This is a genomic window from Pseudomonas sp. OG7 (assembly GCF_014192825.1).
Classification (GTDB): domain Bacteria; phylum Pseudomonadota; class Gammaproteobacteria; order Pseudomonadales; family Pseudomonadaceae; genus Aquipseudomonas; species Aquipseudomonas monteilii.
This window is the reverse complement of sequence record NZ_JACHYK010000007.1, coordinates 115,344-170,030: the sequence shown is the minus strand read 5'-3', so window position 1 is coordinate 170,030 and position 54,687 is coordinate 115,344. Positions and strand designations below refer to the sequence as shown.

General features: G+C 63.0%; 59 protein-coding genes (2 of these 59 running past the window's edge). 36 read left to right on the top strand and 23 right to left on the bottom strand.

Going from position 1 to position 54,687, the window contains the following annotated elements; translation table 11 throughout:
• The 4 genes from FHW75_RS18335 to FHW75_RS18320 all read right to left on the bottom strand — a co-directional run.
• On the bottom strand, positions 1-1,448 hold the 5' portion of the coding sequence (locus tag FHW75_RS18335; protein WP_183674201.1) for a hydantoinase B/oxoprolinase family protein. 217 nt of this gene lie to the left of the window's left edge; only the first 1,448 of its 1,665 coding nucleotides appear in the window; the start codon lies at positions 1,446-1,448; its stop codon lies beyond the left edge, outside the window.
• A gap of 24 nt (positions 1,449-1,472) precedes the next feature.
• Complete coding sequence (locus FHW75_RS18330) at positions 1,473-3,548, bottom strand: hydantoinase/oxoprolinase family protein (protein ID WP_183674199.1); 2,076 nt, start codon at positions 3,546-3,548, stop codon at positions 1,473-1,475.
• A 238-nt stretch (positions 3,549-3,786) separates the two neighbouring features.
• Positions 3,787-4,542 carry an SDR family oxidoreductase gene (locus FHW75_RS18325; RefSeq protein ID WP_019096234.1) on the bottom strand — a complete coding sequence of 252 codons (756 nt, stop codon included), beginning with the start codon at positions 4,540-4,542 and terminating at the stop codon, positions 3,787-3,789.
• The gene (locus tag FHW75_RS18320) at positions 4,535-5,284 is read right to left on the bottom strand and encodes an SDR family NAD(P)-dependent oxidoreductase (RefSeq protein WP_019096233.1); all 750 of its coding nucleotides are present in this window, start codon (positions 5,282-5,284) and stop codon (positions 4,535-4,537) included. The genes FHW75_RS18325 and FHW75_RS18320 overlap by 8 nt, the downstream gene beginning before the upstream one ends.
• An 84-nt stretch (positions 5,285-5,368) precedes the next feature.
• Between FHW75_RS18320 and FHW75_RS18315 the strand changes: the two genes are divergently transcribed.
• From FHW75_RS18315 to sfnR, 4 genes are all read left to right on the top strand, one after another.
• A complete protein-coding gene (locus FHW75_RS18315; protein WP_019096232.1) occupies positions 5,369-5,959 on the top strand; it encodes a TetR/AcrR family transcriptional regulator in 591 nt (196 codons plus the stop codon).
• 252 nt (positions 5,960-6,211) lie between these two features.
• Complete coding sequence (gene msuE, locus FHW75_RS18310) at positions 6,212-6,772, top strand: FMN reductase (RefSeq protein ID WP_016711107.1); 561 nt, start codon at positions 6,212-6,214, stop codon at positions 6,770-6,772.
• Between the two features lie 9 nt (positions 6,773-6,781).
• Positions 6,782-7,969, top strand: a complete 1,188-nt coding sequence (locus FHW75_RS18305; RefSeq protein ID WP_025752645.1) for an acyl-CoA dehydrogenase family protein — start codon at positions 6,782-6,784, stop codon at positions 7,967-7,969.
• A gap of 9 nt (positions 7,970-7,978) precedes the next feature.
• Complete coding sequence (gene sfnR / locus FHW75_RS18300) at positions 7,979-9,079, top strand: sigma54-dependent transcriptional activator SfnR (RefSeq protein WP_019098603.1); 1,101 nt, start codon at positions 7,979-7,981, stop codon at positions 9,077-9,079.
• Between the two features lie 22 nt (positions 9,080-9,101).
• On the opposite strand, the gene FHW75_RS18295 is transcribed toward sfnR, so the two are convergent.
• Positions 9,102-9,728, bottom strand: a complete 627-nt coding sequence (locus tag FHW75_RS18295) for a glutathione S-transferase family protein (RefSeq protein WP_019098604.1) — start codon at positions 9,726-9,728, stop codon at positions 9,102-9,104.
• A 292-nt stretch (positions 9,729-10,020) separates the two neighbouring features.
• Between FHW75_RS18295 and FHW75_RS18290 the strand changes: the two genes are divergently transcribed.
• Positions 10,021-10,338, top strand: coding sequence for a DUF2388 domain-containing protein (locus FHW75_RS18290; RefSeq protein WP_019098605.1), 318 nt, complete (start codon positions 10,021-10,023; stop codon positions 10,336-10,338).
• Positions 10,339-10,399: 61 nt separating this feature from the next.
• On the opposite strand, the gene glcC is transcribed toward FHW75_RS18290, so the two are convergent.
• The gene (glcC, locus tag FHW75_RS18285; RefSeq protein WP_025752650.1) at positions 10,400-11,164 is read right to left on the bottom strand and encodes a transcriptional regulator GlcC; all 765 of its coding nucleotides are present in this window, start codon (positions 11,162-11,164) and stop codon (positions 10,400-10,402) included.
• A gap of 194 nt (positions 11,165-11,358) precedes the next feature.
• On the opposite strand from glcC, the gene glcD reads away from it, so the two are divergent.
• The 7 genes from glcD to FHW75_RS18250 all read left to right on the top strand — a co-directional run bounded on the left by glcD (position 11,359) and on the right by FHW75_RS18250 (position 19,861).
• A complete protein-coding gene (glcD, locus tag FHW75_RS18280) occupies positions 11,359-12,858 on the top strand; it encodes a glycolate oxidase subunit GlcD (RefSeq protein ID WP_019098607.1) in 1,500 nt (499 codons plus the stop codon).
• A complete protein-coding gene (gene glcE, locus FHW75_RS18275; RefSeq protein ID WP_025752652.1) occupies positions 12,858-13,910 on the top strand; it encodes a glycolate oxidase subunit GlcE in 1,053 nt (350 codons plus the stop codon). The genes glcD and glcE overlap by 1 nt, the downstream gene beginning before the upstream one ends.
• Positions 13,911-13,919: 9 nt before the next feature.
• Positions 13,920-15,155 carry a glycolate oxidase subunit GlcF gene (gene glcF / locus FHW75_RS18270; protein ID WP_027608887.1) on the top strand — a complete coding sequence of 412 codons (1,236 nt, stop codon included), beginning with the start codon at positions 13,920-13,922 and terminating at the stop codon, positions 15,153-15,155.
• The gene (locus FHW75_RS18265; RefSeq protein ID WP_019099230.1) at positions 15,148-15,546 is read left to right on the top strand and encodes a heme-binding protein; all 399 of its coding nucleotides are present in this window, start codon (positions 15,148-15,150) and stop codon (positions 15,544-15,546) included. The genes glcF and FHW75_RS18265 overlap by 8 nt, the downstream gene beginning before the upstream one ends.
• A gap of 90 nt (positions 15,547-15,636) precedes the next feature.
• On the top strand, positions 15,637-17,808 hold the full coding sequence (locus FHW75_RS18260) for a malate synthase G (protein ID WP_025752658.1): 2,172 nt from the start codon (positions 15,637-15,639) through the stop codon (positions 17,806-17,808).
• A gap of 200 nt (positions 17,809-18,008) precedes the next feature.
• Positions 18,009-18,347: a hypothetical protein gene (locus tag FHW75_RS18255; RefSeq protein WP_019099228.1), complete on the top strand. Its 339-nt coding sequence runs from the start codon at positions 18,009-18,011 to the stop codon at positions 18,345-18,347.
• Between the two features lie 80 nt (positions 18,348-18,427).
• The gene (locus FHW75_RS18250) at positions 18,428-19,861 is read left to right on the top strand and encodes a PLP-dependent aminotransferase family protein (RefSeq protein ID WP_159266300.1); all 1,434 of its coding nucleotides are present in this window, start codon (positions 18,428-18,430) and stop codon (positions 19,859-19,861) included.
• On the opposite strand, the gene FHW75_RS18245 is transcribed toward FHW75_RS18250, so the two are convergent.
• Positions 19,854-21,050: a cyanate transporter gene (locus tag FHW75_RS18245; protein WP_027608885.1), complete on the bottom strand. Its 1,197-nt coding sequence runs from the start codon at positions 21,048-21,050 to the stop codon at positions 19,854-19,856. The two genes, FHW75_RS18250 and FHW75_RS18245, sit on opposite strands and share 8 nt — an antisense overlap.
• Before the next feature lie 201 nt (positions 21,051-21,251).
• Here FHW75_RS18245 and FHW75_RS18240 point away from each other — a divergent pair, with 201 nt between their 5' ends.
• The gene (locus tag FHW75_RS18240) at positions 21,252-21,689 is read left to right on the top strand and encodes a carboxymuconolactone decarboxylase family protein (protein ID WP_019098769.1); all 438 of its coding nucleotides are present in this window, start codon (positions 21,252-21,254) and stop codon (positions 21,687-21,689) included.
• Positions 21,690-21,720: 31 nt separating this feature from the next.
• Here the strand turns inward: FHW75_RS18240 and FHW75_RS18235 are convergent, their stop codons facing one another.
• A complete protein-coding gene (locus FHW75_RS18235; protein ID WP_019098768.1) occupies positions 21,721-22,731 on the bottom strand; it encodes an AraC family transcriptional regulator in 1,011 nt (336 codons plus the stop codon).
• 168 nt (positions 22,732-22,899) lie between these two features.
• Between FHW75_RS18235 and FHW75_RS18230 the strand changes: the two genes are divergently transcribed.
• From FHW75_RS18230 to FHW75_RS18220, 3 genes are read left to right on the top strand one after another with little or no spacing between them, the layout of a single operon-like run.
• Positions 22,900-24,084: an acetyl-CoA C-acyltransferase family protein gene (locus FHW75_RS18230; protein ID WP_027608884.1), complete on the top strand. Its 1,185-nt coding sequence runs from the start codon at positions 22,900-22,902 to the stop codon at positions 24,082-24,084.
• 13 nt (positions 24,085-24,097) lie between these two features.
• On the top strand, positions 24,098-24,946 hold the full coding sequence (locus FHW75_RS18225; protein WP_019099464.1) for a 3-hydroxybutyryl-CoA dehydrogenase: 849 nt from the start codon (positions 24,098-24,100) through the stop codon (positions 24,944-24,946).
• Positions 24,947-24,958: 12 nt separating this feature from the next.
• Positions 24,959-25,540 carry a TetR/AcrR family transcriptional regulator gene (locus FHW75_RS18220; RefSeq protein WP_019099465.1) on the top strand — a complete coding sequence of 194 codons (582 nt, stop codon included), beginning with the start codon at positions 24,959-24,961 and terminating at the stop codon, positions 25,538-25,540.
• A gap of 48 nt (positions 25,541-25,588) precedes the next feature.
• Here FHW75_RS18220 and FHW75_RS18215 read toward each other — a convergent pair whose 3' ends face one another.
• The 5 genes from FHW75_RS18215 to FHW75_RS18195 are packed head-to-tail and all read right to left on the bottom strand — an operon-like array spanning position 25,589 to position 32,091.
• Positions 25,589-25,966, bottom strand: a complete 378-nt coding sequence (locus FHW75_RS18215) for a response regulator (RefSeq protein WP_183674197.1) — start codon at positions 25,964-25,966, stop codon at positions 25,589-25,591.
• Between the two features lie 44 nt (positions 25,967-26,010).
• Complete coding sequence (locus FHW75_RS18210) at positions 26,011-27,237, bottom strand: hybrid sensor histidine kinase/response regulator (RefSeq protein WP_019099466.1); 1,227 nt, start codon at positions 27,235-27,237, stop codon at positions 26,011-26,013.
• Complete coding sequence (locus FHW75_RS18205; RefSeq protein ID WP_019099467.1) at positions 27,231-27,806, bottom strand: chemotaxis protein CheB; 576 nt, start codon at positions 27,804-27,806, stop codon at positions 27,231-27,233. The genes FHW75_RS18210 and FHW75_RS18205 overlap by 7 nt, the downstream gene beginning before the upstream one ends.
• The gene (locus tag FHW75_RS18200) at positions 27,803-28,624 is read right to left on the bottom strand and encodes a protein-glutamate O-methyltransferase CheR (protein ID WP_183674195.1); all 822 of its coding nucleotides are present in this window, start codon (positions 28,622-28,624) and stop codon (positions 27,803-27,805) included. The genes FHW75_RS18205 and FHW75_RS18200 overlap by 4 nt, the downstream gene beginning before the upstream one ends.
• Positions 28,621-32,091 carry a response regulator gene (locus FHW75_RS18195; protein ID WP_161751176.1) on the bottom strand — a complete coding sequence of 1,157 codons (3,471 nt, stop codon included), beginning with the start codon at positions 32,089-32,091 and terminating at the stop codon, positions 28,621-28,623. Before FHW75_RS18195 ends, FHW75_RS18200 begins: the two co-directional genes overlap by 4 nt.
• Positions 32,092-32,338: 247 nt before the next feature.
• Here FHW75_RS18195 and FHW75_RS18190 point away from each other — a divergent pair, with 247 nt between their 5' ends.
• Entirely contained in the window at positions 32,339-32,689 is a 351-nt protein-coding gene (locus FHW75_RS18190) for a response regulator (protein ID WP_019099469.1), read from the top strand.
• Positions 32,690-32,742: 53 nt separating this feature from the next.
• Here FHW75_RS18190 and cobF read toward each other — a convergent pair whose 3' ends face one another.
• Positions 32,743-33,486: a precorrin-6A synthase (deacetylating) gene (cobF, locus tag FHW75_RS18185; protein ID WP_025752672.1), complete on the bottom strand. Its 744-nt coding sequence runs from the start codon at positions 33,484-33,486 to the stop codon at positions 32,743-32,745.
• A 67-nt stretch (positions 33,487-33,553) separates the two neighbouring features.
• Positions 33,554-34,843 (bottom strand): OprD family porin, encoded by a 1,290-nt coding sequence (locus tag FHW75_RS18180; RefSeq protein ID WP_019099471.1) that lies wholly within the window; start codon positions 34,841-34,843, stop codon positions 33,554-33,556.
• A 361-nt stretch (positions 34,844-35,204) separates the two neighbouring features.
• On the opposite strand from FHW75_RS18180, the gene FHW75_RS18175 reads away from it, so the two are divergent.
• From FHW75_RS18175 to FHW75_RS18165, 3 genes are all read left to right on the top strand, one after another.
• Entirely contained in the window at positions 35,205-35,564 is a 360-nt protein-coding gene (locus FHW75_RS18175) for a histone-like nucleoid-structuring protein, MvaT/MvaU family (RefSeq protein WP_016711134.1), read from the top strand.
• A gap of 225 nt (positions 35,565-35,789) precedes the next feature.
• Positions 35,790-36,317 (top strand): lactoylglutathione lyase, encoded by a 528-nt coding sequence (gene gloA / locus FHW75_RS18170; RefSeq protein ID WP_016711135.1) that lies wholly within the window; start codon positions 35,790-35,792, stop codon positions 36,315-36,317.
• Positions 36,318-36,414: 97 nt separating this feature from the next.
• Positions 36,415-36,657: a hypothetical protein gene (locus FHW75_RS18165; protein WP_019099472.1), complete on the top strand. Its 243-nt coding sequence runs from the start codon at positions 36,415-36,417 to the stop codon at positions 36,655-36,657.
• Between the two features lie 56 nt (positions 36,658-36,713).
• Here the strand turns inward: FHW75_RS18165 and FHW75_RS18160 are convergent, their stop codons facing one another.
• Entirely contained in the window at positions 36,714-37,535 is an 822-nt protein-coding gene (locus FHW75_RS18160) for a shikimate 5-dehydrogenase (protein ID WP_084296828.1), read from the bottom strand.
• Between the two features lie 161 nt (positions 37,536-37,696).
• Here FHW75_RS18160 and FHW75_RS18155 point away from each other — a divergent pair, with 161 nt between their 5' ends.
• Complete coding sequence (locus FHW75_RS18155; RefSeq protein ID WP_025752674.1) at positions 37,697-38,041, top strand: hypothetical protein; 345 nt, start codon at positions 37,697-37,699, stop codon at positions 38,039-38,041.
• A 94-nt stretch (positions 38,042-38,135) separates the two neighbouring features.
• Positions 38,136-38,318 carry a hypothetical protein gene (locus tag FHW75_RS18150; RefSeq protein WP_016711139.1) on the top strand — a complete coding sequence of 61 codons (183 nt, stop codon included), beginning with the start codon at positions 38,136-38,138 and terminating at the stop codon, positions 38,316-38,318.
• A 75-nt stretch (positions 38,319-38,393) separates the two neighbouring features.
• Here the strand turns inward: FHW75_RS18150 and FHW75_RS18145 are convergent, their stop codons facing one another.
• The gene (locus FHW75_RS18145; protein WP_016711140.1) at positions 38,394-38,708 is read right to left on the bottom strand and encodes a hypothetical protein; all 315 of its coding nucleotides are present in this window, start codon (positions 38,706-38,708) and stop codon (positions 38,394-38,396) included.
• A gap of 165 nt (positions 38,709-38,873) precedes the next feature.
• Between FHW75_RS18145 and FHW75_RS18140 the strand changes: the two genes are divergently transcribed.
• Complete coding sequence (locus FHW75_RS18140) at positions 38,874-39,698, top strand: S24 family peptidase (protein WP_019097705.1); 825 nt, start codon at positions 38,874-38,876, stop codon at positions 39,696-39,698.
• 37 nt (positions 39,699-39,735) lie between these two features.
• Here the strand turns inward: FHW75_RS18140 and FHW75_RS18135 are convergent, their stop codons facing one another.
• Positions 39,736-40,062 carry a DUF1654 domain-containing protein gene (locus FHW75_RS18135; protein WP_016711142.1) on the bottom strand — a complete coding sequence of 109 codons (327 nt, stop codon included), beginning with the start codon at positions 40,060-40,062 and terminating at the stop codon, positions 39,736-39,738.
• A 238-nt stretch (positions 40,063-40,300) separates the two neighbouring features.
• Between FHW75_RS18135 and FHW75_RS18130 the strand changes: the two genes are divergently transcribed.
• Positions 40,301-40,975, top strand: coding sequence for a polysaccharide lyase family 7 protein (locus FHW75_RS18130; protein WP_016711143.1), 675 nt, complete (start codon positions 40,301-40,303; stop codon positions 40,973-40,975).
• Positions 40,976-41,367: 392 nt separating this feature from the next.
• Positions 41,368-42,294: a D-alanyl-D-alanine endopeptidase gene (pbpG, locus tag FHW75_RS18125; protein WP_025752676.1), complete on the top strand. Its 927-nt coding sequence runs from the start codon at positions 41,368-41,370 to the stop codon at positions 42,292-42,294.
• Between the two features lie 40 nt (positions 42,295-42,334).
• Here the strand turns inward: pbpG and FHW75_RS18120 are convergent, their stop codons facing one another.
• Positions 42,335-42,769, bottom strand: coding sequence for a hypothetical protein (locus FHW75_RS18120; protein ID WP_027614981.1), 435 nt, complete (start codon positions 42,767-42,769; stop codon positions 42,335-42,337).
• A gap of 201 nt (positions 42,770-42,970) precedes the next feature.
• Between FHW75_RS18120 and FHW75_RS18115 the strand changes: the two genes are divergently transcribed.
• The 9 genes from FHW75_RS18115 (at position 42,971) to FHW75_RS18075 (ending at position 50,518) form a co-directional block, all read left to right on the top strand.
• Entirely contained in the window at positions 42,971-44,305 is a 1,335-nt protein-coding gene (locus tag FHW75_RS18115) for a lysine N(6)-hydroxylase/L-ornithine N(5)-oxygenase family protein (RefSeq protein WP_019099841.1), read from the top strand.
• Between the two features lie 177 nt (positions 44,306-44,482).
• Positions 44,483-45,676, top strand: coding sequence for a PepSY domain-containing protein (locus tag FHW75_RS18110; protein WP_183674193.1), 1,194 nt, complete (start codon positions 44,483-44,485; stop codon positions 45,674-45,676).
• Complete coding sequence (locus tag FHW75_RS18105; protein ID WP_016711148.1) at positions 45,673-46,212, top strand: hypothetical protein; 540 nt, start codon at positions 45,673-45,675, stop codon at positions 46,210-46,212. Before FHW75_RS18110 ends, FHW75_RS18105 begins: the two co-directional genes overlap by 4 nt.
• Complete coding sequence (locus FHW75_RS18100) at positions 46,209-46,529, top strand: hypothetical protein (RefSeq protein ID WP_019099839.1); 321 nt, start codon at positions 46,209-46,211, stop codon at positions 46,527-46,529. The genes FHW75_RS18105 and FHW75_RS18100 overlap by 4 nt, the downstream gene beginning before the upstream one ends.
• Positions 46,526-47,095, top strand: coding sequence for a DUF6162 family protein (locus FHW75_RS18095; protein WP_019099838.1), 570 nt, complete (start codon positions 46,526-46,528; stop codon positions 47,093-47,095). The genes FHW75_RS18100 and FHW75_RS18095 overlap by 4 nt, the downstream gene beginning before the upstream one ends.
• A gap of 18 nt (positions 47,096-47,113) precedes the next feature.
• Positions 47,114-48,016 carry a metal ABC transporter substrate-binding protein gene (locus FHW75_RS18090; RefSeq protein WP_019099837.1) on the top strand — a complete coding sequence of 301 codons (903 nt, stop codon included), beginning with the start codon at positions 47,114-47,116 and terminating at the stop codon, positions 48,014-48,016.
• Positions 48,013-48,762, top strand: coding sequence for a metal ABC transporter ATP-binding protein (locus FHW75_RS18085; protein ID WP_019099836.1), 750 nt, complete (start codon positions 48,013-48,015; stop codon positions 48,760-48,762). Before FHW75_RS18090 ends, FHW75_RS18085 begins: the two co-directional genes overlap by 4 nt.
• The gene (locus FHW75_RS18080) at positions 48,759-49,658 is read left to right on the top strand and encodes a metal ABC transporter permease (RefSeq protein WP_016711153.1); all 900 of its coding nucleotides are present in this window, start codon (positions 48,759-48,761) and stop codon (positions 49,656-49,658) included. The genes FHW75_RS18085 and FHW75_RS18080 overlap by 4 nt, the downstream gene beginning before the upstream one ends.
• A complete protein-coding gene (locus FHW75_RS18075) occupies positions 49,655-50,518 on the top strand; it encodes a metal ABC transporter solute-binding protein, Zn/Mn family (protein ID WP_016711154.1) in 864 nt (287 codons plus the stop codon). The genes FHW75_RS18080 and FHW75_RS18075 overlap by 4 nt, the downstream gene beginning before the upstream one ends.
• A 15-nt stretch (positions 50,519-50,533) precedes the next feature.
• Here the strand turns inward: FHW75_RS18075 and FHW75_RS18070 are convergent, their stop codons facing one another.
• The 4 genes from FHW75_RS18070 to FHW75_RS18055 all read right to left on the bottom strand — a co-directional run bounded on the left by FHW75_RS18070 (position 50,534) and on the right by FHW75_RS18055 (position 53,150).
• The gene (locus FHW75_RS18070) at positions 50,534-51,586 is read right to left on the bottom strand and encodes a DUF1615 domain-containing protein (protein ID WP_019099834.1); all 1,053 of its coding nucleotides are present in this window, start codon (positions 51,584-51,586) and stop codon (positions 50,534-50,536) included.
• A 134-nt stretch (positions 51,587-51,720) separates the two neighbouring features.
• On the bottom strand, positions 51,721-52,440 hold the full coding sequence (locus tag FHW75_RS18065) for a thioesterase II family protein (protein ID WP_027614983.1): 720 nt from the start codon (positions 52,438-52,440) through the stop codon (positions 51,721-51,723).
• Positions 52,437-52,658 (bottom strand): MbtH family protein, encoded by a 222-nt coding sequence (locus FHW75_RS18060; protein ID WP_016711157.1) that lies wholly within the window; start codon positions 52,656-52,658, stop codon positions 52,437-52,439. Before FHW75_RS18060 ends, FHW75_RS18065 begins: the two co-directional genes overlap by 4 nt.
• Before the next feature lie 90 nt (positions 52,659-52,748).
• Entirely contained in the window at positions 52,749-53,150 is a 402-nt protein-coding gene (locus FHW75_RS18055; protein WP_016711158.1) for a hypothetical protein, read from the bottom strand.
• A gap of 210 nt (positions 53,151-53,360) precedes the next feature.
• On the opposite strand from FHW75_RS18055, the gene purU reads away from it, so the two are divergent.
• Together purU and folD are read left to right on the top strand one after the other, a co-directional pair.
• Complete coding sequence (purU, locus tag FHW75_RS18050) at positions 53,361-54,227, top strand: formyltetrahydrofolate deformylase (protein WP_016711159.1); 867 nt, start codon at positions 53,361-53,363, stop codon at positions 54,225-54,227.
• On the top strand, positions 54,224-54,687 hold the 5' portion of the coding sequence (gene folD, locus FHW75_RS18045) for a bifunctional methylenetetrahydrofolate dehydrogenase/methenyltetrahydrofolate cyclohydrolase FolD (RefSeq protein ID WP_019099480.1). 448 nt of this gene lie beyond the right edge of the window; the window shows 464 of its 912 coding nt (coding positions 1-464); its start codon is at positions 54,224-54,226; its stop codon lies off the right edge, out of view. The genes purU and folD overlap by 4 nt, the downstream gene beginning before the upstream one ends.

Genomic DNA, 54,687 nt, shown 5'->3' with positions numbered 1-54,687 from the left:
CCTTGGGCGCCCTCCTTGCCACCCTCCAGGCCGCGTGCCGGGTACTGGATACGGTCGAACATGGCACTGAAGCGCAAGCTGTAGCCTTCGGCCGCCGACACTTCGATTTCCTGGCCCAGGCCACCGCGCAACTGGCCAGCACCACCGGAGCCTTCACGCAGTTCCTTGCGCCATACCACGACCGGGCCGGCGTGTTCGGTGGCTTCCACCGGCATGGTGTGGACGCCGCTGGGGAACGCCGTGGCGCTCAGGCCATCCATCGTCGAGCGGGCACCCATGCCGCCGCTGTTGAACATCAGCATCTCGGCATTGCGGCCGTTGGGGTTGCTCTCCAGCGGACGCACGCTCAGGTGCAGGTTCCACAGGGCGCTGGCACCCTCGGCCGGCACTTTGCCTGGCAGGCACTTGTGCAGCGCGCCGAGCACCAGGTCGGGCACGAAATGGCCCAGCACATGGCGCACCGACACCGGCGCCGGGTGCTTGGCATTGAGGATGCAGCCTTCAGGCGCGGTGACTTCGAAGGGCGCCAGCGAAGCGGTGTTGTTCGGGATTTCCGGTGCGACGATGCACTTGAGGCCATAGCAGGCATAAGCCTTGGCGTAGCCCAGCGGCACGTTGATGCCGAACTGGCTCATGCCAGAAGTGCCGGTAAAGTCGCTCTTGATACCGTCGGGGCCAACAGTGATGGTGACCGCCAGGGTTACCGGCACATCGTAGCCGTCGAGGGTCATGCTGTTGCTGTAGGTGCCGTGGGGCAGCGACTTGAAGCACTCCAGGGTAGCGCGACGGCTGTGTTCGAGGATGAACCCGCCGATGTACTCCAGGTCGTCCAGCTTGAACTCTTCGAGCATGTCCAGCAGGCGCTTGTGGCCAGTTTCGTTGCACGCCGACAACGCATAGAAGTCGCCCACTACCCGGTCGTTCTCACGCACGTTGTTGCGCAGGATGTTGATCAGGTCGCGGTTGACCTTGCCGCGCTCGAACAACTTCATGATCGGGATGAACAGGCCTTCTTCGTACACTTCACGGGCATCGGGGCCGAAGCCCCGGCCACCGATATCGACCACGTGGGCAGTACTGGCGAAGTAGCCGATCAGCTTGCCCTTGTAGAAGGACGGCGAAACGATGGTGATGTCGTGCAGGTGGCCAGTGCCCTTCCACGGGTCGTTGGTCACGTAGACATCGCCTTCGAAAATGTTGTCCTCGCCGATGTCATTGATGAAGTGCACCACCGCCTCGGCCATGGTGTTCACATGGCCAGGGGTGCCGGTGACGGCCTGGGCCAGCATGTCGCCGGCGCGGTCGAACACCCCGGCGGACAGGTCGCCGGCTTCGCGCACACTGGTGGAGAAGGCCGTGCGAATCAGGGTCAGGGCCTGCTCTTCGACCACCGAGACCAGGCGGTTCCACATCACCTGCATTTGAATGTCGATCAACGTATCGCTCATGGTTCTGGCTTCCGAATTCAGGCGTTAGCGGCGCACGACCAGCAGGCAGCCGTCTGGCTGGACCGTGGCGGTGAAATTGGAGGTGACGAAGGTCGAGGTTTCGCGCTCGACGATGACCGCCGGGCCGTCGACACGGGCACCGATTTGCAGCTCTTCGCGTGGGTGGATGCCGGCTTCGACAAAACCACCGGCGGCCACGTCGAACACCTGGCGGCGGGAAATTTCATGGGCGCGGTAGGCGGCGCCCACTTCCTCAATCTGCGTGACGGGTGGCAGGGGCGAACTGGCCTTGACCGACCAGCTGACGATCTCGATGTCCGGCCCTTCGATGGGGCGGCCAAAGAAGCGGGTGTAGGCTGCTTCGAAGCGGGCCTTGAACTCTAGCGTGTCGGCAGCGCTGAAGGCTTTGAATGGCAAGGCAACCGGGATTTCCCAGCCCTGGCCCACATAACGCATGAACGCGGTGCAGTCCATGTCCGGCTCACCGATCGGCATGCCCTGGCGCAGGAAGCCCAGCGATTCGGCTTTCATCTCGTCGATCAGGTCATTGACCTGCGCGGCCTCGAACTCGGACAAGCGTACGAACGCACTGCGTACGGCCTCGTAACCGAATGGCGCACGCAGGAAGCCGATCGCCGAGCCCACGCCAGCACCCGCCGGGACGATAAAGCGTGCCACACCCATCTTCTCGCACAGCCGTGCAGCGTGCAGCGGGCCGCCACCGCCAAAGGTGATCATGGTGTAGTCGGCAATGTCCTTGCCGCTTTCCACCGCATGCACACGGCCGGCGTTGGCCATGTTCTCGTCAACCACTTCGCACACGCCAAACGCTGCGGTGACGGCCTGCATGCCCAGCGGCTGGCCGATGACCCGGGCCATGGCGTTGGCCGCGTTGTCGGTGGACAAACGCAGCGCGCCACCGGCGAAGTTGTCTGCATCCAGGCGGCCGAGCAGCAGGTTGGCGTCGGTGATGGTCGGCTCCAGGCCACCACGGCCGTAACAGGCCGGGCCAGGCTCGGAGGCCGCACTGTGCGGGCCCACGCGGATCTGGCGCATGCTGTCGAGGCTGGCGATGGAGCCGCCGCCAGCACCGATTTCGACCATTTCCACCACCGGGATGGAAATCGGCATGCCGCTGCCCTTCTTGAAGCGGTAGGTACGGGCAACCTCGAAGGTTTTCGCGGTTTTCGGTACCTGGTCTTCGATGAGGCAGATTTTCGCCGTGGTGCCACCCATGTCGAACGACAGCACGTTCTCCAGCTGGTAGCGGCGGGCGATGTCGGCCGCAAAGATGGCGCCACCAGCCGGACCGGACTCCACCAGACGGACCGGGAACTCAGCGGCGCTTTGCACCGAGATGATGCCGCCACCGGAGTGAATCATGAACACCGGGCAATGGGCGCCTTCCTGTTTGAGGGTCACCACCAAGCGGTCCAGGTAAGACTTGATCAGCGGTTTGACGTAAGCATTGGCACACACGGTGTTGAAGCGCTCGAACTCACGCATCTGCGGCGAGACTTCGCTGGAAATGGAAATCGACAACTGCGGCAGTCGCGCCTGCAGGGCATCGCGCAACTGGCGTTCGTGAGCACCGTTGACGTAGCTGTGAATGAAGCCAATGGCCACGCTTTCGTAGTTGCCTTCGGCAATGCGCTCGACCAGGGCATCGATCTCGGCCTGCGCAGGGGCGATCAGTACCTGGCCTTTGACATTCAGGCGCTCACGCAGGGTGTAGCGGTGGTCACGATCGATCAGTGGCGGCGGCAGGGCGATGTTGATGTCGTACTGCTCGAAACGGTTTTCGGTGCGCATTTCCAGGGTGTCCCGGAAGCCTTCGGTAGTGATGAAGGCGGTGCGCGCGCCACGGCGCTCGATCAGGGCGTTGGTGGCCAAGGTGGTGCCATGGATCAACTGGTCGATGTCCGACAGTGCCAGGCCCGCCTGCTCCACCACCTGGCGCACGCCGGTGAGGATGGCCCGCTCAGGCAGCTCGTAGTCGGTCAGGATCTTGGTCGAATGCAGCACGCCATTCACGTCCAGCGCGATATCGGTGAAGGTGCCGCCTATGTCCACGCCGACCCGGCATGATGTCGCAGTCATCGTCATATCCCCTGCAATGCTTTGTAGTTGTATCGACCGGCTGAAGCAGTCTTAATGTAAGTTATATGTTGTCTTACAGGTGGTCAAGCACCTATTTACTCAAAACTGCATTGCCTGCACTGGCCTCTTCGCGGGCACGTCCGCTCCCACAGGTACTGTGGTGCCTGTGGACCAGTGGTGATCCTTTCGGAGCGGGCGTGCCCGCGAAGAGGCCGGTACAGGCGATAGAACCGTCGGATCAGCCCGCCGTCTTGACCATCCGCCCGCCACCCACCGCCTGCGCAGTAGGGAATACCTCCAACCGCGACACATCCACCTGCCGCGGCATCTTCAGCGCCGCCAGCAACAGCTGGGCGATATCTTCCGGCTGGATCGACTCATAACCGTCATACAGCTCACTGCCTGCCGCCTGCATGCCCATGGCAGTCTTGTACAGCTGTGTCTGCACCCGGCCCGGAGCAATCTCGGTCACTCGCACGCCGCTGCCCAACAGGTCACAGCGCAAGGCATCGCAGAACAGGCTGACCCCGGCCTTGGACGCGCCGTACACCGCTGCACCCGGGTGCGGCGCTCGACCAGCACTGGAGCCAATGAAGAACAGGTGCCCCCTGCCCCGCTCGACCATGCCTGGCAGCACCTGGCGCGCCAGGTGCAACGGCGCCTTGAGGTTGATGTCGAGCATGTTGTCGATTTCGGCTTCGTCGATGTCCTGGAATGCCGCCCGGGTGGACAGAATGCCCGCGTTATTGACCAGCACATCCACCGCTTGCCCTTCCAGGGCAGCAGCCAGCGAACGGTAATCACGCACATCCGCCTGCAAGGTGGTCACACCCGGCTCGCCAGCCAGCTCGGCCAACGCCTCAGCGCTGCGCCCCACGGCAATCACTCGCAGGCCGGCATCACGCAGCGCCAGTACGATGGCCTTGCCGATACCGCTGGTAGCCCCGGTCACCAGCGCGCGCTGGTAGCCCTCAGGAAATGCGGCTTCAGGCATAGATGTAGCCCCCGCTGACAATCACGTTTTCACCGGTGGCGTAGCTGTTGCGGCTGCTGCCCATCATCACGATCCACTCGGCGATTTCTGCCGGTTCCGCAGCACGGCCCAGCGGGTTGGCTGCCGCCAGCTCGCCGAGGAAGCCCAGCTGTTTGGCGCGCTCGGTGGCAAAACCGGCCGGGGCTACCGAGTTGACCAGGATCTGGTCCTTGGCACAGGCCTGGGCAAACGATTTGGTCAGGCTTACCACCGCTGCCTTGGTGGCGGCATAGTGGGCGTTTTGCGGGTGGGCCTTGAAGGCATCCACCGACGTCACGTTGACGATACGCCCGGTCACCGCCGGGGCCGCCACGTACTGCTGCATGTGGCGCGCGGCGGCGACCATCATGTGGTAGGTACCCTTGATGTTGACGGCGTTCTCCAGGTCCCACTCGTCGTCAGTGATCTCGAAGATGTCCTTACGCGGGTAGATGGCCGCGCTGTTGACCAGGCAATGCACCCGCCCCAAGCCTTCGACGATCTGGTCGAAGGCTGCATGGGCGGTGTCCTTGCGGGCAATGTCGCCTACCGCGATTGCCACTTCTACACCCTGCCCGCGCAGCTCTTCTGCGGCTTGTACCAGCAATTGCTCATTGCGGTCGATCAGGCCGATTTTGCCGGCTCCACGTTTAACCATCAGCCGGGCTGTTTCCAGGCCCAGACCCGAGGCACCACCTACGATCACCACCGTTTGATTTTCCACGAAACACCTCCGCGATTGAGTCTTTACGTAAGATGCCTGTTGTCTTACATTTGGTCAAACATCAATTCGCCCACAGGTGCGTCCATGCCCGCTTCCAGCCTCTCGCCCGTACCCACCCCGCACGCTCGGGACCGCCTGCTGGAGGCGGCCAGCGCCTTGTTTGCCAGCCATGGCTACCAGGCCATAGGCCTGCGTGACCTGGCCAGCCACCTGGGCCTGCGCGCCGGCTCGCTGTACCACCACATCGAGAGCAAACAGGGGCTGCTGTTCGAGCTGATCGAGTCGAGCCTGACCGATCTGCTGTATGAAACCCGACAATGCCTCAAAGGTGCCCGTACCATCAGTGAACACTTGCCGTGCTTTGTGCAGGCCTTCGTGACGTATAGCCAGGCCAACCCCGACAAACTGGTGCTGCTGACGCGGGAAGCCATGAACCTGAACACAGAGCAACTGTTGCAAATCGAACAGTTGAAAACGCAATACAGCGGGCTGCTCAGTGACATTGTCGCCGCAGAGTGCGGGCTGCCGGCACTCCGAGCGCGGTCGATTGCCCATGCCGTACTGGGTTTGCTGTGCGGGCAGGCGCAATGGGGAAGCGTGATCACCGCGAGGGATCAACTGGTGACGTTCGTACAGGGCATTGTCGGTACCGGCAAGACGGCGGCTTATCCATAAAAATGCATAACAATATGAATTCTTATTCTTTTTTTAACGAACGATAATCCTCTATAACTCTCTCCACTGCACAGCCGCCAACACTTGGCCAACTGTTCGCAGCGCAACACCCAATCAACACGAAACGCCCGCCCGGCAACAGCGACGCAAACCTGCTAACGCGATAACTTGTTGATTTAGAAGAACATTAGAACCCGGCACGACGATTGCTCAAGCAAAGTCCCCCGCTCAACCCGAACCGGAGACCTGCCCATGAGCACCCCACTGAATGTCGTAGCCCTGTCCGGCGGCACTTCCCGCCCTTCACGCACCCTGGCCCTGACCGAGGCGATCCTCGCTGAGCTGGCTGAACACCTGCACATCAAGCCGCACCTGATCGAACTGGGCGACATCGCCCGCCCACTGGGCAGCGCCCTGTGGCGCAGCGAACTGCCCGACACCGTCGAGCAGCAACTGCGTCTGGTGGAAAAAGCCGACCTGCTGGTGGTGACCACCCCCGTGTACCGCGGCAGCTTTACTGGCCACTTCAAGCACCTGTTCGACCTGATCGGCCAGGATGCCCTGGTCGACACCCCGGTTCTGCTCGCCGCCACCGGCGGCAGCGAACGCCATGCGCTGGTGCTCGACCATCAGTTGCGCCCGCTGTTCAGCTTCCTGCAAGCCCTGACCCTGCCAATCGGCGTGTTCGCCAGCCAGGCAGAACTGGCCGACTATCGCGTGTCCAGCGATGCCCTCGCCGCCCGCATCCGCCTGGCTGCAGAGCGTGCCGTGCCGCTGTTCGGCGCCCACCACGCACTGCGTAAAAGCGCCTGAGGAGCGGCCATGAATGCACCTGTGAATACCCCGCTGCGCCCGGCCTTGGCCATCGCCCGCGAACTGGCCGGGCAGTTTGCCCAGACCGCCGTAGAACGCGACGAGCGCGGCGGCACCCCGAAAGCCGAGCGCGATGCCCTGCGTGACAGCGGCCTGCTGTCGCTGGTGATCCCGCAGGCCTTCGGTGGGCAGGGTGCCAACTGGCACGACACGTTCGCGGTGGTGCGCGAGTTCGCCCGGGTCGACAGCTCCATTGCCCATGTGTTCGGCTTTCACCACCTGATGCTGGCCACCGTACGCCTGTTCTCACGCCCCGACCAATGGCAGCCCTGGTTCGAACAGACCGCCCGCAAACAGTGGTTTTGGGGCAATGCCCTGAACCCGCTGGACACCCGCACCGTGGTCAAGCACTTCGATGGCTGGTGCGAATTTTCGGGCAAGAAAAGCTTCTGCTCCGGCGCCAGCGACTCGGAAATGCTCATCGCCTCGGCGGTGGACGAACGTGCCGGCGGCAAGCTTCTGATTGCCGCCATCCCCAGTGGCCGCACCGGCATCAGCCTGCATAGCGACTGGAACAACATCGGTCAACGCCAGACCGACAGTGGCAGCGCCACGTTCGAGCGGGTGCGGGTAGAGCACAACGAACTGCTACTCGACCCAGGCCCGCTGAGCACTCCGTTCGCCGCCCTGCGCCCGCTGATTGCCCAGCTGCACTTCGCCAACCTGTTCCTCGGCATTGCCGAAGGCGCCTTCGAAGAAGCCCGCCAGTACACCCTCAAGGAAAGCCGGCCGTGGTTCCGCTCCAGCGCCGCCAGCAGTGCCGAAGACCCTTATGTGCTGCGCCATTACGGCGAGTTCTGGGTTGGCCTTGAAAGCGTGCGTCTGCTGATCGAACGGGCCGCACGCCAGCTGGATGCCGCCTGGGCCAAGGAACATGCCCTCACGGCAGAAGAGCGCGGCGATCTGGCCCTGGCCATCGGCACCGCCAAGGTCGCCGCCAGCCGCCACGGCCTGGACATCTGCAACCGCCTGTTCGAGGTCACCGGCGCACGCGCCACCCATGCCTCGCTGCGCTTCGACCGCCATTGGCGCAACCTGCGCACACAAACCCTGCACGATCCGGTGGACTACCGCATCCACGAACTCGGCGAGTGGGCCCTCAACGACAAGCGCCCTGCCCCATCCTTCTATTCCTGAGGATTGCCCATGCAACTGCTGACCCTCCCCCCGTCACCGACACTGGCTACCTCGATCAGGGCGACCGCACAGGTCTTCGAAGACCCAAGGTCACAGGCGCTGCTCGCCCACTTGCAACAGGTCGCCCCCAGCGAGGCCAGCGTCCTGATCATCGGCGAAACCGGTACGGGCAAGGAGCTGGTCGCACGCCACATCCACAACCTTAGTGGCCGGCGCAACGGCCCATTCGTCGCAGTCAACTGCGGGGCGTTCTCGGAGTCGCTGGTGGAGGCCGAACTGTTCGGTCATGAAAAAGGCGCCTTCACCGGCGCGCTGGCGGCCAAGGCCGGCTGGTTCGAGGAAGCCAATGGCGGCACGCTGTTCCTCGACGAAATCGGCGACCTGCCCCTGCCGATCCAGGTCAAGTTGCTGCGCGTGCTGCAAGAGCGCGAGGTGGTGCGGCTAGGGTCGCGCAAGAGCATCCCGATCAATGTGCGGGTCCTGGCCGCAACCAACGTGCAGCTGGAAAAGGCCATCAACGCCGGGCATTTTCGTGAAGACCTGTACTACCGGCTCAACGTGGTGACCTTACAGTTGCACCCTCTGCGCGACCGCCCGGGTGACATCCTGCCACTGGCCCGGCACTTCATTCGCAGCTACAGCGACCGACTGGGCTACGGCCCGGTGGAGCTCAGCGCCAAAGCCCAGGCCAAGCTGGTGGAATACAGCTGGCCGGGCAATATCCGCGAGCTGGAGAACGTGATTCACCACAGTTTGCTCACTTGCGGCGACGGCACGGTGCAGGCGCAGGACCTGCGCCTGTCCAACCTGCGCATCGAGCGGCAAGAGGAAGAGACGGCTGGCAATGGTGTAGACGACTTGTTGCAGCGGGCGTTCAGCCAGCTGTTCGAGGAGCAGCCGGGCGACCTGTACGAGAAGGTGGAAAACGCCTTGCTGCGCTCGGCCTACCGGTTCTGCCACTACAACCAGGTGCATACCGCGCAGTTGCTGGGGTTGTCGCGCAACATCACGCGCACGCGGCTGATTGCCATTGGCGAGCTGGTGGTGAACAAGCGGCGGGGGCAAGAACAGCAAGTGCTGGACAACCGGGTGATACGGTTGTCCATCTGAGCCTTGCAGTGCCGCGAAGGCCTCAGGATGCCGTACGCGGCATCAGCTCATACGGATGCTTCCACCCCGGCTGCGCCTGGATTCGCGCCTTCCAAGCCTCGATATGAGTGAACTCCACCAGCGGGATCCCTGTATCTTCAGGCATGAACACATACCCCGCCAACGACAGGTCGGCGATGGTCAGCCGGCCGCCAACCATGAACGGCGTTTTTGCCAGGTGTGCGTCGACAATACGGTAAGCCGCCGTGGCACGCTCACGCAGGAATCGCGTCACGTCCGTTTCCCCCGTTTTCTTCAGGCAGAATAGAAAGCGCAGCGCGGCGTAATAGCTGGTGAACTTGTGGTTGTCGAACAGCATCCAGCGCCAGATCTCGCGTTTTTCGTCTTCATCACGCGGGCCGAACTGGCCGGTCTGTTCGGCAAGGTATTCCAGGATCAGCGCAGACTGGGTGAAGGTTTTGCCCGCGTGCTCCAGCACCGGCACCTCGCCCTGCTCGTTCACCTCATCGCGCCAGCCTGGCTCGCGGGTCTGGCCGTTGAAGAAGTCGACGAAAACCGGCTGCCAGGCCTGGCCAGTGAGCTCAAGCATAAGCGCGGCCTTGTAGGCGTTGCCGGATTCGGCGAAGCAATGCAGCGTGTATTCGGACATCGGCGAACCTTCATTTTCCTTTGAATGATCGTGTCGGGCCATTCACGGGTTCACCCGCGAAGAAGCCGTAGCGCCGAGCAAATCACGCCCGGCCCGCCACGGTCAATCTATCTTCAGGCAATCTGGACGGCGGTTGTTCTCCTGCAGCCAGAACACCCCATTCCCCGTTCCTCCCGTCATAGCCCCCACACAATCTATTTCGTGGCCCCCAAGGGAACTACCACCTCCTGCGTGCTCTCTTAAACGTTGAGTGTTTTATTACCTTGGGCTTCACGCTACTGGAGAACACGACATGCGCCACCTACTCCTCGCTCCTGCGCTGCTGCTCCTGCTGCCTGCCGGTGCTGCCCTGGCCCGCGTCGATGCGGGCGACGTCGCCACCTCGGCCGGTGTTTCCGCTTCGCTTTACTCGACCTTCAAGGACGATAAACGGATCATCCCGGCACGCGATGAACTTTCTGCCTTCGTTGCCAGTGGCGGTGCAATCCGTGGCGCCTATGTGGAGTCGGCGCTGGAACAAGCCCGCAGGGACCACCCTGGGCTGCAAGCCAATGATGAAGAGCTGGCCCGGGCCATTCTGTCGCAGGATGATCGGATAGCCGATCATTGAAGTCAGCCTGCGCCGGCCCTTTCGCGGGCGCGCCCGCGAAAGGGCCGGCGCAGGCAAACATTCACCCCCAGCCATCCATGCGCATGGTTGCCCTGACCAGGCGCTGCTCCTCCTGCTCGATCTCCCGCAAACTGTCGCGAATCCCGTTGATATGCTCGCGCGCAGCCCGCTGCGCCTGCTCCGGCAACTGCTCCATCACCGCCTGATACAAGCGTGCATGCTGGCGGTCGATCTGGCGCTTTTGCGCCGGCCGGCAATACAGGTTGTTGACCGAGGCAAACACCGTGCTCAAGGTCAGGTCGCTGAGCGATTGCAAGGTATGCACCAGCACCGGGTTGTGTGACGCCTCACTGATCGCCCGGTGGAACGCGTGGTCGCGACGAGCGTGTTCACGGGCATCGATCGCGTCTGGTACCTCGTGCGCGGCCAGCATGTCTTCGTAGCGCCGCCGAATCAGCAAGCGGTCAACCTCGGTGGCCCGTAACGCCGCCAGCCGCGCCGACTCTGCCTCCAGCAACGCCCGCACTTCCAGCAAGTCGAACAGCGTACGCGGTTGCGAGCCAAACAAATGCATCAACGGTGTGGCACCCGACTGCCCTGTCAGGTCGGCGACGAACGAGCCCCGCCCCTGTTCGGTATCGATGATGCCGCGCCCCCGCAAAATGCGTAGCCCTTCGCGCAGTGCCGAGCGTGAACACCCCAGCTTCTCCACCAACCGCCGCTCCGACGGCAAGGCCTGGCCCACCTTGAGTACGCCGTCAACGATCAGGCGCTCCACACGCTCGGCCACCTGGTCGGCGACCTTGACCTTGCCCTCAGCACCCATCACGCCTTCTCCTACTGGTAGGACCACCTCAACCGATGGCTCCAATCTAGCCAGGCAAAGCCGTCAATAACCAGCCCTTTGCAGAAAAACTGGTAGGACCAGTGAACGACGCGCTCGACCAGGGCCGTTGGCACGTGCAGGCTGCACCGGTGACCGCTTTGCCAACAACAACAAAAACGTTGCCGAGTGAGCCGATGAATATCCTGTACGACGAACGCGTCGATGGCGCGCTGCCCACCGTAGACCAGGCGGACCTGTTGCAGGCGCTGCGCAAGGCCCTGCCAGACCTCGATATCCTGTACCGCGGAGAAGACCTCAAACCCTACGAATGTGACGGCCTGTCGGCCTATCGCACGGTACCGCTGCTGGTGGTGCTGCCCGAGCGCCTGGAGCAGGTGCAGGCCTTGCTCAGGCTCTGCCACCAGCGCGGCGTACCCGTGGTAGCCCGTGGCGCCGGCACCGGCCTGTCGGGCGGCGCCCTGCCGCTGGCCAAGGGGGTCCTGCTGGTAATGGCGCGCTTCAACCGCATTCTGGAGGTCAATCCACAGGGCCGTTACGCCCGTGTGCAACCCGGCGTGCGCAACTTGGCCATCTCCCAGGCGGCCGCCCCGCACGGTATGTACTACGCACCAGACCCGTCCTCGCAAATTGCCTGCTCCATCGGTGGCAACGTTGCCGAAAACGCCGGAGGCGTGCACTGTCTGAAATACGGCCTGACCGTGCACAACCTGCTCAAGGTGGAAATCCTCACGGTAGAAGGCGAACGCCTGACCCTCGGCAGCGATGCGCTGGACAGCCCAGGCTTCGACCTGCTGGCACTGTTCACGGGCTCCGAAGGCATGCTCGGCATCGTCACGGAAGTGACCGTCAAGCTGCTCCCCAAGCCCCAGGTGGCGCGGGTGCTGCTGGCCAGTTTCGACAGTGTCGAGGACGCCGGTCGGGCAGTCGCCGAAATCATCGCTGCCGGTATCATTCCCGGCGGCCTGGAGATGATGGACAACTTGGCCATCCGCGCCGCCGAAGACTTCATTCATGCCGGGTACCCGGTGGACGCGGCAGCCATCCTGTTGTGCGAACTGGATGGCGTCGAAGCCGATGTGCATGACGATTGTGAACGGGTGGCCGCCGTCCTGGCGCACGCCGGGGCCCGCGAAGTACGGCTGGCCCGCGACGAAGCGGAGCGCGTGCGTTTCTGGGCCGGGCGCAAGAACGCCTTCCCGGCGGTGGGACGCATCTCGCCGGATTACTACTGCATGGACGGCACCATCCCGCGCCGCGAACTGCCACGGGTACTCAAGGGCATCAGTGACCTGTCCGCGGAATACGGCCTGCGCGTGGCCAACGTGTTCCATGCCGGCGACGGCAACATGCACCCGCTGATCCTGTTCGATGCCAACCTGCCAGGTGAACTGGAGCGTGCCGAAGCCATCGGCGGCAAGATCCTCGAACTGTGCGTGGCGGTAGGCGGCAGCATTACGGGCGAGCACGGCGTAGGCCGCGAGAAAATCAACCAGATGTGCGCGCAGTTCAACAGCGACGAAATCACCCTGTTCCACGCGGTGAAGGCCGCCTTCGACCCGCAGGGCCTGCTCAACCCCGGCAAGAACATTCCCACGCTGCACCGCTGTGCCGAGTTCGGTGCCATGCATGTGCACCATGGGCAACTGCCCTTCCCCGAGCTGGAGCGCTTCTGATGAGCATGGACCGCGACAACAGCCAGGCCCTGCTGGAGCAGGTCGGCCAGGCGCTGAACCAAGGCACACCGCTGCGTATCCAGGGCAGTAACAGCAAAGCCAGGCTGGGCAACCTTGTAGCTGGCGAAGTACTCGACACCCGCAGCCACCGTGGCATCGTCAGCTACGACCCGACCGAACTGGTGCTCACCGCCCGCGCCGGCACACCGCTGCGCGAGATCGAAGCGGCGCTGCACGAAGCCGGCCAGATGCTTCCCTGTGAACCGCCACACCTGGGCCCGGACGCCACCTTGGGCGGCATGGTCGCCGCCGGCTTGTCTGGCCCCCGGCGGCCATGGGCCGGGTCGGTACGTGATTATGTACTGGGCACGCGGGTGATCACCGGCCACGGCAAGTTGCTGCGCTTTGGTGGCGAAGTGATGAAGAACGTGGCCGGTTACGATGTATCACGGCTGATGGTGGGCAGCTTCGGTTGCCTGGGGTTGCTGACCGAGGTTTCGTTGAAAGTACTGCCCCGGCCGCGCCAGTGCTTGAGCCTGCGTCTGCCAATGGGCCGGCATGAGGCGCTGGCCGAGTTGGCCGAATGGGGCCAGCAGCCTCTGCCGATCAGCGCGGCTTGCCATGACGGCGAAGCGCTGTACCTGCGCCTGGAAGGCGGCGAAGGCTCGGTTCAGTCGGCACGCCAGCGACTGGGCGGCGCAACCCTCGACAGCGGTTTCTGGAGCGACCTGCGCGAGCAGCGCCTGGCATTCTTCAACAGCCCTGCACCGCTGTGGCGCCTGTCACTGCCCAACGCCACCGGCGAGCTGGACCTGCCCGGCCAGCAACTGATCGACTGGGGTGGAGCGCAGCGCTGGCTCACGTCCAGCGCACCGGCACAGGCCATTCGCGACCTGGTCGCCAACGTGGGCGGCCACGCCACCTGCTACACCGCTGGAGCGGACAGTAGCCCGCCGCTGCCCGCTGCACTGATGCGCTACCACCAGACGCTCAAGCAGCAGCTCGACCCCCAGGGCGTGTTCAACCCTGGCCGCCTGTACCCGAACCTGTGAGGCCAGACCATGCAAACCAACCTGAGTGAAGCCTCCCGACGCCTGGCCCGCGCCGACGAGGCGCAAAGCATCCTGCGCTCCTGCGTGCACTGCGGTTTCTGCACCGCCACCTGCCCCACCTACCAGTTGCTGGGCGATGAGCTGGACGGCCCGCGCGGGCGCATCTACCTGATCAAGCAACTGCTCGAAGGCGAGCCGATCACGGCCAGCACGCAACTGCACCTGGACCGTTGCCTGTCCTGCCGCAACTGCGAAACCACTTGCCCCTCGGGGGTGAAATACCACGACCTGCTGGACATCGGCCGCGCCGTGGTCGAACAACAGGTGCCGCGCCCGCTCGGTCAGCGCCTGCTGCGCCAGGGCCTGCGAGCCGTGGTGCCACGCCCGGCGCTGTTCAAGGCCCTGACCCGTGGCGGCCAGGCCTTGCGCCCGCTGCTGCCGGCCACACTCAAGCGCAAACTGCCGGCACGGGTGGTCGCCCCTGGCCAGCGCCCGGCACCGCGCCATGCACGCCGGGTGTTGATGCTGGAAGGCTGCGTGCAGCCAGCCTTGTCGCCCAACACCAACGCCGCCGCCGCGCGCCTGCTGGACCGCCTGGGCATCAGCGTGCAGCCGATCCACCAGGCCGGCTGCTGTGGCGCGGTGGACTACCACCTCAATGCCCAAGAGCAAGGCCTGCAACGTGCACGGCGCAATATCGACGCGTGGTGGCCTGCCATCGAAGCGGGGGCCGAGGCCATTGTGCAAACCGCCAGCGGCTGCGGCGCGTTCGTGCGTGATTACGGCCATCTATTGGAGAAAGACCCCCGTTACGCCGCCAGGGCCGCGCGGGTCAGCGCCCTGTCCCGCGATCTGGTAGAAGTGCTGCGCGATGAGCCGATCGAGCAACTAGGCCTGTGCGCCGAACAGCGCCTGGCCTTCCATTGCCCTTGTACCCTGCAGCATGCCCTGAAGCTGGGCGGCGCGGTGGAAGCGCTGCTGACGCGCCTGGGCTTTACCCTCACCGCTGTGCCGGACGGCCATCTGTGCTGCGGCTCGGCGGGCACCTATTCGCTGACCCAGCCCGAATTGTCACTGCAACTGCGTGACAACCGCCTCAACGCACTGGAAAGCGGCAAACCGCACGTCATCGCCACCGCCAACATCGGCTGTCAGGCCCACCTCGACGGGGCCGGGCGTACGCCGGTACGGCACTGGATAGAAATTGTCGAAGCAGCCTTGAACCCGGAGCCCCCCCATGCATAGCAAGTTCGTGATCGGCCAGGCCGAAGTCGCCCGCGTATTGGCCGCCGCCCGCCAGGAAGCCCTGGCCCAACACTGGAACGTCACCATCGCCGTGGTTGACGACGGTGGTCACCCGCTAGCCCTGGAGCGCATGGACGGCTGTGCGCCAGCCAGTGCCTACATTGCCGTGGAAAAGGCTCGGACCTCTGCGCTGGGGCGCAAGGAAACACGGGATTACGAAGAGATGGTCAATGGTGGCCGCACTGCATTTGTCACTGCACCGCTGCTGACCAGCCTGGAAGGTGGCGTGCCGTTGCGGGTGGACGGCCAGGTGGTGGGTGCCATCGGTGTGTCCGGGGTCAAGTCCGAGCAAGACGCCCAGGTGGCCAAGGTCGGGGCAGCTGTTCTGTAAATCCTGTGCTGGCCTCTTCGCGGGCTCACCCGCGAAGAGGCCAGCACAGGCACCCCATTTCCTGAAAACTGAACATCGAGCGGACAGACAATGCCAAACCATCAACTCCAGATAGCCCCCATCCTCCAGCGCTTCATCGAAGACGAAGTGCTCCCCGGCACCGGCATCGAAGCCGCCCCCTTCTGGCAAGGCTTCAGCACCCTGGTCCACGACCTCGCCCCGCAAAACCGTGCACTGCTCGCCGAACGCGAGCGCCTGCAGGCCGAACTGGACAGCTGGCACCGCCAGCACCCCGGCCCAATCCGCGACATGGTGGCCTACCAGCACTTCCTGCAAGGCATCGGCTACCTCGTGGATGCCCCCGAAGACGTGCAAATCAGCACCCACAACGTCGACCGCGAGATCGCCGTACAAGCCGGCCCGCAACTGGTCGTGCCGCTGAGCAATGCCCGCTACGCCCTCAACGCCGCCAACGCCCGCTGGGGTTCACTGTACGATGCCCTCTACGGCACCGATGCCATCGCCGAAACCGCGGGTGCCGAGCGCGGCCAAGGCTACAATCCGGTGCGCGGCGCCAAGGTGATTGCCTATGGCCGGCAATTCCTCGATACCTCAGCCCCGCTTGCCGGCGCCTCACACAGCGACGCCAAGGCCTACGCGATCAACCAGGGCGCACTGCAGGTCACCCTGGCCGATGGCCGCCAGGTTGGCTTGCAAAACCCCGCGCAAATGCGTGGCTACCAAGGCGAGCCAAACACGCCTACTGCGATCCTGCTGCAGCACCACCAACTGCATTTCGAAATCCGGATCGACCCGGCCAACATCATCGGCCAGCAGGACCTGGCCGGGGTCAAGGACATCCTGCTGGAAGCCGCACTGACCACCATCATCGACTGCGAAGACTCAGTGGCAGCCGTCGATGCCGACGACAAGGTCAATGTCTATCGTAACTGGCTGGGACTGATGAAAGGCGACCTCAGCGAGCAGGTCAGCAAGGGCGGCAAAACCTTCAGCCGCACCTTGGCCGCCGACCGCCAGTATCACGGTGCAAACGGCCAGCCACTGACCTTGCCTGGCCGTTCGCTGCTGTTCATTCGCAACGTTGGCCACCTGATGACCAACCCGGCGATCCACGACCGCGATGGCCGGGAAATTCCGGAAGGCATCCTCGATGCCGTGGTCACCAGCCTGATCGGCCTGCACGATCTCAAGCGCCGAGGCAACTCGCGCGAAGGCAGCCTGTACATCGTCAAGCCGAAAATGCACGGGCCGGCCGAAGTGGCCTTTGCCGACCAGCTGTTCGGTCGCGTCGAGTCCCTGTTGGGCCTGCCCGCGCATACCCTGAAGATGGGCATCATGGACGAAGAGCGGCGCACCAGCGTCAACCTCAAAGCCTGCATCGCCAGTGCTGCATCACGGGTGGTGTTCATCAACACCGGCTTCCTCGACCGCACCGGGGACGAGATGCACAGCGCCATGGAAGCCGGTGCCATGCTGCGCAAGGGCGACATGAAAGGCAGTGCCTGGATCCAGGCCTACGAACGTAGCAACGTGCTGGTGGGGCTGGCCTGCGGATTACGCGGCAAGGCACAGATCGGTAAGGGCATGTGGGCCATGCCCGACCTGATGGCGGCCATGCTCGAACAGAAAATTGCCCAGCCCAAGGCCGGTGCCAACACCGCTTGGGTGCCCTCACCGACGGCCGCAACGCTGCATGCGCTGCATTACCATCTGGTAGACGTGGCAGCGGTGCAGCAGGCGCTGGAAGCAGTCGATCTGAACGCCCAGCGCCACGCATTGCTGAACGACCTGCTCAGCATACCGGTCAGCCCAGAGCGGCCCTGGAGTGCCGACGATATCCAGGCTGAACTGGACAACAACTGCCAAGGCATCCTCGGTTACGTGGTGCGCTGGGTCGAACAAGGGGTCGGCTGCTCCAAGGTACCGGACATCCACGATGTTGGCCTGATGGAGGACCGTGCCACCCTGCGTATTTCAGCGCAGCACATCGCCAACTGGCTGCACCATGGCGTGGTGGGTGCCGAGCAGGTCGAGGCGACTCTGCAACGCATGGCCAAGGTGGTAGACCAACAGAATGCCGGGGACCCGGCGTACCGGCCAATGGCGGCCAACTTCGAGGCATCGCATGCGTTTCGCGCCGCCCGAGAGCTGGTGTTCAAGGGGCGCGAGCAACCTAGTGGCTATACCGAGCCGTTGCTGCATGGCTGGCGGTTGCAGTTCAAGCAGCAGGTTCAACGCTAGCCCAAGCTGCGCGGAGCTGCTGGCGCGGCCTTGTGTTGCGCCGGCAGCAAACATCTGCCGCCGGCCCGTCAGGGGTGGTATTCCGGCGCCCTCAGAAATTTCCCACAACGTTCTCGGAAGCATCCTGCTTGCTGCCTCTGCACGCAAAAAACAAGATCGGCACTGGAAACCGCAAGGTCGCGATCCAGAGGAGGCTCCGTATGCACCGTTACGCCCGCTCCATTGCCGAACTGCGCAGCAGCTTGTGCGAAATGCTGGCCCATGACATCTGCAACCCCGAAGAGGATCCGCACCTGTCGGGGGTGATGTTCTTCTGCGCCACCGACGAACACTCCCGGCAACTGGTCGAGCGAATCGAGTTGCTGGCCAGCGAGGTGTTCTTTGACCGGAACGGGCGGGCCATCGCGGAACACCTGAAAGCGGCCGCAGTCGATGGCGTGCGCATCAAGCGCAACCGCAAGGCGCCAGCGGATGAAACGGTGATACGCATCGCAGTCGCCGACAAGGGCTATATCACGGTGAGTACGGCCCGGCTCTGAGATATGTGGCCGCTTTGCGGCCCCATGCCCTTGTCTGGCCAATCCGCTATCCTGAGCACTCCCCCGCTCCGGACCGCCCCATGGAACTGCACATTCGCCTGGAAGGCCGCAAAGGCCTGGCCGACCAGCTCTATCAGCAACTGCGCGCCGGGATCGACAGTGGCCACCTGGCCGCCGGCACCCAGTTGCCACCCACCCGCTTGCTGGCCGAGCAACTGGGCGTGTCACGCAAGACGGTGGCCGAGGCCTATTCGCGGCTCACCTACGACAACCTGCTCAGCGGTGTGGTCGGCCGTGGCACCTTCATCACGCCGCGCCAACCGCTGCGTAGCCATGAATCAACCACCATCCCCCTCGCCGGCGCTTTGTCCCTCGAGCGCTGGCAGCAGCGCGCTACCGTGCTCGGCCAACGCCAACTGCAAGCGCCCTCCCGCTATGACTTTATCGGTGGTGCGTCGAGCAAGGCGCAATTTCCGTTTGACCAGTGGCGCAGCTGCCTGAACTACGCCCTGCGCCGCAGCCAACGCCACCCCGAGCGGCAGTTTCCGGCCCAGGGCCTGCCGGAGCTGCGCGAGGCCATAGCCCACCACATCGCTTACGCCCGCGGCGTGCACTGCAGCGCAACCGACCTGCTGGTGTGCAACGGCGCCCAGCAAGCGCTGGACCTGATCGCCCGGGTATTGGTGGAACCCGGTTGCCAAGTGGCCATGGAAGACCCCGGCTACCCGCCCGCCCGGCAACTGTTCCTGGCCCTTGGTGCACGCGTGCAGTCCGTTCCGGTGGATGATGAAGGCCTGCGGGTCGAGCACATCACCGATGGCACCCGGTTGATCTATGTAACGCCGTCGCACCAATTCCCGCTGGGCATGCCCATGAGCGAGCCACGTCGGCACGCCCTGCTGGCCCGGGCGGCTGAGCTGGGCGCGTTGATCATCGAAGACGACTACGATTGCGAGTTCCGTTACCACGGGCCGGCAGCGGACGCATTGCAGCGCCTCGACTGCCATGGTCTGGTGGCCTATGTGGGAACCTTTTCCAAGACGTTGCTGCCCGAGCTGCGGCTGGGCTATGCCGTGTTGCCGCCTGCCGTGCTGCAGGCGGCCTGCGTGGCCAAGCACCTCAGTGACTGGCACAGCCCGACCTTGCTGCAGTGGGCGCTGGCGCGCTTTTTGGGCGAAGGCCACCTGAACAAGCACATCCGCCGCTGCCACGAGGTTTACAGCGCCCGCCGCGAACGTATCCTGGCGCGTTTGGGCAGCGACCTGTCACCGTGGTTCAGCGCCATCCCCGCCAGCGCGGGCTTCCACCTCAGCGCGCTGGCCAAGCCCGGGGTCGATGTCGAGTTGCTGGCCAACCTGGCCCGCAAGGTGGAGGTGGGCCTGTATTCGCTGGCGCCGTTTTTCAGCGAAGCACCGATACGCCCGGGGCTGTTGCTGGGCTTTGGCGCTATCGAGCTGCTGGACATCGACCCGGCACTGGACCGGGTGCGCGATACCCTGCAACGCCTCAGCTGACCGGCGCGGCCCTGCCCGTCGCGGGCGCGCGCGCGACGGCCGCAGCATAGCCACGCGGATTGAAACACGCGGTTACCAACAGCATCGCCATCACGGTCACGGTCAGCAGCGTCCACGATGCCTGGAAGTCGCCACTCACGTCACGCAACCAGCCGGTGATGTACGGCACGATACCGGTGATGATAAAGCCGATCCCCTGTACGAATGCCGCCAGGCTGCCGGCCTCCGCAGGCGTCTTGAGGTGCTCCAGAGTCAGCGTCAGGCTCTGGCTGAAGCAGGCACCCAAGCCAAAGCCGATCATGGCGACCCACAGTCCTGCAGCCACCGTGGGTGCCAGCAGCAGGCCGAGAAAGCCGGCCAGCTGAATCGCCAGCGCCAGCCAAAGGCCTGGGCGCCGGTCTGCCCAGCGCCGCAGCAGCAGAGGCAGGCCGAGCGCACCGGCCACCTGGAAAATGGTCATCAGGCCCACCAGGTCGGCGCCGCCCTGGGCGCTGCCACCGTGCTCGATATGGTAGGCGGGCAACCAGGCCACCATGCTGGTGTAGCCGCCATTGATCAGGCCGAAGTACAAGGCCAGCAACCACGCCCGGCGAGTGCCAAACCAGTGTCCACCCGCGGCGCCCGCCAGCCTCGGTGCTTCCTGACGAGGCCGCAGCACGGCCCAGGCCAGCACCGCCAGCACGGCCGGGGCTGCCCACAGGCCCAGGCCGGCCTGCCAGTGGCCGAAGTGGCCACTGACATGTGGCCCAAGCACGGCCGCCAGGCCGCCGCCCGTCATCAGTGCCGCCGAATACAGGCCCATCGCCCCGGCCAGCCGCCCGGGGAACCATCGATTGACCAACCCTGGCATCATGCCTTGCACCACCGCCACGCCCAGGCCAGCGACCACTGCACTGGCAATCAACGCCCACGCGCTGTCCAGTTGCAGCCGCCACAGGCAGGCCAGGGCAATCGCAGCCAGGCCACCGACCATGCCGCCATGCTCGCTGATCCAGCGCCGCAGCCAGGGTTGCAGCAACGGTACCAGCCCCATGCACAGCACCGGCAACGCTGTCAGCAAGGCGGCCTGCTGGTAGCCCAGGCCAGTGCTGGCACGCATAGGTTCGAGTAACGGGCCGATACTGGTCAGGATCGGCCGCAAGTTCAGCGCCAGCAGAATCACCAGCAACAGGTTCAACGCAGCTCTCATTGTGAATTGGTTCTCTTGTAGCAAGACCCGGCCATTATCCCGGCTCGGTCAGCCTGGCAGAAATGAAGAGATTGGATGCCTGTCAGTGGCCACCTGAATGGTCGATTGGCCTCCTGCATATGCGCAGGATTGGCTATCGGGGTGGCCAAAGGGCGGCACTACAGTAGTGCCATTCCCACCCCACACCCTTTGGAGACAGCCATGCACAACCGTATCGAATGGGCCAAGCACGCCCCCGAAGCCTACAAAGCCATGGTCGGCCTGGAGCAGGCCCTGGCCAAGAGCGGCCTGGAGAGTTCCCTGCTGGAGCTGGTGCGCCTGCGGGCATCGCAGATCAACGGCTGCGCCTACTGCGTGAACCTGCATGCCAACGATGCGCGCAAGGCCGGCGAGACCGAGGCACGCTTGCAGACATTGAGCGTATGGCGTGAGACCGCGTACTTCACCCCGCGTGAACGTGCGGCACTGGCCTGGGTCGAGAGCCTGACCCGCTTGCCTGAGCAGGGCGCACCGCAGGGGCAATATGAAGCCCTGCAGGAACATTTCGAACCGGCCGAAGTGGCCAACCTGACCCTGGCAATTGCCACGATCAATGCCTGGAACCGCTTTGGTGTCGGGTTTGCGATGGTGCCGGCCTGATCATTAATGGGTAGCCGGTACAGGTGACACATCAACGCCCAGCCAACCGAGCCCGATAGCTACCGGGGCTCTGCCCCGTCCACTTCTTGAACGCCCGGTGAAACGCACTGGGCTCCTGGAACCCCGCCTGCTCGGCGATTTCGGCGATGCTTAAGACTCCTTCACGCAAGCGCTCGAAGGCCATCGCCCGGCGCACCTCATCCTTGATCTGCTGGTATGACCGCCCCTCCCGGTCCAACTGCCTGCGAAAGGTACTGGCGCTAACCCCCTGCTGCTGCGCCAGCGCCGCCAATGTCGGCCACTGGCCATAACGCAGTGCGCGCAAGCGCCGGTACACCTCGGCCACCAGCCCGTTCTGGTTCCGAAAGCGAATCACCAGCCCCTGTGGCGCAGTGCGCAGGAAGGTTTTCAAGGCTGGCAAATCCTGTACCACCGGCAACCGCAGGTAGGCACTGTCGAATTCCACCTCGGTACGGCCGCTGCCCAGGCGCAGGTCTGGCCCCCACAGCAGCAGGTCGTCCTCCTGGGCCGGGCGCGACACCGCCAGTTCGGTACGGTCGATGGCAATGCGCCGCCCGGCCAGCCAGCACAGCATGCCGATCATCAGCACCAAATACGTTTCCTCGGCATACACCCGGGTCAGCGGGTCGGCAATGATCGACTGCACGCTGATCTGCGCCCGACCACCACGTACCGTCAGGCTGCCACGCAGGTCCCGCAGGAACAGGCCGAAGCCGCCCATGCACTGGCGCAAGGCCTTTTCCAGGTTCGGTTCAAGTATCAAGCCCCGGCAGATGAGGGCAAAGCTGCCCAGCGGCATGCCATGGCTGTCGAGGCAGAAAAACTCGTCGTCCAGCCGTTGAATCATCGCCAGCCAGAGCTGGGCGAAGGCCTTGGCCGGCACGCGTGCCTGGGGCTGTTCCAGCAGCTGTGGGTCGATGCCCACGGCACGCAGCTGTGCATCACGCTCGGCGGGGCTGTCGCGCAGGGCATGGAGCATGGCGTTGAGAAAGTACACGGCGACCGAATCGCTATCGCGCATGGCGGTTTTCGCTGTCTATGCTGAGTGGCAAAAAGTGCCAGGTTGTTTGAACAGTTCCGGCATAGGCTGCAACGGAACCTTTGCCTAGACTCGATCCCACTCCGGGACCGCCGGCCATTCTCGCAGAGCCTGGCCCCGTCCCGCCATGCCTTCGCAATCGGAGCCCCTATGAGCAACGCAGAAATCTACGTCGTCAGTGCCGTCCGTTCAGCCATTGGTGGCTTTGGCGGCTCCCTCAAGGACCTGCCGCTGGCCGACCTGGCCAGCACCATTACCCGTGCTGCCATCGAGCGTTCGGGCCTGGCCGCCGATCACGTTGGCCATCTGGTGATGGGCACGGTAATCCCCACTGAGCCGCGTGACGCCTACCTGGCCCGTGTGGCAGCAATGAACGCCGGCATCCCCAAGGAAACCCCGGCGTTCAACGTCAACCGCCTGTGCGGCTCGGGCCTGCAGGCCATCGTTTCGGCAGCCCAGGGGCTGTTGCTGGGGGACACCGACGTGGCCGTTGCAGCCGGTGCCGAATCCATGAGCCGTGGTCCATACCTGCTGCCACAGGCACGCTGGGGCGCGCGCATGGGTGACCTGCAAGGCATCGACTACACCGTTGGCGTGCTGCAGGACCCGTTCCAGCATTTCCACATGGGCATCACCGCCGAAAACGTCTCGGCCAAACACGGCATCACCCGCGAAATGCAGGACGAACTGGCCCTGACCAGCCAGCGCCGCGCCGCCCGCGCCATTGCCGAAGGCCGCTTCGACAGCCAGATCGTGCCGCTGGAACTGAAAACCCGTAAAGGCAGCGTGCAATTCAGTGTCGACGAGCATGTACGTGGCGAAGTGACCGCTGAACAACTGGCCGGCATGAAGCCGGTGTTCAAGAAAGACGGCACCGTCACCGCCGGCAACGCCAGCGGCATCAACGACGGCGCCGCCGGCCTGGTGCTGGCGACGGGCGACGCCGTGCGCCGCCTGGGCCTGAAGCCGCTGGCCCGCCTGGTGGGTTACGCCCACGCCGGTGTCGAGCCTGAACTAATGGGCCTGGGTCCGATCCCGGCCACCCGCAAGGTGCTGGAAAAGACCGGGCTGCAGGTCCAGGACCTGGACGTGATCGAGTCCAACGAAGCGTTCGCCGCCCAGGCCTGCGCCGTGGCCCGCGAGCTGGGCTTCGACCCGGAAAAGGTCAACCCCAACGGTTCGGGCATTTCCCTGGGCCACCCGGTAGGCGCCACGGGCGCGATCATCGCCACCAAGGCCATCCATGAACTGCAGCGCATCCAGGGCCGCTACGCGCTGGCCACCATGTGCATCGGTGGTGGCCAAGGCATCGCCGTGGTCTTCGAACGCGTCTGAGGGAGGCTGACACATGAGCATTGAACAGATCGCCGTGATCGGCGCCGGCACCATGGGCAACGGTATTGCCCAGGTGTGTGCAGTGGCCGGCTACCAGGTGTTGCTGGTGGACGTGTCCGACGCGGCACTGGAGCGTGGTGTGGCCACCTTGAGCAAAAACCTCGAGCGCCAGGTCAACAAAGGCACCCTGGAGACGGACAAGGCCGCAGCCGCCAAAGCCCGCATTCGCACCAGCACCGACTACACCCAGCTCAGCGGTGCGCAGCTGGTGATCGAGGCCGCCACCGAGAACCTGCAGCTCAAGCAGCGCATCCTGCAGCAAGTGGCCGCCAACGTCGCCGCCGACTGCCTGATCGCCACCAACACCTCGTCGCTGTCGGTCACCCAGCTGGCCGCCAGCATCGAGCACCCCGAGCGTTTCATTGGTGTGCATTTCTTCAACCCAGTGCCGATGATGGCACTGGTGGAAATCATTCGCGGCCTGCAGACCAGCGACAGCACCTATGCCCAGGCGCTGGTGGTGACCGAAAAGGTCGGCAAGACACCGATCACCGCCGGCAACCGTCCGGGCTTTGTGGTCAACCGCATCCTCGTGCCGATGATCAACGAAGCGATCTTCGTGCGCCAGGAAGGCCTGGCCAGCGCCGAGGACATCGACACCGGCATGCGCCTGGGCTGCAACCAGCCCATCGGCCCACTGGCCCTGGCCGACCTGATTGGCCTGGACACGCTGTTGGCAATCATGGAGGCCTTCCATGAGGGCTTCAACGACAGCAAGTACCGCCCTGCCCCGCTGCTCAAGGAAATGGTCGCGGCCGGTTGGCTGGGGCGCAAGAGCGGTCGCGGCTTCTTCACCTATTGAGGACCCTGCGCCATGCCCCCGGTCAATGCCGCAATGCGCTGTGCCAATTTTGAAGAGCGACGTGACCGGGCCATGGCGCTGTTTGCCGAAAAGGGCTTTGGCCAGGTCAGCATGCGCGAGCTGGCGGCCCATGTGGGGCTGACTGCAGGCTCGCTGTACCATCACTTCCCGAGCAAGCAGGACTTGCTGTACGACCTGATCGAGGAGTTGTACGAAGAACTGCAGGCCACCCTGGACCAGGGCCGCCGGGCCATGGCGCGCGGGGCCTCGGCGTTGAGTTGCCTGATTACGGCGCACTGGCAGTTGCATGCCGAGCGGCCCATGCAGTTTCGGCTGGCCGAGCGGGATTTGTGCTGCCTGAGTGACGAGCAGCGGGCGCGTTTGGCGTTGTTGCGTTCGCGTTACGAGGCCGGGCTGCTGAGGCTGATTGCGCCGCAGGCGAAGCTGCAAGGGGAAGCCCTGGTGGCGACGGCGCATGTGGTGGCGACGCTGCTTAACCAGTTGCCGGGGATGTTGAAGGCACTGCCTGAGGAACAGGGAGTGGGGTTGATGGAGAGTATGTTGGTAGGGGGTATTGAGCGGACCCTGAGGTAGCCTGTTCCGGCCTCTTCGCGGGTAAAACCGCCAAGAGGCCGGAACAGGTTAACGCAGCAGGCTCTGGATCTGCTCATGCAAGGTATCCAGGTCAAACGGCTTGGCCAGGATCGGTGCCTTGCGGGTGATCGGGCTGCCCGATTCCAGAATCTCCGCCGGGTAGCCACTGATGAAGATCACCTTCAGGTCCGGCCGTAACTTCACCGCAGGCTCGGCAATCTCCACTCCGGAGATGCCACCCGGCAGGCGGAAGTCCGTCACCATCAGGTCCAGGTGCGGTTTGCTGGCCAGGATGGAAAACGCCTGCTCGCCATCTTCGGCCACCAGCACGTGATACCCCTCGCCCGCCAGGTAGTCACGCAGAATCATGCGAATCGCCGGTTCATCCTCGACGATCAGCACCACGTCTTGTGCATCTTCACTCATGTTAACGCCTTGAAATGCTTACAGTTGGCCATCAGACCGCAGGCTCATGCAGAGGTTGCCCGCGCCTGGTCGTTTTGTTGTTCGTAGGTTGCCAGCGGCAGCTGCAAGGTAAAAGTGGCACCCTTGCCCTCTTCACTGTCGACCCGGATGCACCCGCCATGAGCCTGCACGATCTGCTCCGATATATACAACCCCAAGCCCAATCCGCCGCTGGCTTGCTGGGTGGCCACCCGCTCGAACTGCTGGAAAATGCGCTGCTGGTTGGCCGCACCAATGCCGATACCCTGGTCCTGCACTTGCACGCACGCCAGGCCGTCCTGTTCGAACACCCGTACCTGCACCGGCTTGCGCTCACCATATCGCAAGGCATTGGACAACAGGTTGACCACCACTTGTTCAATGCGAAATTCGTCCCACTCACCGTGCAGCGGTTCGCAACGGTGTAGCTCGATACGCGTGTCCAACGCAGTGGCCTGGGCAGCGAAATTCTCCACCAGTCCACCTACCAGCTGGCTCAAGTCGAAGGCCTTGGGCCGTAGCGACAGCTTGCCGGTGCGGATACGCGACACATCGAGCATGTCTTCGATCAGGCGGATCAGGCTGTTGATCTGCCGTTCATCGCGCTCGACCATCGCCTGCAGCTTCTGGCCACTGAACGCGGCCAGGTTGCCGCGTGCCAGGTGCATCTTGCGCAGCTGGGTTTCCAGGATCAACCCATTGAGCGGCGTGCGAACCTCGTGGGCGACAATCGACATGAAGTCATCACGCATTCGCACGGCATGTTCCAGCTCGCCTCGCGCCGTCTGCAACTGGGTCAACAACAGTTCCTGCTCCTGGCGGCTGCGCTCCAGCGCCTGCAACTGGCGGTCGAGCACCTTGCGCTGGCGGTACAAGTCGACGAACACCGACACCTTGCTCTTCACCGCCAGGGTGTCGAGCGGCTTGTGCAGGAAGTCCACCGCCCCGCTTTCGTAGCCCTTGAAGGCATAGTTCATTTCGCGTCCGGCCGCAGTGACGAAGACGATGGGAATGTTGCGGGTCTTTTCCGTACCACGCATCAGCTCAGCCAGCTCGAAGCCATTCATGCCTGGCATTTGCACATCGAGAATGGCCAGGGCGAACTCGTGTTCGAGCAGCAGCGACAACGCGGCTTCCGCCGACTGGGCCTGATGCACCTCGCGGTCTTCGCCCTGAATCAGGGCGTCCAGGGCCAGCAGGTTCTCCGGCAGATCGTCGACGATCAGCAGTTTGGCGATGGTGTGGCTTAGCATGCGCTGGGTTCCAGGGCGGCGAGCAACTGCTCGATGCCACTCAGAGAAAGTATATGGTCAGGCTGGTGCAGGGCCAGGGCAGCCTCAGGCATCAGCGCAACCTGTGCGTCACGGGGGTCCTGGACGATGGTCCGGCCCCCGCTGTTCTTGATGTAGGCCAGCCCTTCGGCGCCATCTTCATTGGCACCGGTAAGCAGCACGCCGAGCAGGCCATCACCGTAGGCGTCTGCCGCCGACGTGAACAGGAAATCGATCGATGGCCGGGAAAAATGCCGCGGTGGCTCCTGGCTCAGCGACAGGGTGAAGTCGCGTTCCACCGACAAGTGGTAGCCAGGCCCGGCTACATACACCTGCCCGGGCTTCAGCGGTTGCTTGTCGCGCGCCTCGCACACAGGCCGCTGCAAGCGCCGTTGCAGCACCTCGGCCAACTGACTGTGACGGTCATCCGGCAGGTGCAGCACGCACACCACCGGGATGCCATAACCGGCGGGCAACGCGCCGAGCACGGTGAACAACGCCGTCACGCCGCCTGCCGAGGCGCCAATCACCACTGCGCGTACGCCCTTCATGATTTACGGTAGATCCGTTCAGGCTTGACCAGCGGCTCGAACCGGTCGCTGTAGGCCGAAAAGTCCACCGACTCCTTGCTGCCCAGCACCAGGAAGCCGCGGTGGCACAGGGATTCATGGAACAGGCCCAGGGCACGGTCTTGCAATTCCTTGTTGAAATAGATGAGTACGTTGCGGCACGACACCAGCTGGGTTTCGGAAAACACGCTGTCGGTGGCCAGGCTATGGTCGGCGAAGGTCACGTTGTCGCGCAGGGTGCTGTCCATGATGGCGTTGCCATAGGCCGACGTGTAGTACTCGGAAAAGTCCCTGCGCCCGCCCGCGATGCGGTAGTTTTCGGCGTACTCGCGCATGCTCTGCATCGAGTAGATGCCCTGCTTGGCCTTGTCCAGCGAATGCGGGTTGATGTCGGTGGCGTAGATGATGGTGCGCTCCAACAGGCCTTCCTCGCGCAGCAGGATGGCCATGGAGTACACCTCCTCACCCGTGCTGCAACCCGCAATCCACACCTTGATCGAAGGCCAGGTGCGCAGCAGCGGCACCACTTCGTTGCGCAGCGCCAGGAAGTGCCCCGGGTCGCGGAACATTTCGCTGACCGGGATCGTCAGGTACTGCAGCAACTGCATGAACATGCCCGGGTCGTGCAGCACACGCTCCTGCAGCGCCGACACCGTCAGGCAGTCGAGCTGGCGCAGCGCGTGCAGGATCCGGCGCTTGATCGAAGCGCCGGAATAGTTGCGGAAATCGTAGCTGTACTTGAGGTAGATGGCCTCGATCAGCAAGCGGATCTCAATGTCGGTGTTACGTTCGCTAGTCAAATTCGCTCCAGTTGCGGCAGCCATACACGGATCAACGAGAACAGGCGGTCCAGGTCGATCGGTTTGGCCAGGTAATCATTGGCCCCGGCCTGCAGGCAACGCTGCTGGTCATCCTTCATGGCCTTGGCGGTCACGGCGATGATCGGCAGCTTGCGCCAGCGCGGTTGCTGGCGGATCAGACGGGTGGCTTCGAAGCCGTCCATTTCCGGCATCATCACGTCCATCAGCACCAGGTCGATGTCGTCATGCTGCTCCAGGCGCTCGATGGCTTCACGCCCGTTGCGGCCGATTTCCACTATCGCGCCCTTGTGCTCCAAGGCACTGGTGAGGGCAAAGATGTTACGCACATCATCGTCCACCAGCAGTATCTTACGGCCTTCGAACACCTTGTCGCGGCTGCGTGCGGTCTTGAGCATGCGCTGGCGTTCATTGGACAACTGCGACTCTACCTTGTGCAGGAACAGCGTGACTTCGTCCAGCAGGCGCTCCGGCGAGCGTGCGCCCTTGATGATGATCGAACGCGAATACTTGAGCAGGTCGGCTTCTTCTTCGCGGGTCAGGTTGCGACCGGTATACACGATCACCGGCGGGAAGGAACGGATATCCTCGGCGGTCATGCGCTTGAGCAGCTCGTTACCGAGCATGTCGGGCAACTTGAGGTCGATGATCATGCAGTCGTAGATGTTCTCGCGCAGCAGCTCCAGGGCGTCCTGGGCCATGGCCACCGCAGTGATTTCCACGTCATCGTCGCCAATCAGGCGGGCAATGCTTTCGCGCTGCAGGTCGTCGTCTTCCACCAGCAGGATGTGCTTGAGCTTCTGGGTCAGCTTGGCCTCCAGGCGGGCGAACACCTCTTTCAGCTCGTCGCGGCTGGTGGGTTTGACCGCGTAGCCGACAGCGCCCATGTGCATGGCGGCCTCGACCCGGTCTTCGACAGAAATGATATGCACCGGGATGTGCCGAGTGCTGGCTTGCTCCTTGAGGCGCTGCAGCACCGTCAGGCCGGAATGGTCGGGCAGGCGCATGTCCAGCAGGATCGCATCGGGGATGTACTGGGCGGCCAGCTCGAACCCTTCGTCGGCGCCCTGCGCCACCAGGCAGCTGTAACCCAGTTCATGGGCCAGGTCGAAGAGGATGCGGGCGAAGTTGGGTTCGTCTTCGATCACCAGGATGCAGCGGTTGCCGAACGGCGCGCGCTCACGGTCGTCGTCAAACGCCGGCAGCGGGTGCTTTGGCGCAGCCGGCACCGGCACCTGGGGGGCGGCGGGCGGCAGCGTGTCGACCGCCGGGCGCAGGCTGAGGGGCTCCACACTGTGCCCCACACTTTCGTAGTGTTCTGGCAGGATCAGGCTGAACACACTGCCTTTGCCAGGGCTACTGTCAACGCTGATCTGCCCGCCCAGCAAATGCGCCAGGTCGCGCGAGATCGACAGGCCCAGGCCTGTGCCGCCGTAACGTCGGTTGCTGGTACCGTCGACCTGATGGAAGGCACCGAAAATGGCCTGCTGCTGGTCGGCGGCAATGCCAATGCCGGTATCGCGCACAGCGAAAACAATGCCAGTGCCAGCCTGGTAGCCGATGTTCAGGCTGACCTGGCCACGCTCGGTGAACTTGACGGCATTGGACAGCAGGTTCTTGAGGATCTGCTCCAGGCGCTGGCGGTCGGTGTACAGGGTGGCGGGTACATTCGGTTCAGCGTTTACCTCGAAGGCCAGCCCCTTGTGCCCGGCGAGCGGTTCGAACATGCCGCGCAGGCCCTCGACCAGGCGTTCCACCTGTGTGCTTTCAGGGCGCACCTCGAGCTTGCCGGCCTCGACCTTGGCAATGTCGAGAATGTCGTTGATCAGGTTGAGCAGGTCATTGCCGGCCGAATAGATCGAATCTGCGAACTTGACCTGTTCTTCGCTCAAGTTGCCTTCGGCGTTTTCCGACAACAGTTTGGCCAGAATCAGCGAGCTGTTCAGCGGCGTGCGCAGCTCGTGGGACATATTGGCCAGGAACTCGGATTTGTACTTGCTCGAGCGCTGCAACTCGTCGGCGCGCGCCTGCAGCTCGTGCTGAGCCTGCATCAGCTCATCGTTTTTCAGGTCCAGCGCCTCTGTGCGTTCGGATAACTGCTCGTTGGTCTGCTCCAGCTCCGCCTGCTGAGTTTCAAGGTGGGCCTGAGACTCCTTGAGCACACGGGATTGTTCTTCCAGCTCTTCGTTGGCGGTTTTCAGCTCTTCCTGCTGCACTTGCAGCTCTTCGTTCAACTGCTGGGTTTCGGCCAGCACTTCCTGCAGGCGTTGGCGGTAGCGGGCACTTTCGATGGAAATGCCAAGGTTGCCGGCAATGCGTTCCAGCATTTCGGCGTCGCGGTCGTCCAATGGGCGCAGGAAGCCCAGTTCCAGCACGCCATTGATCTGCCCGTCGTCGCTGACTGGCAGCAACACGGCGCTGCGTGGCAGGCCACTGCCCAGGCCGGAACTCAGCTGGTAATACCCTTGCGGCAGTTCTTCCAGATGCAGCAGGCGCCCTTCACGTACGGCCTGAGCCAGCAGGCCGTCGTGATCGCCCTTTACCTGCTCCCGGGCTTGCTCTTCAGCACTCAGGCCATAGGTGGCCACGCGCACCAGGCGGCCATGGTCATCGCGTACATACACCGCCCCCACCACACTTCCCAGGTAGTCGGCAAAGAAGCGCAGGATGTTGTCACCCAACATGGACAGGGTCAGCTGCCCCAGCACCTGTTCGGCCAGTCGGGTCTGGCCATTGCGCAACCAGGCCTGGTGTTCCAGGCGCTCCGCCGCACGCTGCTGGGCCTTGAAGTTTGCTTCGTAACTGCCCGACAACGCCAGCAGGTCACGCCGGCCCAGGTAGGCCAACAAAGCGCTGAGGCCGACGAGAAGCAGCACGAACACTGAAATGGCAGTGACGGTAACGCTGCTGACTTTCTCGTTGCGGGCCATGCGTAATTGCTGTTCGGTGCCGATCAGGCCGTCGAACTCCTTGCGGATCTCGTCGGTCAGGCGCTTGCCCCGGCCATTGCCGATCGACGCCTGGTAATCGCCCTGGCTGCGGCGCAGGGCGATCATCTCGCTGCCGAAATTGTTCCAGGCTTGCTGCAGGGCAACCAGCCGGTCGATGCGGTCGACCTGCTGCGGGTTGTCCTCGACCAGGCCGCGCAGGCTTTGCAAGCTGCCCAGAATGCGTGGTTTTGCCACCTCGTAGGGGTCAAGGAAGCGCTCGTCGCCGGTGATCAGGAAGCCGCGCATGCCGGTTTCCATGTCGATCGACAGCTTGAGCGTCTCGTTGGCATTACCGATCACCCGGTCGGTATGCTCGACCCACTGCATGGCCGACAGCAGGTAGTTGATCACCGCGACAAAGGCCACGGCGCCCAACAGGCCAACCCCCAGAGGAAGACCGATGTTGCGGCTCAACAGCTTGCGAAAGCTTCGTTGGTCCATCGAGGCTGATTGCATCATGTGAAAGGGCCCGAGCAAGAAAAGTCCATTGAAAAGCGTGGCGGATCTACCGCTATCGTTATCTGCCACTGCACCGTCCTGTTAAGCGAGTCTAACCAGCTTTGGCGGGTCTGGCAGGGCATTTAGCCAGTATTTGAAGGTGGCGTGCGCCAATCGTTCCATCTGATTGCATGGATCGGTATCCTCGGGAACTTCTGGTGCCGACCGGAGCACAGATTAAAGACATTCATTGCACAGGACCTGAAACATGCACCTTCTGGTAGTCGAAGACGACGACATCGTACGTATGCTGATGGTCGAAGTGCTCGAAGAGTTGGGCTACGAAGTGATCCAGGCAGAAGATGCCGCGGCCGCCCTGCGGGTACTCGAAGATCCGAGCCAGGCGCTGGCACTGATGATGACCGATGTGGGTTTGCCGGACATGCGTGGCGAAGCACTGGCGGGTAAAGCGCGCGAATTGCGGCCGCTGCTGCCTGTGCTGTTTGCCAGTGGTTATGCAGACAGCCTCAATGTGCCCGAGGGCATGCACATGATCGGCAAGCCGTTCAGTATCGACCAGTTGCGGGACAAGGTGGTGGCCATTCTCGGCCCGGTTTGAGATGGGGTCGTCTGTACCGGCCTCTTCGCGCGCGCAGGCAATACACCTCACAACTACCTGCGCAACAGGTAGGTATCCATGATCCACCCCTTGCGCCGCCGCTCCCGCTCACGCACTTCCAGAATCTGCGCCTTCACCGCCTGTAGCGGCCCGGCAATCAGCACTTCATCCTCGGTCCCCAGGTAAGCGCCCCAGTAGATGACCAACGCCGGGTCATCAAGCTGGGCAAACGCGCACTGCCCGTCGAGCATCACCACCACGTTGTCGATAGGCCCCTGTTCGGTCAGGCGCCGCCCTGGCAGCACGGTCAGCGGCTCGCCAATGCGGTTGAGTGGCACCTGATGACGTGCAGCCAGCGCCTGCACACTGCTGATGCCAGGGATAATCTGCAGGCGCAGCGCCACGCCGCGTTCACGGACCAGGTCGAGTATGCGCAAGGTGCTGTCGTACAGGGTCGGCTCGCCCCACAGAAGAAAAGCGCCGGTTTCGCCGTCGCCAATTTCCTGTTCGATCAACTGCCCATACAGCGCAGCCCTCTGCCGGTGCCAAGCCTGCACCGCTGCCAGGTAATCATCCGCCCGGGCGTCGCGCAAAGGGTCGGCTACCTGTAGCAGGCGATAGCCGCCCTCAGGCCGGTAGCGTTGCAGAATGCCCGTGCGCAGACGCACCAGTTCATCCTTGTTGCGACCTTTGTCGAGCACGAAGAACACACTGGCCTTTCGCAACGCATCGACTGCCTCATAGGTGACCTGGCGCGGGTCACCCGGGCCGATGCCGATCAACAACAGATTTTTCATTGTCCTGCCCTTTGCGGGAACCAGCCGCCATTGTCAGTTGGCTGCTGGTATTTGGCAAAGCAGTCGCTTAGAAGATCGAGAAGTTATAGCTGACAATTACCCGTGTCTCGTCCATGTCACGCGCCCACTTCTCGTAGTTACTGCGGTAAGTGGAATTACGCAGGCGTACACTGACATCCTTGAATGTGCCACTTTGCACCTGGTACTTGAACTCAGTGTCGCGTTCCCATTCCTTGCCTTCAGCCGTGCTGCCCGGCACCTTGATATTGTCGCCGTTGATGTAACGGGTGAAGAAGGTAAGGCCGGGCACACCCAGCGCCTTGAAGTCATAGTCATAGCGCACCTGCCAGGAGCGCTCCTGGGCGGCGGCGAAGTCGTTGACCTGCGCGTAGTTGACCAGGTACGGGTTGCTGCCATCCAGATACGGCATGGCGCTGTCGCCATACATGCGTTGCCAGCCGGCACTGATCTTGTGGCCCCCCAGGCTGTAGCCGAGCATGCCACTGAAAGCGCGGTGGTCGATTGCCCCGGCGCGGGCATTGCCGATGTCGTCACTCTTGATCAGCCGCAGGTCGGCCGACAGGCTACCCACTGCCAACGGCTGGCTGGCCACCAGGCCGAGGAAGTGCTGGCGGTAGATATTCTCCAGCTTGGCCACCTGGTACTGGGCGCTGAAGCGCTCGTTGAAACGGTAATCGACACCGGCCAGGTCGAAGTGGTCGGCTTCGATATCGCAGGCATAGCGCTTGTTCTTGCAGTGCACGCGAATGTCCTGGCGGTCGGTGGAATCCCGAGCGGTGTATTTGTCCAGGCGAGCCAGGGTGAACTTCAGATCGTGCAGTTCTTCAGAGGTGAGCATGGCGCCATGGAACATGGTCGGCAGCAGGCGGCCATCGTTGTACTTGAGCAACGGCACATCCGGCATCATCGAACCGTACTTGAGCACGGTGTTGGAGACCTTGACCTTTGCCGCCAGGCCCATCTTCGCGTACTGGTCGGCCGAGTGCCGTGGGTCGTGGCCGGAAGACGGCAGCAAACCACTGTTACTGTCGGCCGGGCTGGAATCCAGTTTGAAGCCGACCATACCCAGTGCATCCACACCAAAACCTACCGGGCCCTGGGTATAACCCGACTGCACATTGAGGATGAAGCCTTGTGCCCACTCTTCGCGCTTGGACGCACCCTGGCTGGAACTGCTGTGGCCGTCACGGAAATCCCGGTTGAAATAGACATTGCGTGCTTCAAGCTTCGCACTGCTGTCTTCCATAAAACCGGCGGCCTGGGCATTGACGCCGGCACACAACAGGAACAGGCCGGCAACACGACGCCCGGGGGCGAGGGGGAAAGGGGCAAACATGCGAGGAAACATCCAGAATGAAAACGGGTTAACAACCTGTGGCACGTGTTGGCCACGGTACTGCGACAGGCCAGAACAGTAGCCGGCCATCATCTGAAATGATCGCGCAAAGGCTCTGGCACGGGCCATTGGACCATGGTCTAAGCGCCCAGGCAGGCCACCACAGAAAACCGGCGAAACAACGCACGCAAAACTAGGAAAGTTCCCAACTTACTTACAAAAAGTTAGCAGTTTACCCAGTACCCATGAATGACTACACTCGATATCAGCGAACAGCAGAACCCACCCGCGTGGCCGGCGTTTTCATTCTTCTTCAATGTTCGTCACGCCCTGCCACGACCGACGTACAGGAGTGATTACAGTGTCCAGACTTGCAGAGTTTCGTGCTGCCGAAAAAGCGCTCCAGGAACAGATGGCGCAACTGGAGGCGTTGAAAAAGGATGCCGGCCTAAAACGCGAAATCGAATTCGAGCAGAAACTAGTCGGCCTGATGAAAAGCTATGACAAGAACCTGCGCGATATCATCGCCATCCTCGACCCGAAAGCCGTGACCCGGGTATCCGGCGCCGCGCCCAAGCAACAGCGCCGCCCACGCGTGGTGAAGGTGTATCAAAACCCGCACACCGGCGAGCGAATCGAGACCAAAGGCGGCAACCACCGCGGGCTCAAGGCCTGGAAAGAACAGTACGGCGCCGCGACGGTAGAAAGCTGGGTACGCTGATGAAACGTCCACGTGTACTTCACACTTTTTTCACAAGGGCTGGCTCAGTATCGAGACAGCTAAAGGACTAGCGACCCCATCACGCGCCCGCACATGCGGGCCTCTAATTCCAGCGCCCTGCCTTGTGCAGGGCGCTTTCATTTGCGCTATTGGCGCACTGCCGTATCATGGTCAGCCTGTCCGTTTTGCCGGTGCCCTGTGCCCGGCCCCGTCTCAGGAGTTCTCATGAGCCTGCACGATCTGCAAACCCTGCCTGGCGTCACCGCCCAGCCAGACACCGCCACCGCCCAGTTCGTCTTCAACCACACCATGCTGCGGGTCAAGGACATCGAGAAATCGCTGGACTTCTACACCCGCGTGCTGGGCTTTCGCCTGGTAGACAAGCGCGACTTCCCCGAAGCCGCTTTCAGCCTGTACTTCCTGGCCCTGGTCGACCCGGCGCAGATCCCTGCCGATGACGCCGCACGCCACCAGTGGATGAAGTCGATCCCTGGCGTACTGGAGCTGACCCACAACCACGGCACCGAAAACGATGCCGAGTTTGCCTACCACAACGGCAACACCGACCCACGCGGGTTTGGCCACATCTGCATTTCGGTGCCGGACGTGCGCGCCGCCTGTGCACGCTTCGAAGCACTGGACGTACCGTTCCAGAAACGCCTGCAGGACGGGCGCATGAACCACCTGGCCTTCGTCAAAGACCCGGACGGTTACTGGGTGGAAGTGATCCAGCCAACCGAGCTCAAAGGCTAAGCGTTCATCGCCGTGCGCTCGTCGGGCCGGGAACTCCCGGCCCCTTGCTGTGGTATATGAAGGTAACTGCTTCACATGCCACAGCGAGGTAAGGACGATGCAATCTCTTCACTGTGAATACCGCAAGCACACCATCACCGCCAGCGTGATGCCGCACCCCGACTCCCCCCTGCCCTATGCCGCCGGCTGCCTGATCACCGCCCCTGACGGGCACACCAGCAGGCGCATGTCGATGCCAATGAAGTTTTTCTCGGACCTTGAGAATGCGCAGCATGTGTCACTGGCCCACGGCCGGGCTTTGGTTGACCAGCAACTGGATGAGGGGCACAAGGTGTTCTGACCCTGCCTTGAACCTGTACCGGCCCTCTAGCTGCGCAAGGGCCGGCACAGCAGCCACTAGATATCCCGCGCGTACGACACTGCCGCATCCACCTGGGCCCGTGTCGGCCTTACCCCGGTGTACAGCACAAACTGCTCCAGCGCCTGCAACGCAATCACCTCCAGGCCCGTGATGACCGGCTTGCCCAACGCCTGCGCCCGGCGGATCAGCGGGGTTTGCGCCGGCATCGCCACCACATCGAACACCCGCTCAGCCGCTGCAATGGCAAGCTCGGAAAACGCCATTTCTTCGGCCTCCGGTCCTCCCGCCATCCCGATCGGCGTCACGTTCACCAGCATCGGCGGGCAGATGTCTCCCAGGTCCGGTACCCAGCGATAGCCACAGATATCCGCCAACTGGCGCCCGGCTTGCTCATTGCGCGCAACGATCATGCCCTCGGCAAAGCCGGCATCGCGCAAGGCACTGGCCACGGCCTTGGCCATGCCACCACTGCCGCGCAGGGCAAAGGCAGTGCCCGGGTCGACCTGATGCTGTGCCAGCAACTGGCGAACAGCCAGGTAGTCGGTGTTGTAAGCCTTCAGGTGCCCATTGGTGTTGACCAAGGTATTCACCGATTCAATGGCCGCAGCCGACGGGTCAATTTCGTCGACCAGGGCCATGCAGGCCTCCTTGTACGGCATCGACACACCGCAACCGCGGATACCCAACGCTCGGATACCCGCCACCGCCGCGGGCAGGTCATCCGTGCGCATGGCCTTGTAATAGAAGTCCAGGCCCAACTGCTGGTACAGGTGGTTGTGAAAACGCACGCCGAAGGTGCCGGGGCGCCCGGCCAGGGAGATGCACAATACCGTGTCCCTGCTGGGAGTTGTCGACATAACCTGCTCCTTTGTCATAACTGAAACGTTTATTCAGCGTACCAGAGCCAACCACTGGTCGTCCCTTACATAACCTTTACCGTTTCCCTGTAATCAGCTGACGGAGACCGGAGTCATAGTAGTAAGGCCCCGAACGAGGGGTTTTCCTGCGAGGTTGCGTTATGAACCGTCTCATTCCCGGAATTGCCTTGCTGATCGGTGCCTTGGCCGTCAGCGGGCCTGCTGCTGCGCATGGCGGCCATGGCGGCGGCGGTTGGTATGGGCCGGGCCCACTGCTGGGCGCGGCGGTGGTCGGCGCGGTGGTCGGGGCAACGGTGTATGGCGGACGTGACCGTACTGTGTATGTCGAACGCCAGCCGGTCTACTACGGGCCGCCGCCAGTTTATGTGCAACCGCCACCGCAGCCGGTGTACTACCAGCCGTACTACGCCCCAGCACCACCGCCCCCGGGCTACCGCACCTACTACGGCCCACCGCCGGTGTATTACGGCCCGCCGCGCTGGTAAAGGTTGATAGAACTAATGACCACTATTGAGCACGTTGATTTCAAACCGCCCCGGCTGCTGCGTATGGTAGGGCCATGTCTTGCAGGAGGTCCCCATGGCCACTATCCATATCATGTCCGTCGTCGGCAGCGCCGTTCCCGCCTCACTGCGTGAGCAGGGCCTGCTGGCTTGCTGGTACCTGGTACGCAACGGTGAAGCCGTGAGCGGCCCGATGCCGACACTGGCCTCGGCCCAGGCACTGGTTGAACAGTTGCAACCCGGCACCCTGGTTGCCTGACCCGAATGTGTTGTGCGTTGCTCCCTACGCCCTTATGGCCCGCCAAGATGGTGGGCTTTTTTTTGCCTGGGCCCCTCAGCGTTGCGAGCTACGACTCAACTGGCTGCTCAGCACCATGATCTTGCCCTGAAGCCGCCCTACCGTCAGCACCAGCTCGTTGCGCTCCCTGGCCAGCTGGTCCGCTTTGGTTTCTGCCTCTCGGCGGGCATCCCGCTCAATGTCCAGCAGCTCGGTCAGGCGGCGAATGACTGCAACATCCGCGCTGTCCATCGCACGTTCGGCCGCATCCTTGGACAACCACTTGCGCAGCCACAGAAACGCACCTAGCAGCACAGTGCCCGTACCGCTCAGCCAAGTGACTGTGCCCGGGCCGAGGTCGGTCGGATCCATTGTGAACCTCATTACCAATGATGATGTGATGAGCACTGGAGAAAAGCGTCTCGCTGGCTTTTCTTGTTTGCCGCTTTAATTTAGCCTACAGCTAATTTCATCACAAGAGGAAATTTAGCCATGCGCACATTTAGCAGCGAGCTAAACACTGGCATGCTTTGCCCTATGGACATCTACGGCATTCGCAAACACAACCTGGTCAAGTTGATCGGCAGCCAGAGAAAGGGATCCTGCGCAGAGCGCTGGGGGATGGCGCCTGCACACCTGAGCCAGATCCTTTCTGACAAGACCGCAAAAAACCTGGGCGATGACGTGGCCCGCCGGATCGAGGGCATCGAAGGCCTGCCACGCGGGTGGTTCGACGCACTGTCGACAGGTGACCCGGTACAGTTGCCGGTCGAAACCGGCGACGGCAAGCTTTCTGCGGCCGACCTGGTCAAGCAGATGCTTGCCAGAAGTGGCAAAGGCATCCCCGAAGAAACCCGGCAGCGGTTGCTGGCCGCAGCTGAAGAGCCGCTGGACGCCACACGGGTGAAAGCTGAGCTTGTCCGCCCTGGCCTGGTGGGTGATGAAGTATGGATTGCCCACTACGACGTGCGGGCTGCCATGGGCGGTGGCCAGATCCCCCACGATTACCCGGAAATGTTCAAGGACGTTCGCGTCAGTCCCAGCCATCTTCGCGAGCTGGGTGTGGAATTCACTGAACACCACCACCTCAAGATGGTGACCGGCTGGGGCCAGTCAATGGAGCCGACCATCAAGCACCGTGACCCACTGATCGTGGACGTGAGCATCCGGGATTTCGTGGGCGACGGGATCTACTTCTTTTCCTGGGGCGATCACATCTACATCAAGCGGCTGCAAATCGCGGATGAGGACCACTTCGAGATGATCTCAGACAACTCACGGCACAAGGACCGCATGATTCGCCGCGAAGAAACCTACATCCAGGCCCGGGTGCTGCTGGTGTGGAATGCACACTTGGTATAACGCCCATGCCCGCCCCCAGGCGGGCTCTTCATGAGGCTCAGAACGGCGCCTGCGCTTCGACCTCCTCCGCCTTGCTGTCCTGCTCAACGATGAAGTCATCGCGCTCCTCCACACTGCTGCGCGCCCAACGTACGGTAACGCTCTCGTCATCGTTGAACGTAAGGTCCAACTCGGACGTTTCGGACAACAGGCCCATCACCTCTTCCCACTCCGCATCACCGTCGGTGTCCAGGCGATGCACCACAACCCAGCGTTGGGTCTGCGCGACCGGGTGGTTGATCATCGACGACACCCGCAGGCTAAGACGCTCGATTCCGGTCATTGCCTGACGCTGCCGGGAAGTTGACTGCATGTGCATAGACATATTCTCATCCTGAAAGCTGTATATCTGTACAGTATCCGAGAAAAGCTTATCTCACCGCCAAATCCAGCGTAAAGCCCCCCGCTGAAAATTTTCCCGATTGTGTAAATTTGCGCAAAGCGAAATTTATTTAGCCTTAAGCTATTGACTGGAATTTAGCCTAGCGCTAATTTTTATCCCGCAGCCGCAAACGCGGCCGCCAGAGCCCCCAGCCAATCCTCGCTTTGCGTCAGGAGTTCATATGACCGTAGACATCAGCAACCTCATCATCGCTACGCCGGTAGCCGTATCCTCGACCAACCCCGTTGCACTCGAACTCAACGGTGCCGAAGCGATTGCCAGCTACCCGAGCATCGTCAAGGTCCTCAGCGATGGTTCGATCCAGTTCTCAGCCCCCACTAAAGGCGCCTCAAGCAAAAGCACCCGCAGGACCCGCTGCGAGTGGACGGAAACTGAGGATTGGACGCTGGCCAGTGCCCAGGATCACTGGAACTACCAAACCATGACGCTGACCAAGGTCAACGCTGCGCAGAAGGTGGTCATCGCCCAGATGCACGTACGTGGGGACGATAGCCCGCCGGTGAAGGTGTTCTGGAACAAGGGCAACATCACGCTGGGTTTTCGGCGCACCTACAACCAGGCCGACCCGGTGAACTCGACAGTGCTGAAAGGCGTGCCGCTGGGGGGCAGGTTCATCGTCAGCATCCACACCACGTCTGCCGGCGTGGTCAACGTGACGGCCAAATACAATGGTGTTTCCGGCTCGTCAGGTAATTTGCAACTCGACAGTACCTGGGCGCCACGGTTGTTCGAATTCCACGGCGGCATCTACAACCAGGTTGACTACACCGATACAACACCGGCCGATGACGGCTCGATCTGCATCATCAGCGAACTGTCGCTGATCCACCGCTGAACGATGCAAGCCCGAAAGGCATCCCGGTGCCCTGCCCAACACGGGTTGCGCCGGGATCGCCGTGACACGCCGAGCCATTGATATGTCAACAAGTCCGAAGCGGCGGCCGCGTGCACATTGATGAACGCAGAATCACGCAACCCAAAAGAGTTGTTTCCCATCCTGCGTACAGACTGATTTGCTATCCGACCTGATCAAGGCCGCGCCGAGCGGCCATCGCGGCCGTGCGCCTGAAATCAGGCACTGCTCCGCTACAGGATTAAATTTCCTTCACCTTGCGCCCTTTAGTCATAAGGCATTCGACAGCGTTTGGGCCATACTCCACAATGCAGCGGTTTAGGGGGAAAACCCTTGCACAGCCAACGACATACCAACTTTTAGTGAGCCTCAACGTGAAAACATCCCTGTCTATCCTCAGCCTGCTGCTGTTGCTCACAGGAACCGCGACCCTTCCGTCGACCGCTGCTGCACAACCCCCGGCCCAGGTTCAACGCGACCCGTCCAAGCTGCACCTGGCTTCAGGCAGCGCCTTGCTGATCGACCTGAACACCAACCAGGAGCTGTACGCCAGCCATGCCGACCGCGTGGTGCCGATTGCCTCGGTGACTAAACTGATGACCGCGATGGTGGTGCTGGATGCCAAACTGCCCATGGATGAGATGCTCACCATGACCATTGCCAACAACCCGGAAATGAAAGGCGTGTATTCGCGCGTGCGCCTGGGCAGCCAGCTTGACCGCCGCGAAACCCTGCTGATTACCCTGATGTCATCGGAAAACCGTGCCGCCAACTCCTTGGCCAACGCCTACCCAGGTGGCTATCCGGCGTTCATCAAGGCGATGAATGCCAAGGCCCGCAGCCTCGGCATGGCACATACCCGGTATGTCGAGCCGACCGGCCTGTCGACGCAGAACGTGTCCACCGCCCGTGACCTGGCCAAGCTGCTGATGGCCTCGCGCAAGTACCCGATGCTGAGCGAGCTGTCGACCACCCGCGAAAAAACCGTGGCCTTCCGCAAGCCCAACTACACACTGGGCTTCCGTAACACCGACCACCTGGTGAACAAGAGCAACTGGGACATCAAGCTGACCAAGACCGGCTTCACCAACGAAGCCGGGCACTGCCTGGTGCTGCTGACCCGCATGGACAACCGCCCGGTGGCCATGGTCATCCTGGATGCGTTCGGCAAGTACACCCACTTCGCCGATGCCAGCCGCATGCGTCAGTGGCTGGAAACCGGTGCCGCCAAACCGGCACCTGCAGTGGCCATGCAGTACAAGGCGGACCGGCAGAACAAGGGGCGCCTGGTTTCCGAGTAAACTCTAACGGTCGCTGGGGCCTTTGCGGGCCCCAGTCGCATCAGGCCTGCGTATTGACCATCCCCCCTGCACTGCTGCCACCTGACGTCTGCAGCGCTTCGAGCAACTGTGCGGTTGCCTGCAGGATCTCACCATTGATGGTCGCGATGCTCGCCTGCTTGGCACTCACAGCGGCCATCTTGGCGGTTTCTTCCATCTTCTGCGCCATCAGCTGGGCCAGTTGTTTCTGTTCGTCGGCCAATTGCTTTTGCAGCTTCTTGATCATCTCGCGCAATTGCTTGATGTGCGCAGGCTCCGAGCTTTCACTGCTGCCCTGGGCGCCTTGGGCCTGGCCGCCACCGTTCGCCCTGGAGGCGTCGGTCTGAGCGACTGTTCCACCCTCTTCAGCCTTTTGCGCGTCCTGGATGTCGGCAGCCTGAGTCGTGCTCAACGCCTGGGCCGTGGTGCTGATGCTGACTGCTGCAAAACCTGTCATGTCTGTCTCCCTGCGTTGCAAAATGGGTCCTTGCATGGTTCTGCCTATCGGCCGCAGCGCGCAGGTCTTTAGCCCGTGTAGCAGTGGGTCGGCCGCCCGCCAGTAAATTCCCCATCATGTGGCTCGTTCCACCCAATGTACAAACGCAAGCGCCGGCCCCTCCCGGCGGCGTCCACATTCGACCATTATGGAACCGCAGCCATGAGCCAGTCTGCAAACCCGGAAACTATCAAGGACCTGATCGGCGTGGGCTTCGGCCCTTCCAACCTGGCCCTGGCCATCGCCCTGGAAGAACTCGCCGAGTCCCAGGGCCATGCCCTCGATGCGCAGTTCATCGACAAGCAACAGGACTACCGCTGGCACGGCGAAACCCTGGCCACCCAGAGTGAGCTGCAGATCTCGTTCCTGAAAGACCTGGTGTCGCTGCGCAACCCCACCAGCCCCTACAGTTTCGTCAACTACCTGCACCAGAAGCAGCGCCTGGCCGACTTCATCAACCTCGGCACCTTCTACCCCTGCCGCCTGGAGTACAACGACTACCTGCGCTGGGCCGCCGAACACTTCGCCACCCAGGCCGTGTATGGCCAGGAAGTGCTGCGTATCGAACCGGAACTGCAGGATGGCCGGGTAAACCACCTGCGCGTAATCGCACGCGACGCACAGGGCCGCGAATACAGCCGCCGCACCCGCTCGGTGGTGGTCGCCAGCGGCGGCACGCCGAAAATTCCGGAAAAGTTCGGCGCCTTCAAGGATGACCCACGGGTGTTCCACCACTCCCAATACCTGAGCAGCCTGAACAAGCTGCCGTGCGCCGACGGCAAACCGATGCGCATCGCTGTGATCGGCTCGGGCCAGAGCGCCGCCGAGGCGTTTATCGACCTGAACGACAGCTACCCGACTGTCAAGGTCGACATGGTCCTGCGCGGTTCGGCCCTCAAACCGGCCGACGATAGCCCGTTCGTCAACGAGATTTTCTCGCCGGACTACACCGACCTGGTCTACAACGAACCCGCCGACCAGCGCAGCAAGTTGCTGGGCGAGTACCACAACACCAACTATTCAGTGGTCGACCTCAACCTGATCGAACGCATCTACGGCATCCTCTACCGGCAGAAAGTCGCCCACCAGCACCGCCACAACGTGCTGTGCCGGCGCCAGGTGGAAGCCGTGGTGGCCACTCGCGAAGGCCTGGAGCTGACCCTGCGCGACCTCGCTACTGGCCAGCAGCAAACCCACCGCTACGACGCCGTGATCCTCGCCACCGGCTACGAGCGCCGCTCGCACCGTGACCTGCTGGCGCCATTGGCCGGTTACCTGGACGACTTCAGCGTCGACCGCAACTACCGCGTGCTGGCCAGCCCCGACCTGCAGGCCTCGGTGTACTTGCAGGGCTTCTGCGAAAACAGCCACGGCCTGAGTGACACCCTGCTCTCGGTACTGCCGGCCCGTGCCGCAGAAATTGGCCGCGCCCTGTATCAGGACCTGGCGCAATTGCACGGCAAAGCACAACCCGCTGCGGCCCTGACCCGCGCCTGACCCCTGTGCTAAGCACCCTCAAGGCCGGCCTGTCGCTTCTCGCGCAGGTCGGCCTTGTGCTGCCTGAAACATTTGCTTGCATTTAAAACGGCAGGTTTTCGATTCTCATTCGTCCTTATCAGTACAGCCCTCTTTGGTTGGGCACACGCTCGACCACCCATTGCAGAAGACCGTCTGATGGCCAAATCACCGAAAAAATCCAAATCCAGGCTGTGGTTCCTGGTGCATAGCTGGCTCGCCTTGCCAATCTGGTTCTTTGTGCTGATCGTGTGCTTCACCGGCATGCTCGCCGTGGTCAGCCAGGAAATCGTCTGGCTGGCCAACCCGGACGTACGCGCGAGCAAGCCCGACGGTGATGCCGAGCGCCTGAGCTTCCAGCAGGTACTGGACGCCATGCGCAAAGCCGAGCCAGACATGTTCGTGGAGTCGCTCAGGCAGCCTGACGGCTCGCACTTTGCCCTGCTGGCCGATGTCACATACCCCGACGGGACCAGCCCGACGCTGTACGTCAATCCCTACACCGGCGTCATCCAGGGCAAGTCCCCTGACTTCAACTTCGAAGCCTTTACCCGTGCATTGCATGGCTGGTGGCTGGTGCCGTTCACCAATGGTTTCAGCTGGGGCTGGTACCTGGTTTCGCTTCTCGGCCTGCCCATGCTGGCCTCTCTGGTCACCGGGCTGGTGGTGTACAAGAAGTTCTGGAAAGGCTTCTTCAAACCGGTGCGCACCGGGCACGGCTCACGTATTTTCTGGGGCGACCTGCATCGCCTGGCGGGGGTGTGGTCGATCTGGTTCATCGCGGTCATTTCCATCACCGGCACCTGGTTCCTGATCCAGGCGCTGCTTTCGGACAACCACATCACCATTTCCAGCCGGCCTATCGTGCCGGTGATCGCCCGTGAAGATGTGCCGCAAATGCCGGATGGCACGCCTGCCCCGCGCATTGACCTCGATGAGGCGGCACGTATCGCCGGCCTGGCGATTCCAGGCCTGGACATTACCTTCATTTCGTTGCCGGCGACCGCCTACAGCCACGTCTCCATGGGCGGGCGCGGCTGGTATCCGCTGATGTTCCAGAGTGCAGCGGTCAATCCTTACACAAGCAACGTCGACAGCCAGTTCCTGCTCAGCGACCGCTCCACGCTGGAATTCGTCACCGAGTCCATGCGCCCCTTGCACACCGGTGACTTTGGCGGTTTGCCCATCAAGCTGATCTGGTTCTTCTTCGGCCTGGTACTCACCTTGATGGTGCTCAGCGGCTTGCTGATCTGGACCAAGCGTACCGTCCAGGCCACCGCAGCCGCCCTCAAGCGCAGCGACCGTGCTCCCCGTGCCGCACGCAGCCAGACCACACTGGAGACCCAACCATGAGCCACGCCCAGGCCGTGCCCGCCAGCCCGCTGAAGCAGTGGTGGCTGAAGTGGCGCTTTCATCTGAACATCCTGCTGATCCTCGTCCCGCTGGGCTTCATGCCCAAGTATTTCAGCGACGCCAAGCTGTTTCGTGGCGACGCCGGCCTGGGGGCGAACGTGGTCAGTGGCATCCAGGCCGGCCCTTACACGCTGGACTTGGCTGAATTGCGTGACGAAGCACCACGCGAAGACGGCCCCGCCGGCCACTTCAAGTCCTTCAGCGCGTCCCTGTGCAAAGCCTGCATGAAAGACGTCAAGGCCGTTTACCTGCGCATCGGCAAACCCCGCAGCCTGCGCGCTGCCGGCACCATCTTCTTTGGCGCCCCCTACCGCATGGGCACCAACCTGCCCATCCCGCCGCGTACCAAACCCGACGCGCAAATCTGGATCACTCTGGAAGGTTGGGACGGCAGCATGCACCAGGCATCCGTCCCCCTGGCCAAGGCATCGCCTGCCACCGTGGCCTGGCTCGAGAAACAAGGAGGCAAGAAATGAAACACCTGATGCGCATCCTCTCCCTGCCCTTGCTGGTACTGGCCGCTGGCCCTGCCCTGGCACACAACCCGATGTGCGAATGCGAAGAACTGGCCAGCGGCCAGGTCAAATGCACCGGTGGCTTCTCGGACGGCAGCGGTGCCGCCGGGGTGACCCTGGACGTGATCGGCTATGACGAGCAAGTACTGGTCGGCGGCAAGCTGGGCGACGACTCCACGCTCACCTTCAAGCGCCCGGAAGGCGAATTCTACGTGCTGTTCGATGCCGGCCCCGGACACGTGGTGGAAGTCGACCACGCCGATATCGCCCAGCCATGAGCCGCGCTCAAGTGATACGCCCGGCCGGCGCCGGGCACGAAACCCTGTACGTGCTGCTGGCCAGCCTGCTGATCGTGGTGCTCGCCGCCAGTGTGGTGCTGTTGCGGGGCGAGCGCGAAGACGAACAGGCCATCGCCAGCCACCAGATTGACGCCCGCCGCGACCTTACCGCTGCCGAGCAAGGCCTGTACACCGACCTGCGGGTGGCCCTCGACGAGATCCAGGCGCTGCGTGAAGAAAACGCTACCGTGCCGAGCGTGCAGGCACTGGCCGAAGAAGGCCTGCCGCCATTCGTGGTGGATGCCGGCAGCCAGAGCCGTGGCAGTCATCAGTGGTCGTGGCTGAAATCCGGTGCCTACCTGGGCCGAAGTCAGGCCCCTGAAGTCGCCGGCAGCCTGCTGCTGATCCTGACAGCGGACAGCACCGGCCAGGCCGATGTCTGGTTGCGCCGCGACAGCGCTGCCGTCATCCCGGACGATCTCGGCCAGGCGGCCTTGATCGCTGCGGGTTGGCAACAGGTGGTCAGCCACTACGACGCTGGGGTTACCCGCGAACACCGTCACTGAACCCAAGGACTCCCGCCCATGTTCCGCTCCGCCCTCGCCCTGCTCCTGGCCTTTGCCCTGCCGGCACTGGCCCTGGCCGATAACGGCAAGCCGCTGCGTATTGGCATCACCCTGCACCCCTACTACAGCTATGTGACCAACATCGTCGGCGACAAGGCCGAAGTGGTGCCGCTGATTCCCGCGGGCTTCAACCCGCATGCCTACGAGCCACGGGCCGAGGACATCAAGCGCATCGGCACGCTGGACGTGGTGGTGCTCAACGGTGTCGGCCATGACGACTTCGCCGACCGCATGATCGCCGCCAGCGAAAAGCCCGGCATCGCCACCATCGAGGCCAACCAGAACGTGCCGTTGCTGGCGGCCACGGGCATTGCAGCGCGCGGCGCCGGCAAGGTGGTCAACCCGCACACCTTCCTGTCGATCAGCACCACCATCGCCCAGGTCAACAACATCGCCCGCGAACTGGGCAAGCTCGACCCGGACAACGCCAAGTTGTACACGCAAAACGCCCGTGCCTACGCCAAGCGCCTGCGCGCCCTGCGTGCCGAGGCGCTGGCCAAGGTAACCGAAGCACCCAGCGCCACCTTTCGGGTTGCCACCATCCATGCTGCCTACGACTACCTGGTGCGCGACTTCGGCCTGGAGGTGACCGCCGTGGTCGAACCGGCCCACGGCATCGAGCCCAGCCCGGCCCAGCTGAAAAAGACCATCGACCAGCTCAAAGCCCTGGATGTGAAGGTGATCTTCTCGGAAATGGACTTCCCGTCCGCCTATGTCGAAACCATCCAGCGTGAATCCGGCGTGCGCCTGTACCCGCTGACGCACATTTCCTACGGTGAATACACCAAAGAGAAGTACGAGGTGGAGATGAAGCGCAACCTCGACACCGTGGTGCGCGCCATCCAGGAGAACCGCGCATGACCGCCGCCGCCAACCTGGTGAAGGCCTGTGGGCCACGCATCGAGTTCGCCGAGGTCGACCTTACCCTGGGCCGTACCCGCATCCTTGAACACGTCAGCTTCGGCGTTGCTGCTGGCAGCGTGCATGCCATCGTCGGCCCTAACGGTGGTGGCAAGAGTTCGCTGATCAAGACTCTGCTCGGGCAAATGCCACACCAGGGCCAGCTGACCCTGCATTGGCCAGGCGAGCGTGAGGTGATCGGTTATGTGCCACAAGCGCTGGAGTTCGACCGTGGGTTGCCAATGACCGTAGATGACTTCATGGCTGCCATGTGCCAGCGGCGCCCGGCTTTTCTCGGCTTGTCGCGCCGCGTGCAGCCGGCCATCGATGCGGCCTTGGCGCGGGTCGGCATGCTCGACAAGCGCAAACGGCGCATGGGCGCATTGTCTGGCGGCGAACGCCAGCGCGTGCTGTTGGCCCAAGGCCTGATCCCCGAGCCGCAGTTACTGGTACTGGACGAGCCCATGTCGGCCCTCGATGAAGCTGGTATCCAGGTGTTCGAGCAGTTACTGCAGGGCTGGCGCCAGGCCGGCACCACGGTGCTGTGGATAGAACACGACCTGGAGGCCGTGCTGCGCCTGGCCGACCGGGTCACTGGCCTGAGCCGCCAGGTGCTGTTCGACGCCCCACCGGCCCAGGCCCTCACACCAGAGCGCCTGCTTGGCCTGTTCTCTGTTCACCCGCGTAGCGAGAGCCTTGCCTCATGAGTTTTGAAGCATTCCGCCAACTGGTCCAGGACTGGGCCACGGCTGGCTACTTGCCTGAGGCACTGGCCTACGGCTTCGTGGTCAATGCCTTGCTGGCTGGCCTGATGATTGGCCCGGTACTGGGCGGCCTGGGCACCCTGGTGGTGGTCAAGCGCTTTGCGTTCTTTTCCGAAGCTGTGGGCCATGCTGCACTGACCGGGGTAGCCATCGGCATCCTGCTCGGTGAGCCCTACACCGGCCCTTATGGCAGCCTGTTCGGCTACTGCCTGCTGTTCGGCATCTTGCTCAACTTCCTGCGCAACCGCACGGGCCTTTCACCGGACACGCTGATCGGCGTGTTCCTGTCGGTGTCGCTGGCGCTGGGTGCCAGCCTGCTGCTGATGCTGGCCGGCAAGATCAATGTGCACATCCTCGAAAACGTGCTGTTCGGCTCGGTGCTGACCGTCAGCGGCCAGGACCTGGTGGTGCTGGGTATCGTCGCGGTGCTGGTGCTGGCCCTGGCTGTGCCGCTGTACAACCGCATCATGCTGGCCAGTTTCAACCCGCAACTGGCAGCCGTGCGCGGGGTGGCCGTGAAAACCCTGGATTACCTGTTCGTGGTGCTGGTAACCCTGGTAACCGTGGCTGCCGTGAAGGTAATCGGCGCCATCCTGGTCGGAGCACTGCTGGTCATCCCCGCTGCGGCTGCACGCCTGGTCAGCCAGTCGCTCAAGGGGTTCTTCTTCGTCTCGGTACTGATCGCCACCTTGAGCACCCTGCTTGGCATTCTGCTGCCAATCGTCTTCGACCTGCCCGTGCCGTCGGGCGCCGCGATCATCCTGGTCGCCGGCATCTGCTTTGCCCTGGCCGCCCTGGCCCGCGCCCTCGTCCCACGCCTGCAAGGAAACCCGGCATGAACCTGAAACGCCTGACTCTGGCGCTGGCCTTGGCCGGCCTGCCGTCGCTGTCTTTTGCCACGCAAGTGCTGACCACCCTGCCCATCACCCACAGCCTGGCCAGCGCCCTGCTCGACGGCACGGCGGTGCAACTCAAACGTGCGGCACCGGCCAACCTGCCGGCCAGCCGCCAGCCGTCGTATTTCAGCTCGCGCGGTGGCCCCAGCCTGGAGAAAGCCGCACAGCAGGCCGACGCGGTGATCGGTGTACGCTCGATCTGGCGTGACGACCCGCTGTACCCGATGGCCCGACGCAGCAACATCCGCATCGTCGAAATCGATGCCGCACGGCCGGTGGATGGCGCGCTGCCCGGCATTGCGGTCACAGGTGACGATGCCTACGGCGCCTACCCCTGGCTCAACCCGACCAACCTCGGGCGCATGGCCGATGTGGTGGCCAATGATCTGGAGCGGCTGGCACCGGATGACAAAGCGAAGATCCAGGGCAACCTGGCAGGGCTCAAGCGCCAGTTGCTTGAGCTATCGGCCAGCAGCCAGACACGTCTGGCCAAGGTCGACAACCTGACGGTGGTGAGCTTGTCCGGGCGGTTGGGTTACCTGGCCAGCGGCTTGAACCTGGATGTGGTGGAGCAGCCGCTGCCGACCGAATGGGACGCTGCCGCGCTCAAGGCGCTGGAGGAAAACCTGAAAGCGCAGGATGTGGCACTGGTGCTGGACCATCGGCAGCCGGACGCGGCGGTAGCCGAGGTGATCAAGGCAGCCGGGGCGAAACTGGTGGTGGTGGAGAGCGACCCTGAGGATGCGTTTGCCGGGTTGAAGGCCAGCGTCGACCAAGTGGTTGGGGCCTTGGGCGAAAGCTGATGTTGCCTGTACCGGCTACCGCTTCATGCACCGCTGGTAGCGCTCATCCACCCGCCCGGCAAACCACGCCGTGGTCAGCTTTCGGGTGATCTTCGGGCTCTTCAGCTCGATCCCCGGCAGCACCGCCCGTGGCACCGGCTTGCCAGCCTTGGCATCTGCCAAGGCAAACACCCCGCTGTACAGCTTGCCGTCCTCGAACGCCAAACTGTCGCCCTCCTCCAGCTGGCTGCGAATCTGCGGGTTACGCAGCCCCAGCTTCCCGCCCAGCTTGCGCGCGGCCAGTTCGGTGGCCCCGGGCATGATCGCACCCGGCGCAATCAGGTCGCCATCCAAGGCAAGCGTCACACCAGTCGCCTTGTTCAGTGCGGCCTGGAATGCGGCGTTGCGGCTGGCGTACCAACCAGCATTGAAATCGGCAAAGCGGTACAGCTGGCGCTCGTAGTTGACCGGGTAGCCCAACAGGTGGGCAATACCGAAGTACATGCCGCCGCGCCGGCTGAATACCTCCTGGCGAATGCTGCCATCGTGGCTGTAGGGGTAACCCTGCGCATGCTTTTCGGCAAAGTCGATGCTGACCTGCATCGGCCCGCCGGTGTGCACCGGGTTGAGCCCGTCCAGCAAGGTCTTGCCCAGTGGCACGCGGGCTATCACTTCGTCGTACAACGCGCTCAACTGCTTCTCGCTGCGCACCGCCTGCAAGCGCTGCTGGTAGCTCTGGCCGTTGCCCGAAGGCGTCTTCAGCGCACCGTCAACCAACAGCCTGGGGATATGCAGACGTGCCGCACGCCGGTCGATTTCCTCGCGGGCGATCCGCCCCAGGTTGGGTACCTGCGGGTCGGCGCTGAAAGTGGATTCCTGTTCAGTCACGGCCAGCACCGCGCACAGGTTGCTTTTGCTTGGGGTAATGCGCTGGGTTTCGAACGCCACCTGAATGTCCCTGGCCCAGCCCTCGCGGTCCTTGGTCTGGGCCGGCAATAGCCGCAACAGTTGCGCACGGACCTTGGCCGGGTCCGCCTCGGGTGCTTCGTCACGGTGCCCGACGCAGCCTTGCAGCAGCGCCAACGCCATCAACCCGACAGCCAGTAACCGGCCGTTCAGGGCTGTTCACCGACCAGCAGTGCGGCCTTGTGTGGATCGATCAGCATTGTCTGCCCCTTGCCTGGAAAAAGGCCTAGCCTCCCTCAGGCAAGAGGTGACGTCAATCAGGCAGACAGCCGAAGCGGCTGCAATGATCCGGTCAGCGCATCGAGCACGGCGTCTTCGTGCTCATGGATGAAGAAGTGGCCACCCGGGAACATCTGCAGCGAGAAGTCACCCTGGGTTTCCTTGCGCCAGGCCTGCAACTGCTCTTCGCTGGCCCGGTCGTCCACGCCGCCCAGCACGTGCAGCGGGCACTGCAGGGCCGGCCGCTGACGGTAGGCGTAAGTGCCACAGAGCAGAAAATCCGCGCGCAAGGTCGGCAAGGTCAGGCTCATCAGCTCGGCGTTGGCCAGCACTTCTTCAGGCGTGCCCTGAAGCTCGCGCAACTCGCTGATCAGCTCGGCGTCGCTTTTGGGCTCGCGCCAGTCCTTGCCATCGTAATCCTCGCGCCGGGTTGGCGCTGCGGTACCGCAGGCAAACAATGCCAGTGGCGACGGGCAGCCCAGCGCCTGCAGTTCATGGGCCAGCTCGAAGGCCAGCAACGCCCCCAGGCTATGGCCGAGCAACGCATAGGGCCCATTGGCCGCCAGGCGTTGCTCGGCGGCCAGTTGCCGGGCCAGCGCCTGCATGTCGGTGTGCAACGGCTCGGCCATGCGTGCGCCACGCCCGGGCAGCTCTACCGGGCGCACCTGCAGCCACGCCGGCAGCTTGCGCCGCCAGCGGCTGTAGACCATGGCGCTGGCTCCGGAATACGGCAGGCACAGCAGGTTCAGTGCGATCACTGGGCGGCGGCTTCGGCCATTTTCTGGCGCAGGCTCAGTGGGCGCATGTCGGTCCAGACCTCATCGATATAGGCCAGGCATTCCTTCTTCAGGCCGCTCTTGCCCACGGCACGCCAACCGTTGGGGATGGCCTTGTAGTCGGGCCAGATCGAGTATTGCTCTTCGTGGTTGACCACTACCTGGAACTGGATATCGTCGCGGTCGAATACGGAAGTCATTGCCTGTCTCCTTGAATGATGAATGCCGCTATGCGCGTGGCGCAGGGGGGCTTTCAAGTAGACGTAACCGGCCGCTGAAAAATTAACGTTTCAGGCATCACGCAACAGGTCGTGTGCATCGAGCAGGCGGAACGCCACCTGCGGATTACGCTCCAGCCCGCGCCGGATGGCCGCCGGGATCGATTGCCGGGTCCTGCGGCACAATCCTGGCTGGTCATCCAGCTCGATGACAATGCCGCGCATGGTGCGCACTTCGTTGAACCCGGGGGCGATGTGCACGCGGATGCCGAGATTGTCGTACATCCGTTGCTGCAGGCGTTGCAGGTCCTCCAGGTCCTTGAGGTTTTCCAGGCGTTCGAGCAGGCGTTTCTCTTCCTGACGGGTCAGTAGCAGGATGCGCTGTGCGGCCTGCGGATGCTCGCCCAGATGTTCGCGGCCGCAGTCGCAGGCACCAGGGGGGCATGGTTGGCGCAAGGGGGGTGGTGTGGTCATGGTGCAAGCATAGACGTACAAAGCGCCCTCAAAAAACTTTCCTGTCAGGATAAAAAATTTCACAACCCCCCTAGACCGACACCCCTCACTTCGCCTATAAATCGCCTAAAGGAAATTTATATTCCTGCCAAGAAACACCACTTCGCCTGCTCGCGAAGCTTCTTTTGCCCTTGTGCCCGACCTGCCCCCCACTCACGAGGCCTATCCGACATGCACCCCGCTCCCGATCACTTCATCCTGCGCGTCAGTTGCCCGGCCGTGTCCGGCATCGTCGCTGCGGTGACCACCTACCTGGCCGAGCACGGTTGCTACATCAGCGAGATGGCGCAGTTCGACGACGAGGACAATGGGCGCTTTTTCATGCGCGCAGTGTTCCGCTACAACACCGGTACCACAGGGGACACACCGCAGTTGGAGGCGGGCTTTGCCGACGTGGCCCAACGCTTCGACATGCAGTGGAGCCTGCACAGCAGCGCCCGGCCGATGCGCGTGCTGCTGATGGTGAGCAAGTTCGACCACTGCCTGTCCGACCTGCTGTACCGGCATGCCAAGGGCGAGCTCGACATGCAGATCACCGCCGTGGTGTCCAACCACCTGGACCTGCGCCCCATGGCCGAGCGCCAGGGCATCCGCTTCGTCTACCTGCCCGTTACCAAGGAAACCAAGGCCGAACAGGAAGCCGCACTGTTGCGCATTGTCGAAGACACCGGCACTGAGCTCGTGGTGCTGGCGCGCTACATGCAAATTCTGTCCGACGACCTGTGCCGCCAACTGTCAGGCCGGGCGATCAACATCCATCACTCGTTCCTGCCCGGTTTCAAAGGTGCCAAGCCCTACCACCAGGCCTACCAGCGCGGGGTCAAGCTGATCGGCGCCACCGCCCACTACGTGACCAGCGACCTGGACGAAGGCCCGATCATCGAGCAGGAAGTGCAGCGCGTGGACCACGCCTATGCCCCGGACGACCTGGTGGCCATCGGCCGCGACACCGAAACCATTGCCCTGTCCCGCGCGGTGAAATACCACCTTGAGCACCGGGTGTTCCTTAACCACGACCGCACGGTGATCTTCAAATGAACGCCATTCCCAGCCTCAAGCTGATCGACGGCAAGGCCACTGCCGCGCGTGTACTGGCCGAGGTGTGCGAGCAGGTGCAGGAGCTGCGTCAGGGCGGCGTGCAACCCGGCTTGGCTGTGGTGCTGGTGGGCGCCGATGCCGCCAGCCAGGTGTACGTGCGCAATAAAGTGCTGCGCGCCGACGAAGTAGGCATCCGCTCGCTGGAGCATCGCCTGCCCGCCGACACCACCCAGGGCGAACTGCTGACCCTGATCGATCGCCTGAACCGCGATACCGAGGTGAACGGCATTCTCGTGCAACTGCCGCTGCCCGCGCACATCGACGCGCACCGCGTGCTGCAGGCCATCAACCCGCTGAAAGACGTGGACGGGTTCCACAGCGAAAACGTCGGTGGCCTGGCCCAGGGCCGCGATGTGCTCACCCCGTGCACACCCAGCGGCTGCATGCGACTGCTGCGTGA

Coding starts and splice junctions, on each gene's coding strand:
- FHW75_RS18230 (WP_027608884.1), top strand. CDS start 22,900: ATGAGCAACGCAGAAATCTACGTCGTCAGTGCCGTCCGTTCAGCCATT.
- FHW75_RS18160 (WP_084296828.1), bottom strand. CDS start 37,535: ATGTCGACAACTCCCAGCAGGGACACGGTATTGTGCATCTCCCTGGCC.
- cobF (WP_025752672.1), bottom strand. CDS start 33,486: ATGAAAAATCTGTTGTTGATCGGCATCGGCCCGGGTGACCCGCGCCAG.
- FHW75_RS18225 (WP_019099464.1), top strand. CDS start 24,098: ATGAGCATTGAACAGATCGCCGTGATCGGCGCCGGCACCATGGGCAAC.
- FHW75_RS18075 (WP_016711154.1), top strand. CDS start 49,655: ATGAACCTGAAACGCCTGACTCTGGCGCTGGCCTTGGCCGGCCTGCCG.
- FHW75_RS18105 (WP_016711148.1), top strand. CDS start 45,673: ATGAGCCACGCCCAGGCCGTGCCCGCCAGCCCGCTGAAGCAGTGGTGG.
- FHW75_RS18235 (WP_019098768.1), bottom strand. CDS start 22,731: ATGCGCGATAGCGATTCGGTCGCCGTGTACTTTCTCAACGCCATGCTC.
- FHW75_RS18180 (WP_019099471.1), bottom strand. CDS start 34,843: ATGTTTGCCCCTTTCCCCCTCGCCCCCGGGCGTCGTGTTGCCGGCCTG.
- FHW75_RS18155 (WP_025752674.1), top strand. CDS start 37,697: ATGAACCGTCTCATTCCCGGAATTGCCTTGCTGATCGGTGCCTTGGCC.
- sfnR (WP_019098603.1), top strand. CDS start 7,979: ATGCAACTGCTGACCCTCCCCCCGTCACCGACACTGGCTACCTCGATC.
- FHW75_RS18250 (WP_159266300.1), top strand. CDS start 18,428: ATGGAACTGCACATTCGCCTGGAAGGCCGCAAAGGCCTGGCCGACCAG.
- FHW75_RS18080 (WP_016711153.1), top strand. CDS start 48,759: ATGAGTTTTGAAGCATTCCGCCAACTGGTCCAGGACTGGGCCACGGCT.
- gloA (WP_016711135.1), top strand. CDS start 35,790: ATGAGCCTGCACGATCTGCAAACCCTGCCTGGCGTCACCGCCCAGCCA.
- FHW75_RS18110 (WP_183674193.1), top strand. CDS start 44,483: ATGGCCAAATCACCGAAAAAATCCAAATCCAGGCTGTGGTTCCTGGTG.
- FHW75_RS18140 (WP_019097705.1), top strand. CDS start 38,874: ATGGACATCTACGGCATTCGCAAACACAACCTGGTCAAGTTGATCGGC.
- FHW75_RS18325 (WP_019096234.1), bottom strand. CDS start 4,542: ATGCCTGAAGCCGCATTTCCTGAGGGCTACCAGCGCGCGCTGGTGACC.
- FHW75_RS18255 (WP_019099228.1), top strand. CDS start 18,009: ATGCACCGTTACGCCCGCTCCATTGCCGAACTGCGCAGCAGCTTGTGC.
- FHW75_RS18090 (WP_019099837.1), top strand. CDS start 47,114: ATGTTCCGCTCCGCCCTCGCCCTGCTCCTGGCCTTTGCCCTGCCGGCA.
- FHW75_RS18265 (WP_019099230.1), top strand. CDS start 15,148: ATGCATAGCAAGTTCGTGATCGGCCAGGCCGAAGTCGCCCGCGTATTG.
- FHW75_RS18115 (WP_019099841.1), top strand. CDS start 42,971: ATGAGCCAGTCTGCAAACCCGGAAACTATCAAGGACCTGATCGGCGTG.
- FHW75_RS18060 (WP_016711157.1), bottom strand. CDS start 52,658: ATGACTTCCGTATTCGACCGCGACGATATCCAGTTCCAGGTAGTGGTC.
- msuE (WP_016711107.1), top strand. CDS start 6,212: ATGAGCACCCCACTGAATGTCGTAGCCCTGTCCGGCGGCACTTCCCGC.
- FHW75_RS18220 (WP_019099465.1), top strand. CDS start 24,959: ATGCCCCCGGTCAATGCCGCAATGCGCTGTGCCAATTTTGAAGAGCGA.
- FHW75_RS18330 (WP_183674199.1), bottom strand. CDS start 3,548: ATGACTGCGACATCATGCCGGGTCGGCGTGGACATAGGCGGCACCTTC.
- FHW75_RS18100 (WP_019099839.1), top strand. CDS start 46,209: ATGAAACACCTGATGCGCATCCTCTCCCTGCCCTTGCTGGTACTGGCC.
- FHW75_RS18145 (WP_016711140.1), bottom strand. CDS start 38,708: ATGGATCCGACCGACCTCGGCCCGGGCACAGTCACTTGGCTGAGCGGT.
- glcE (WP_025752652.1), top strand. CDS start 12,858: ATGAGCATGGACCGCGACAACAGCCAGGCCCTGCTGGAGCAGGTCGGC.
- FHW75_RS18190 (WP_019099469.1), top strand. CDS start 32,339: ATGCACCTTCTGGTAGTCGAAGACGACGACATCGTACGTATGCTGATG.
- FHW75_RS18315 (WP_019096232.1), top strand. CDS start 5,369: ATGCCCGCTTCCAGCCTCTCGCCCGTACCCACCCCGCACGCTCGGGAC.
- FHW75_RS18150 (WP_016711139.1), top strand. CDS start 38,136: ATGGCCACTATCCATATCATGTCCGTCGTCGGCAGCGCCGTTCCCGCC.
- FHW75_RS18295 (WP_019098604.1), bottom strand. CDS start 9,728: ATGTCCGAATACACGCTGCATTGCTTCGCCGAATCCGGCAACGCCTAC.
- FHW75_RS18205 (WP_019099467.1), bottom strand. CDS start 27,806: ATGAAGGGCGTACGCGCAGTGGTGATTGGCGCCTCGGCAGGCGGCGTG.
- FHW75_RS18215 (WP_183674197.1), bottom strand. CDS start 25,966: ATGAGTGAAGATGCACAAGACGTGGTGCTGATCGTCGAGGATGAACCG.
- FHW75_RS18120 (WP_027614981.1), bottom strand. CDS start 42,769: ATGACAGGTTTTGCAGCAGTCAGCATCAGCACCACGGCCCAGGCGTTG.
- FHW75_RS18245 (WP_027608885.1), bottom strand. CDS start 21,050: ATGAGAGCTGCGTTGAACCTGTTGCTGGTGATTCTGCTGGCGCTGAAC.
- FHW75_RS18290 (WP_019098605.1), top strand. CDS start 10,021: ATGCGCCACCTACTCCTCGCTCCTGCGCTGCTGCTCCTGCTGCCTGCC.
- FHW75_RS18070 (WP_019099834.1), bottom strand. CDS start 51,586: ATGGCGTTGGCGCTGCTGCAAGGCTGCGTCGGGCACCGTGACGAAGCA.
- glcC (WP_025752650.1), bottom strand. CDS start 11,164: ATGGGTGCTGAGGGCAAGGTCAAGGTCGCCGACCAGGTGGCCGAGCGT.
- FHW75_RS18130 (WP_016711143.1), top strand. CDS start 40,301: ATGACCGTAGACATCAGCAACCTCATCATCGCTACGCCGGTAGCCGTA.
- glcF (WP_027608887.1), top strand. CDS start 13,920: ATGCAAACCAACCTGAGTGAAGCCTCCCGACGCCTGGCCCGCGCCGAC.
- FHW75_RS18135 (WP_016711142.1), bottom strand. CDS start 40,062: ATGTCTATGCACATGCAGTCAACTTCCCGGCAGCGTCAGGCAATGACC.
- FHW75_RS18055 (WP_016711158.1), bottom strand. CDS start 53,150: ATGACCACACCACCCCCCTTGCGCCAACCATGCCCCCCTGGTGCCTGC.
- FHW75_RS18210 (WP_019099466.1), bottom strand. CDS start 27,237: ATGCTAAGCCACACCATCGCCAAACTGCTGATCGTCGACGATCTGCCG.
- FHW75_RS18165 (WP_019099472.1), top strand. CDS start 36,415: ATGCAATCTCTTCACTGTGAATACCGCAAGCACACCATCACCGCCAGC.
- FHW75_RS18085 (WP_019099836.1), top strand. CDS start 48,013: ATGACCGCCGCCGCCAACCTGGTGAAGGCCTGTGGGCCACGCATCGAG.
- glcD (WP_019098607.1), top strand. CDS start 11,359: ATGAATATCCTGTACGACGAACGCGTCGATGGCGCGCTGCCCACCGTA.
- FHW75_RS18260 (WP_025752658.1), top strand. CDS start 15,637: ATGCCAAACCATCAACTCCAGATAGCCCCCATCCTCCAGCGCTTCATC.
- FHW75_RS18095 (WP_019099838.1), top strand. CDS start 46,526: ATGAGCCGCGCTCAAGTGATACGCCCGGCCGGCGCCGGGCACGAAACC.
- FHW75_RS18240 (WP_019098769.1), top strand. CDS start 21,252: ATGCACAACCGTATCGAATGGGCCAAGCACGCCCCCGAAGCCTACAAA.
- FHW75_RS18195 (WP_161751176.1), bottom strand. CDS start 32,091: ATGATGCAATCAGCCTCGATGGACCAACGAAGCTTTCGCAAGCTGTTG.
- purU (WP_016711159.1), top strand. CDS start 53,361: ATGCACCCCGCTCCCGATCACTTCATCCTGCGCGTCAGTTGCCCGGCC.
- FHW75_RS18305 (WP_025752645.1), top strand. CDS start 6,782: ATGAATGCACCTGTGAATACCCCGCTGCGCCCGGCCTTGGCCATCGCC.